This window comes from Amycolatopsis coloradensis (genome assembly GCF_037997115.1).
In the GTDB taxonomy this organism is placed as follows: domain Bacteria; phylum Actinomycetota; class Actinomycetes; order Mycobacteriales; family Pseudonocardiaceae; genus Amycolatopsis; species Amycolatopsis coloradensis_A.
On the sequence record NZ_CP150484.1, the window covers coordinates 5,214,462 to 5,271,456 of the forward strand.

Annotated in this window: 54 protein-coding genes and 1 pseudogene (2 of these 55 only partly in view); 39 read left to right on the forward strand and 16 right to left on the reverse strand. The window is 68.5% G+C overall.

The window, feature by feature from the left end; genetic code table 11:
* Positions 1–19 carry the beginning of a sensor histidine kinase gene (locus LCL61_RS24345; protein WP_340681851.1) on the reverse strand. The gene continues 1,148 nt to the left of window position 1, outside the view, so the window shows 19 of its 1,167 coding nt (coding positions 1–19); its start codon is at positions 17–19; its stop codon lies off the left edge, out of view.
* Positions 20–190: 171 nt separating this feature from the next.
* Between LCL61_RS24345 and LCL61_RS24350 the strand changes: the two genes are divergently transcribed.
* The 7 genes from LCL61_RS24350 (at position 191) to LCL61_RS24380 (ending at position 9,515) form a co-directional block, all read left to right on the forward strand.
* On the forward strand, positions 191–1,273 hold the full coding sequence (locus LCL61_RS24350; protein WP_340681852.1) for an ABC transporter permease: 1,083 nt from the start codon (positions 191–193) through the stop codon (positions 1,271–1,273).
* Positions 1,270–1,995, forward strand: a complete 726-nt coding sequence (locus tag LCL61_RS24355; protein WP_340681853.1) for an ABC transporter ATP-binding protein — start codon at positions 1,270–1,272, stop codon at positions 1,993–1,995. The genes LCL61_RS24350 and LCL61_RS24355 overlap by 4 nt, the downstream gene beginning before the upstream one ends.
* A 446-nt stretch (positions 1,996–2,441) precedes the next feature.
* Positions 2,442–3,593, forward strand: a complete 1,152-nt coding sequence (locus LCL61_RS24360; protein ID WP_340681854.1) for an aspartate kinase — start codon at positions 2,442–2,444, stop codon at positions 3,591–3,593.
* Positions 3,590–7,642: a Pls/PosA family non-ribosomal peptide synthetase gene (locus LCL61_RS24365; protein WP_340681855.1), complete on the forward strand. Its 4,053-nt coding sequence runs from the start codon at positions 3,590–3,592 to the stop codon at positions 7,640–7,642. Before LCL61_RS24360 ends, LCL61_RS24365 begins: the two co-directional genes overlap by 4 nt.
* The gene (locus LCL61_RS24370) at positions 7,639–7,992 is read left to right on the forward strand and encodes a hypothetical protein (RefSeq protein WP_340681856.1); all 354 of its coding nucleotides are present in this window, start codon (positions 7,639–7,641) and stop codon (positions 7,990–7,992) included. Before LCL61_RS24365 ends, LCL61_RS24370 begins: the two co-directional genes overlap by 4 nt.
* 80 nt (positions 7,993–8,072) lie before the next feature.
* Positions 8,073–8,879: a type I methionyl aminopeptidase gene (map, locus tag LCL61_RS24375; protein ID WP_340681857.1), complete on the forward strand. Its 807-nt coding sequence runs from the start codon at positions 8,073–8,075 to the stop codon at positions 8,877–8,879.
* A 486-nt stretch (positions 8,880–9,365) separates the two neighbouring features.
* On the forward strand, positions 9,366–9,515 hold the full coding sequence (locus tag LCL61_RS24380; protein WP_340681858.1) for a hypothetical protein: 150 nt from the start codon (positions 9,366–9,368) through the stop codon (positions 9,513–9,515).
* Positions 9,516–9,529: 14 nt separating this feature from the next.
* Here the strand turns inward: LCL61_RS24380 and LCL61_RS24385 are convergent, their stop codons facing one another.
* Complete coding sequence (locus tag LCL61_RS24385; protein ID WP_340681859.1) at positions 9,530–10,189, reverse strand: hypothetical protein; 660 nt, start codon at positions 10,187–10,189, stop codon at positions 9,530–9,532.
* 267 nt (positions 10,190–10,456) lie between these two features.
* On the opposite strand from LCL61_RS24385, the gene LCL61_RS24390 reads away from it, so the two are divergent.
* Positions 10,457–10,822, forward strand: a complete 366-nt coding sequence (locus LCL61_RS24390; RefSeq protein WP_340681860.1) for a metalloregulator ArsR/SmtB family transcription factor — start codon at positions 10,457–10,459, stop codon at positions 10,820–10,822.
* Between the two features lie 452 nt (positions 10,823–11,274).
* On the opposite strand, the gene LCL61_RS24395 is transcribed toward LCL61_RS24390, so the two are convergent.
* Positions 11,275–12,231 (reverse strand): helix-turn-helix domain-containing protein, encoded by a 957-nt coding sequence (locus LCL61_RS24395; protein ID WP_340681861.1) that lies wholly within the window; start codon positions 12,229–12,231, stop codon positions 11,275–11,277.
* A 120-nt stretch (positions 12,232–12,351) separates the two neighbouring features.
* On the opposite strand from LCL61_RS24395, the gene LCL61_RS24400 reads away from it, so the two are divergent.
* Positions 12,352–12,942 carry a cysteine hydrolase family protein gene (locus LCL61_RS24400; protein WP_340681862.1) on the forward strand — a complete coding sequence of 197 codons (591 nt, stop codon included), beginning with the start codon at positions 12,352–12,354 and terminating at the stop codon, positions 12,940–12,942.
* A 258-nt stretch (positions 12,943–13,200) separates the two neighbouring features.
* A complete protein-coding gene (locus LCL61_RS24405) occupies positions 13,201–14,940 on the forward strand; it encodes a pyruvate dehydrogenase (RefSeq protein ID WP_340681863.1) in 1,740 nt (579 codons plus the stop codon).
* A gap of 50 nt (positions 14,941–14,990) precedes the next feature.
* Here LCL61_RS24405 and LCL61_RS24410 read toward each other — a convergent pair whose 3' ends face one another.
* Positions 14,991–15,566: a TetR/AcrR family transcriptional regulator gene (locus LCL61_RS24410; protein ID WP_340681864.1), complete on the reverse strand. Its 576-nt coding sequence runs from the start codon at positions 15,564–15,566 to the stop codon at positions 14,991–14,993.
* Between the two features lie 222 nt (positions 15,567–15,788).
* Here LCL61_RS24410 and LCL61_RS24415 point away from each other — a divergent pair, with 222 nt between their 5' ends.
* From LCL61_RS24415 to LCL61_RS24425, 3 genes are read left to right on the forward strand one after another with little or no spacing between them, the layout of a single operon-like run.
* Positions 15,789–16,241 carry a (2Fe-2S)-binding protein gene (locus tag LCL61_RS24415; protein ID WP_340681865.1) on the forward strand — a complete coding sequence of 151 codons (453 nt, stop codon included), beginning with the start codon at positions 15,789–15,791 and terminating at the stop codon, positions 16,239–16,241.
* Positions 16,228–17,190: a xanthine dehydrogenase family protein subunit M gene (locus LCL61_RS24420; protein ID WP_340681866.1), complete on the forward strand. Its 963-nt coding sequence runs from the start codon at positions 16,228–16,230 to the stop codon at positions 17,188–17,190. Before LCL61_RS24415 ends, LCL61_RS24420 begins: the two co-directional genes overlap by 14 nt.
* Positions 17,187–19,364: a xanthine dehydrogenase family protein molybdopterin-binding subunit gene (locus LCL61_RS24425; protein WP_340681867.1), complete on the forward strand. Its 2,178-nt coding sequence runs from the start codon at positions 17,187–17,189 to the stop codon at positions 19,362–19,364. Before LCL61_RS24420 ends, LCL61_RS24425 begins: the two co-directional genes overlap by 4 nt.
* Positions 19,365–19,440: 76 nt before the next feature.
* Here LCL61_RS24425 and LCL61_RS24430 read toward each other — a convergent pair whose 3' ends face one another.
* The 5 genes from LCL61_RS24430 to LCL61_RS24450 form a co-directional block, all read right to left on the reverse strand.
* Complete coding sequence (locus LCL61_RS24430; RefSeq protein ID WP_340681868.1) at positions 19,441–19,884, reverse strand: DUF6389 family protein; 444 nt, start codon at positions 19,882–19,884, stop codon at positions 19,441–19,443.
* 81 nt (positions 19,885–19,965) lie between these two features.
* The gene (locus LCL61_RS24435) at positions 19,966–20,424 is read right to left on the reverse strand and encodes a GreA/GreB family elongation factor (RefSeq protein WP_340681869.1); all 459 of its coding nucleotides are present in this window, start codon (positions 20,422–20,424) and stop codon (positions 19,966–19,968) included.
* Positions 20,425–20,514: 90 nt separating this feature from the next.
* A complete protein-coding gene (locus LCL61_RS24440; RefSeq protein WP_340681870.1) occupies positions 20,515–20,685 on the reverse strand; it encodes a hypothetical protein in 171 nt (56 codons plus the stop codon).
* A complete protein-coding gene (locus LCL61_RS24445) occupies positions 20,682–21,947 on the reverse strand; it encodes an FAD-dependent oxidoreductase (RefSeq protein ID WP_340681871.1) in 1,266 nt (421 codons plus the stop codon). Before LCL61_RS24445 ends, LCL61_RS24440 begins: the two co-directional genes overlap by 4 nt.
* A 109-nt stretch (positions 21,948–22,056) precedes the next feature.
* On the reverse strand, positions 22,057–23,592 hold the full coding sequence (locus LCL61_RS24450) for a PucR family transcriptional regulator (protein WP_340681872.1): 1,536 nt from the start codon (positions 23,590–23,592) through the stop codon (positions 22,057–22,059).
* A gap of 175 nt (positions 23,593–23,767) precedes the next feature.
* Here LCL61_RS24450 and LCL61_RS24455 point away from each other — a divergent pair, with 175 nt between their 5' ends.
* Both LCL61_RS24455 and LCL61_RS24460 read left to right on the forward strand, forming a co-directional pair.
* The gene (locus LCL61_RS24455; protein WP_340681873.1) at positions 23,768–25,336 is read left to right on the forward strand and encodes a discoidin domain-containing protein; all 1,569 of its coding nucleotides are present in this window, start codon (positions 23,768–23,770) and stop codon (positions 25,334–25,336) included.
* A gap of 17 nt (positions 25,337–25,353) precedes the next feature.
* Positions 25,354–26,385, forward strand: coding sequence for a hypothetical protein (locus tag LCL61_RS24460; RefSeq protein ID WP_340681874.1), 1,032 nt, complete (start codon positions 25,354–25,356; stop codon positions 26,383–26,385).
* Here the strand turns inward: LCL61_RS24460 and LCL61_RS24465 are convergent.
* The gene (locus tag LCL61_RS24465) at positions 26,366–27,364 is read right to left on the reverse strand and encodes an Lrp/AsnC family transcriptional regulator (protein WP_340681875.1); all 999 of its coding nucleotides are present in this window, start codon (positions 27,362–27,364) and stop codon (positions 26,366–26,368) included. The two genes, LCL61_RS24460 and LCL61_RS24465, sit on opposite strands and share 20 nt — an antisense overlap.
* 159 nt (positions 27,365–27,523) lie before the next feature.
* Here LCL61_RS24465 and LCL61_RS24470 point away from each other — a divergent pair, with 159 nt between their 5' ends.
* The 7 genes and pseudogenes from LCL61_RS24470 to LCL61_RS24500 all read left to right on the forward strand — a co-directional run bounded on the left by LCL61_RS24470 (position 27,524) and on the right by LCL61_RS24500 (position 33,377).
* Positions 27,524–29,032, forward strand: a complete 1,509-nt coding sequence (locus tag LCL61_RS24470) for an AbgT family transporter (protein WP_340688668.1) — start codon at positions 27,524–27,526, stop codon at positions 29,030–29,032.
* Between the two features lie 50 nt (positions 29,033–29,082).
* Positions 29,083–30,177, forward strand: coding sequence for a M20 family metallopeptidase (locus LCL61_RS24475; RefSeq protein WP_340688669.1), 1,095 nt, complete (start codon positions 29,083–29,085; stop codon positions 30,175–30,177).
* Between the two features lie 55 nt (positions 30,178–30,232).
* Positions 30,233–30,562, forward strand: coding sequence for a hypothetical protein (locus LCL61_RS24480; protein WP_340681876.1), 330 nt, complete (start codon positions 30,233–30,235; stop codon positions 30,560–30,562).
* 125 nt (positions 30,563–30,687) lie between these two features.
* Positions 30,688–31,348: pseudogene (locus tag LCL61_RS24485) on the forward strand (phosphoribosyltransferase).
* A 17-nt stretch (positions 31,349–31,365) separates the two neighbouring features.
* Complete coding sequence (locus tag LCL61_RS24490) at positions 31,366–31,710, forward strand: DUF2267 domain-containing protein (RefSeq protein ID WP_340681877.1); 345 nt, start codon at positions 31,366–31,368, stop codon at positions 31,708–31,710.
* 81 nt (positions 31,711–31,791) lie between these two features.
* A complete protein-coding gene (locus tag LCL61_RS24495; RefSeq protein ID WP_340681878.1) occupies positions 31,792–32,430 on the forward strand; it encodes a dienelactone hydrolase family protein in 639 nt (212 codons plus the stop codon).
* Positions 32,431–32,450: 20 nt separating this feature from the next.
* Complete coding sequence (locus LCL61_RS24500) at positions 32,451–33,377, forward strand: universal stress protein (RefSeq protein ID WP_340681879.1); 927 nt, start codon at positions 32,451–32,453, stop codon at positions 33,375–33,377.
* 8 nt (positions 33,378–33,385) lie between these two features.
* Here LCL61_RS24500 and LCL61_RS24505 read toward each other — a convergent pair whose 3' ends face one another.
* Positions 33,386–33,682, reverse strand: a complete 297-nt coding sequence (locus LCL61_RS24505; RefSeq protein WP_340681880.1) for a DUF3040 domain-containing protein — start codon at positions 33,680–33,682, stop codon at positions 33,386–33,388.
* Between the two features lie 94 nt (positions 33,683–33,776).
* Here LCL61_RS24505 and LCL61_RS24510 point away from each other — a divergent pair, with 94 nt between their 5' ends.
* From LCL61_RS24510 to LCL61_RS24520, 3 genes are all read left to right on the forward strand, one after another.
* Entirely contained in the window at positions 33,777–35,057 is a 1,281-nt protein-coding gene (locus tag LCL61_RS24510) for an erythromycin esterase family protein (protein WP_340681881.1), read from the forward strand.
* 567 nt (positions 35,058–35,624) lie between these two features.
* A complete protein-coding gene (locus LCL61_RS24515; RefSeq protein WP_340681882.1) occupies positions 35,625–36,560 on the forward strand; it encodes a glycoside hydrolase family 43 protein in 936 nt (311 codons plus the stop codon).
* Positions 36,561–36,622: 62 nt separating this feature from the next.
* Entirely contained in the window at positions 36,623–36,856 is a 234-nt protein-coding gene (locus LCL61_RS24520; RefSeq protein ID WP_340681883.1) for a DUF6480 family protein, read from the forward strand.
* Here the strand turns inward: LCL61_RS24520 and LCL61_RS24525 are convergent.
* Positions 36,843–37,571 carry a dienelactone hydrolase family protein gene (locus tag LCL61_RS24525; protein WP_340681884.1) on the reverse strand — a complete coding sequence of 243 codons (729 nt, stop codon included), beginning with the start codon at positions 37,569–37,571 and terminating at the stop codon, positions 36,843–36,845. The genes LCL61_RS24520 and LCL61_RS24525 overlap by 14 nt on opposite strands.
* Positions 37,572–37,581: 10 nt before the next feature.
* Complete coding sequence (locus LCL61_RS24530; protein ID WP_340681885.1) at positions 37,582–38,934, reverse strand: MFS transporter; 1,353 nt, start codon at positions 38,932–38,934, stop codon at positions 37,582–37,584.
* Between the two features lie 330 nt (positions 38,935–39,264).
* Between LCL61_RS24530 and LCL61_RS24535 the strand changes: the two genes are divergently transcribed.
* The 9 genes from LCL61_RS24535 (at position 39,265) to LCL61_RS24575 (ending at position 47,028) form a co-directional block, all read left to right on the forward strand.
* The gene (locus LCL61_RS24535; protein ID WP_340681886.1) at positions 39,265–39,714 is read left to right on the forward strand and encodes a helix-turn-helix domain-containing protein; all 450 of its coding nucleotides are present in this window, start codon (positions 39,265–39,267) and stop codon (positions 39,712–39,714) included.
* 419 nt (positions 39,715–40,133) lie between these two features.
* Positions 40,134–41,603: a 2-hydroxymuconic semialdehyde dehydrogenase gene (locus LCL61_RS24540; RefSeq protein WP_340681887.1), complete on the forward strand. Its 1,470-nt coding sequence runs from the start codon at positions 40,134–40,136 to the stop codon at positions 41,601–41,603.
* Positions 41,600–42,391, forward strand: a complete 792-nt coding sequence (locus LCL61_RS24545; protein WP_340681888.1) for a 2-keto-4-pentenoate hydratase — start codon at positions 41,600–41,602, stop codon at positions 42,389–42,391. Before LCL61_RS24540 ends, LCL61_RS24545 begins: the two co-directional genes overlap by 4 nt.
* Before the next feature lie 53 nt (positions 42,392–42,444).
* On the forward strand, positions 42,445–43,320 hold the full coding sequence (locus LCL61_RS24550; protein WP_340688670.1) for an acetaldehyde dehydrogenase (acetylating): 876 nt from the start codon (positions 42,445–42,447) through the stop codon (positions 43,318–43,320).
* A complete protein-coding gene (gene dmpG / locus LCL61_RS24555) occupies positions 43,317–44,324 on the forward strand; it encodes a 4-hydroxy-2-oxovalerate aldolase (RefSeq protein ID WP_340681889.1) in 1,008 nt (335 codons plus the stop codon). Before LCL61_RS24550 ends, dmpG begins: the two co-directional genes overlap by 4 nt.
* Positions 44,321–45,088, forward strand: a complete 768-nt coding sequence (locus tag LCL61_RS24560; protein ID WP_340681890.1) for a 4-oxalocrotonate decarboxylase — start codon at positions 44,321–44,323, stop codon at positions 45,086–45,088. Before dmpG ends, LCL61_RS24560 begins: the two co-directional genes overlap by 4 nt.
* Positions 45,085–45,513, forward strand: coding sequence for a RidA family protein (locus tag LCL61_RS24565; protein WP_340681891.1), 429 nt, complete (start codon positions 45,085–45,087; stop codon positions 45,511–45,513). The genes LCL61_RS24560 and LCL61_RS24565 overlap by 4 nt, the downstream gene beginning before the upstream one ends.
* Positions 45,510–46,031 (forward strand): 3-hydroxyanthranilate 3,4-dioxygenase, encoded by a 522-nt coding sequence (locus tag LCL61_RS24570; RefSeq protein WP_340681892.1) that lies wholly within the window; start codon positions 45,510–45,512, stop codon positions 46,029–46,031. The genes LCL61_RS24565 and LCL61_RS24570 overlap by 4 nt, the downstream gene beginning before the upstream one ends.
* A gap of 1 nt (position 46,032) precedes the next feature.
* Complete coding sequence (locus LCL61_RS24575; protein ID WP_340681893.1) at positions 46,033–47,028, forward strand: amidohydrolase family protein; 996 nt, start codon at positions 46,033–46,035, stop codon at positions 47,026–47,028.
* A 10-nt stretch (positions 47,029–47,038) separates the two neighbouring features.
* Here LCL61_RS24575 and LCL61_RS24580 read toward each other — a convergent pair whose 3' ends face one another.
* Positions 47,039–47,962, reverse strand: coding sequence for a LysR substrate-binding domain-containing protein (locus LCL61_RS24580; protein ID WP_340681894.1), 924 nt, complete (start codon positions 47,960–47,962; stop codon positions 47,039–47,041).
* Positions 47,963–47,988: 26 nt separating this feature from the next.
* Here LCL61_RS24580 and LCL61_RS24585 point away from each other — a divergent pair, with 26 nt between their 5' ends.
* From LCL61_RS24585 to yicI, 5 genes are all read left to right on the forward strand, one after another.
* The gene (locus LCL61_RS24585; protein WP_340681895.1) at positions 47,989–49,164 is read left to right on the forward strand and encodes a carboxylesterase family protein; all 1,176 of its coding nucleotides are present in this window, start codon (positions 47,989–47,991) and stop codon (positions 49,162–49,164) included.
* 242 nt (positions 49,165–49,406) lie between these two features.
* Complete coding sequence (locus tag LCL61_RS24590) at positions 49,407–50,684, forward strand: ABC transporter substrate-binding protein (RefSeq protein WP_340681896.1); 1,278 nt, start codon at positions 49,407–49,409, stop codon at positions 50,682–50,684.
* Entirely contained in the window at positions 50,681–51,565 is an 885-nt protein-coding gene (locus LCL61_RS24595) for a sugar ABC transporter permease (RefSeq protein WP_340681897.1), read from the forward strand. The genes LCL61_RS24590 and LCL61_RS24595 overlap by 4 nt, the downstream gene beginning before the upstream one ends.
* Positions 51,562–52,374 (forward strand): carbohydrate ABC transporter permease, encoded by an 813-nt coding sequence (locus LCL61_RS24600; protein ID WP_340681898.1) that lies wholly within the window; start codon positions 51,562–51,564, stop codon positions 52,372–52,374. Before LCL61_RS24595 ends, LCL61_RS24600 begins: the two co-directional genes overlap by 4 nt.
* Positions 52,371–54,683 (forward strand): alpha-xylosidase, encoded by a 2,313-nt coding sequence (gene yicI, locus LCL61_RS24605; protein WP_340681899.1) that lies wholly within the window; start codon positions 52,371–52,373, stop codon positions 54,681–54,683. The genes LCL61_RS24600 and yicI overlap by 4 nt, the downstream gene beginning before the upstream one ends.
* Before the next feature lie 231 nt (positions 54,684–54,914).
* Here the strand turns inward: yicI and LCL61_RS24610 are convergent, their stop codons facing one another.
* Positions 54,915–55,922 (reverse strand): LacI family DNA-binding transcriptional regulator, encoded by a 1,008-nt coding sequence (locus LCL61_RS24610; protein WP_340681900.1) that lies wholly within the window; start codon positions 55,920–55,922, stop codon positions 54,915–54,917.
* A gap of 38 nt (positions 55,923–55,960) precedes the next feature.
* A protein-coding gene (locus LCL61_RS24615) for a glycoside hydrolase family 3 C-terminal domain-containing protein (protein ID WP_340681901.1) crosses the window boundary here: on the reverse strand, positions 55,961–56,995 show its end. 1,152 nt of this gene lie beyond the right edge of the window; the window shows 1,035 of its 2,187 coding nt (coding positions 1,153–2,187); the start codon falls outside the window, past its right edge; it ends in the stop codon at positions 55,961–55,963.

Genomic DNA, 56,995 nt, shown 5'->3' on the forward strand with positions numbered 1-56,995 from the left:
AAACGGGCACGGCGGTCACAGTGCGTCCAGATTACGGAGCGGGATCGGCGAGCGCCTCTATCCAAAGGTAGAGGCGGCGTGCCGTCTTCCGGCGGGCGAAATGCCATCTCCGGCCGGATGCCGTCACGGTCACCGGTGGCGATCGTGGAGAGGTACCCAGCCCACCCGCCGGAGAGGACAGACCCGAGCCGTGTTCGTCGCCTTGAGAGATCTGAGATTCGCCAAAGGACGGTTCGCCCTGATGGGTGCCGTCGTCGTGCTGATCACCTTGCTGGTCGGCTTGTTGTCCGGGCTCACCGCGGGGCTGGGCGAGCAGAACATCTCCGCGATCACCGGCCTGCCCGCGGACAAGATCGTCTTCGCCGCCCCTGGTGCCGGGCAGAGCCTCTCCTATGCCAATTCCGCTGTCACCGAAACACAGCGGCGGCAGTGGGCCGAGACCCCGGGTGTCACGGCGGCCGAACCACTGGGCATAGCCACCACCAAGGCCACCGCGGGCGACCGCAGCGCCGGGATCTCCGTTTTCGGTGTGCGGACCGGGTCGGCGCTCGCCCCGGGCGCCGAAAGGATCTCCGGCGACTCGGCGGTGCTGTCGACGTCCGCCGCCGACGATCTTGGCGTCCGCAGTGGGGACACCATCGCCGTGGCCGGACGCCCGTTGACGGTCGCCGCCGTGACGGGAGACGCCTGGTTCAGCCACACACCGGTGATCTGGGCGGGCCTCGACGTCTGGGCGAAGATGGCGCCCCCCACCGACGGCGCGCCCAGCGCGACCGTGCTCGCGCTGACCACCACGTCCGACGCCGATCTCGGGGCCACCGACCTCGCCGCAGGCACGACGACGGTCTCGAAGAGCGACTCACTGTCCGCGATCGGCTCCTACACCTCGGAGAACGGTTCGCTGCAACTGATGCGCGGTTTCCTTTTCGCCATCTCCGCCCTCGTGATCGGCGCCTTCTTCACCGTGTGGACCATCCAGCGCAGCGGTGACATCGCCGTCCTCAAGGCGTTGGGGGCGAGTACCGCCTTCCTGCTGAAGGACGCGCTCGGGCAGGCCGTCGTCCTTCTCGTCGGCGGCACCGCCATCGGAACCGGCTTGGCCGTCGGGCTCGGCACGATGGTCGACGGCTCCGCCGTGCCCTTCCTGCTGACTCCGGCCACCGTGCTCGTGCCGTCCGCCGTGATGATCCTGCTCGGCGCGCTGGGCGCGGCGCTTTCCGTCCGCCGCATCACTTCCGTCGATCCGCTGACCGCACTGGGGAGTGCCCGATGAGCCTGAACCTGACCGGTGTCACCCTCACCTATCCCGACGGTGACACCCGCCTCACCGCACTCGATGACGTCACGTTGGACGTCCCGCCGGGCACGCTCACCGCGGTCGCCGGCCCCTCCGGCTCCGGCAAGTCCAGCCTGCTCGCCGTCGCGGCCACCCTCATCACCCCGGACCACGGGACCGTCACGGTCGACGGCACCACGACCACCGGCCTCACCCGCGGCGAACTCACCGGACTTCGCCGGCGCAAGATCGGGATCGTCTTCCAGCAGCCGAATCTGCTGCCCGCCCTCACAGCCGCCGAGCAGCTTCAGGTCATGGCCCGGATCGACGGCCGCTCCCCGGCCGGAGCACGGGCTGTGGCCATGGACCTGCTGGACGCCGTCGGGCTCGCGGCGCAGGCGGGGCGTCGCCCGCACCAGCTCTCCGGTGGCCAACGACAGCGGGTGAACATCGCCCGCGCGTTGATGAACGAACCCACCGTGCTGCTGATCGACGAACCGACGAGCGCCCTCGATCACGAGCGCGGCGCGGCGGTCATCGACCTGATCGCCAGCCTGACGCGCGAGCGGGCCACCGCCACCGTCCTGGTCACGCACGACCGCGTCCATCTCAGCGCGGTGGACCGGATCGTCGAAGTGCACGACGGACGGCTCTCCACAAAGGACGGACGTTCGGAACCGCCGTCTTCGTTCCGATCCATGCGTAAAAGGATCTCGTAATACGCGGCGAGCAAGGTAATTCGTTCCGCTTTGTCATGCTGTCGCGCGCCCGGATTTCGAAGCCGCTGCGAATACGTCATTCTTCTGCTCTAATTCCATCGAACTCGGCTGTTTGCCGCCATAACCTTGCACGCTGTCGCGGGGTTATGACCCGCGAGAAACCGGCGGCCGATCTTTCGTACTTATGGAGGTATCCGTGGAATGCGTCCCGCACTACTTTCCAAACCTGTCATCCCTGCCAAGGCGCCTTGTCCGGCAGGGACTCCCGGACCCTGTCGTATGCCCAGCCGCGAATGCGGCCATTCGCGGCGACGACCCCATGAAGGAAAATGGTGAATTATTCCCCGGAACTCGATGTCGGCCCGGACGCACCTTTACCTAATCCGCGAAGCGAAGGACTGGTCATACGAAAATACGGTGGATCGTCGCTGGCCACCCCGGCATCGGTGAACCAGGTGGCCGCCGAGGTGGCGGCGATCGCCGAAGCGGGACATCGGGTGGTCCTCGTCGTGTCGGCGATGGGAGACAGCACCGACCGGCTGATCGCGCTGGCAGGCGAATTCGCCGAACCGCCCGCTCCCCGGGAACTCGACCAGTTGATGGCGACCGGCGAACAGGCCTCCGCGGCAGTGCTCGCCATGGCGCTGGCCGAACGCGGGGTCGAAGCCGTCTCGCTGTCGGGTGATCAGGCGGGGATCGAGGTCGCGGGCGAACCGGGAGCGGGAACCATCGTCCGGGTCGATCCCGGCAAGATCGTCGCGCGGCTGCGGGACGCGCGGGTCGTCGTGGTCGCCGGGTTCCAGGGACGGACCGCCGACGGTGAACTGCTGACTCTGGGCAGAGGTGGCTCGGATACCACCGCGGTGGCACTGGCGGCCGCGCTCGGTGGCTCCGAATGCGAGATCCGCACCGACGTCCACGGCGTTCGCACGGCCGACCCCCGGATCGTGCGGGACACCCGGCCGGACCGGACGATCTCCTACGACACCATGGTCGAGCTCGCCGGGCTCGGCGCCCGTGTGCTGCATCCCCGATCCGTCGAGCTCGCGCGCCGTCACGGGGTGGCGGTGCGGGTGAAGCATTCTTCGGATCCCGGCCCGTCCACCGTCGTCACGGCGGGCGAAGAGCCGCTGGAAGGCACTCCCCGCGTCATCGGTATCGCGCACGAACGCGACGTGCGGCTGGTCCGGGTCGAAGTTTCGGCCGCGGACGCCGATCGCTACGCACGCGTGCTCACGATGCTGGCCGGCTTCGGCGTGAGACCGGTGAACCTGAGCTGGCCCCACCCCGGCGAACTCAGGTTCACCGTCCGGGGTACGGAGCCGCTCGGTCCGCCGATCACCCGGCTCGCGGTGGAGCTGGACGCCCGCTCCACCGTCTGTGAGGAACTCGGCTCGGTATCCGTGGTCGGTACCGCACTGCTCGATCCGCCCGGTTTCCTGCCCGAGTTGCTGCGGGTCCTCGCCCGTCACCGGGTCACGGTGCCGTCGATGACGACGTCGCAGTCGCGCCTCACCGCCGTGATCCCCGCCGACGTCGTCGACACGACCGTCCGAGCCCTGCACGACTCCTTCGGCTTGGCGGAGGACAGGACATGAGCCCGTACGGACAGTTCACCACCGACGGCCTGGTACTGACCTGCGACGGCCACGAACAGCGGGTTCGATGGCGGGCCGGTGACCGGCTGGAGCTGCTGTACGAGCGCCTCTGCGATCGGTTGCGCGCCAACGGGCTCGGAGACCGCCTGGCAGTGGACGCAGAAGGCGTGAAGGTCACGTTCGACGGGCTGGACGAGCGAGCCAATCGGCTCGCCCGGCACCTGCTGGCGCGAGGGGTACGGCCCGGTGACCGGATCGGGCTGCTGTTCGCCGAACCGGTGCATCCCTACGTCGCGATGCTCGCCGTGCTCAAGGTCAACGCGGCGTATGTGCCGCTGGACGTGGGCTTTCCGGACGACCGCCTGGCCTACATCGTCCAGGACGCCGGCGTCCGGCTCGTGATCTCGACCTCCGGGCTGCGCGATCGGTTCGAACCGGGCAGTGTCGACCTGGTCTGCCTGGACGACGACTCGGACCGGATCGCCGCGCTGCCGGGAACACGGCTCAGCACGGCTGAGAAGGGCACACCTGCCGACGAACTCTGTTACGTCGTCTACACCTCCGGCTCGACCGGACGACCGAAAGGCGTGACGATCGACCACGCCTCGATCTGCAACTTCGTCCTGGTCGCCGCCGACGTCTACGGCATCCGGGACACCGACAGGGTCTACCAGGGCATGACGATCGCGTTCGACTTCTCGGTCGAGGAGATCTGGGTGCCGTTGCTGAGCGGTGCGACGCTCGTGCCGAAACCCGGCGGTGCCGCACTCGTCGGGCACGATCTCCTCGAATTCCTGCGGGAGAACCGGGTCACCGCGTTGTGCTGCGTCCCGACCCTGCTGGCCAGCCTCGACGAGGACCTGCCGCTGCTGCGGTTCCTCCTGGTGTCCGGCGAAGCGTGCCCCGAAGACCTCGTACGTCGCTGGTACCGCGCGGACAGGCGATTCCTCAACGTCTACGGTCCGACAGAGGCGACGGTCACCGCGACGTGGTCCGTGCTGCGCCCAGACCGGCCGGTGACCATCGGGGTACCCCTACCCACCTATTCGGTCGTCATCCTCGATCCGGACGAGCCGAGGGCGCTGGCCGCGGGTGAGCTGGGGGAGATCGGTATCGCGGGGATCGGGCTCGCCGGCGGCTATTTGAACCGGCCGGACTTGACCGAGCGCGCGTTCATCCCGGACTTCCTCGGCATCGGGCACAATCCGTCCCGCCGGATCTACCGCACCGGCGATCTGGGCCGGATCACCCCGGACGGGGAGATCGAATACCACGGCCGTGCCGATACACAGGTGAAGATCCGTGGCTACCGCGTCGAGCTCACCGAGATCGAGTCGGTCCTCCTGCGGATACCCGGCATCGCCCAGGCGGTGGTCGAAACCCACCACCCGGACGCGGGCACCACCGAACTGGTCGCCTACTACAGCCTGCGGCGCGACAACGAGGACGCCGATCCCGGAGAACTCCGTCGCCGCTTGGCGGAACTACTGCCGGGCTACATGGTGCCCGCCTATCTCGAACAGCTCGACCACATCCCGTTGACACCGGCGGGCAAAGCCGACCGTAAGCATCTCCCGGCACCCACGAGCCCGAGAAGAGCGGCGAGCGACGTCGACTACGTGGCGCCCGCCACCGAGACCGAACTGCGTCTGGCGGAGGCCTTGAGCGGTGTCCTCGGGATCGAGCCGGTCTCGGTGACGGGGCACTTCTTCGACGACTACGGTGCCGACTCCCTGCTGCTGGCCAAGTTCTGCGCCGTGATCCGGGATCGTGGCGAGGTCGCCCCGCTGTCGGCCAGAGAGGTGTACCTCAACCCGACCATTCGCGGCCTCGCCGAGTCGACCACCTCCGCGGCCGAGGTCACGGTCGCTCGCGCCGAGGAGCCGCGCCGGGCGTCCACCGCGTCGTACGTCCTCTGTGGACTGTTCCAGCTCATTGCCTTCCTCGCCTATGCCGCCGGTTCGGGCTGGCTCCTGGACACGGGATTCGTCTGGATCGACGCCGCGACGGGCTTCGCCGAGAGCTACGCGCGCGCCGCCGGGCTCGGGCTCGCCGTGTTCGTCGTTCTATCCGTGGTGCCGGTCTTGGCGAAGTGGGCGATCGTCGGCCGGTGGAAGCCGGGGGAGATCCCGCTGTGGAGCGTCGGCTACCTGCGCTTCTGGACAGTCAAGACCTTGGTCAGGTTCAGCCCGCTGATGCTGTTCGTCGGCACTCCGCTGTACTCGTGGTACCTGCGGGCGCTCGGTGCGGACATCGGCAAGGGCGCCCTGATCCTCTCCAGGAACCCGCCGGTCTGCACCGATCTGCTCAGCGTCGGTGCCGGGGCGGTCATCCGGAAGGACGCCTACTTCTCGTGCTACCGCGCCAGAGCGGGCCGGATCCAGACCGGCACGGTCACGCTCGGCGCCAACGCCTTCGTCGGCGAAATGACCGTGCTCGACATCGGCACGGCGCTCGGGGACGACGCGCAGCTCGGCCACTCGTCGTCCTTGCACTCCGGACAGTCCGTCCCCAGCGGCGAGAGCTGGCACGGGTCGCCCGCTCGCCTCTCCAGCGTGGACTACCGGGCGCTCGGCACGGTCGCGCGCGGCAGGCTCAGGCCGATCGTCTTCTGCGTGGCCAGCGTGCTTCTTCTGCTGCTCGGCACGCTTCCCCTGACGCTGGGTGGAGCCGGTGTGCTCGTCGAACAGTGGTTCACGACGACGGTGGACTTCACGAGCTGGGCCTTCTACCTCGGCCGGATCGCCGACTCGGCGCTGATGTATTTCGGTGCGCTGCTCGCCGGGCTGGTGGTCGTCCTCACGATCCCGCGCCTGCTCGGCCTGTTCCTCCGGCCGGACCGCGTCTACCCGCTCTATGGCAGGCATTTCGCGATCCAGCGGCTGATCGCGCGGCTGACGAACTTGCGCGCGTACACGTACCTGTTCGGGGACAGCAGCTACATTGTGTACTACCTGCGTGCGCTGGGGTACGACCTGTCGAAGGTCCAGCAGACCGGATCCAACTTCGGGGTCGAGGTCAAGCACGAGACACCGTTCCTGAGCACGGTCGGCACCGGGACGATGGTCTCTGACGGCCTTTCGCTGCTCAACGCAGACTTCTCCGCTTCGTCGTTCCGGCTGCGCAGGACGTCCGTCGCGCCGCAGGCGTTCCTGGGCAACGAAATCGCCTTCCCGCCGGGCGCGAAGATCGGCCGAAACTGCCTGCTGGCCACCAAGGTCCTCGTTCCCTTGGACGGACCGGTCCGGGAGAACATCGGCCTCTTGGGCTCGCCCGCGTTCGAGATCCCTCGCACCGTCCGCCGTGACACCGGGTTCGAGCACCTCGGCACGGGGGACGCGCTGCGCCGGGGCCTGAGGGCGAAGAACCGGCACAACACCGTCACCATCGGCGTCTACCTGCTCGTGCACTGGCTGCACCTGTTCGGAATCCTGTTGATCGGCGCGGCGGCCGGAGTCCTGCACGCGCGGTTCGGCCCGCTCGCCGTCGGTGGCGGCATCGTGGCGACGCTGGTGTTCTCGGTCGCGTTCCTCATGCTGGCGGAACTGGCCGTACAGGGCTTCCGGGCGATGCGGCCGCTGTTCTGCTCGATCTACGATCCGGCCTTCTGGCGGCACGAACGGTTCTGGAAGCTCAGTCCCGCCCGCTATCTCGCGTTGTTCGACGGGACTACGTTCAAGCCGTTCCTCTTGCGCCGTCTCGGCGTCCGGATCGGCCGCCGTGTCTTCGACGACGGATGCGCCATCCCGGAACGGTCCCTGGTGAGCATCGGCGACGACTGCGTGCTCAACCTGCACACCGTCGTGCAAGGACATTCGCTCGAGGACGGGACGTTCAAGTCCGACCACATCACCATCGGCGCGGGATGCACGCTCGGTGTCGGCGCCTTCGTCCACTATGGAGTGATGATGGAGGAAGGGGTGATCGCCGAGGCCGACGCGTTCCTGATGAAGGGCACCGTGGCCCCGGCGCGAACCCGCTGGCACGCCAATCCGGCGGTCGAACTCGAAGCGGCCGCCGAGATCGCCGCGGTAAGGAGGTTGCCATGACCCACGCTTCCACGACGAGGCCGGCGCTGGCGCCTCGCGTCGAGGGCTCCCTGCCGGGGCCGCGCTCCGCGGAGTTCCTCGAACACCAGCGCCAGTGGGAATCCAGTGCGCGGGCCTATCCGCGCCACCTGGGTATCGAGCTGGCCGATCCGAGCGATGGCCGCCCGGCAGGCGGATATGCCCGCGCCGTGCAGGCCCACGCGCTGCGGCATGGGCTGATCGTCGAACTCGGCGGCCGCGACGACAGCGTGATCCGGCTGATGCCACCGCTCACCGTGACCGCCGAGGAGATCGAGCTCGCGTGCGGGATCCTCCTCGACGCGATCGGGCGCTGCTGCCCGGCAGGGTAGGGCACCGCTGGTTGGTATTATTATACCGCCCACTGCTAGGGTGCCGGTATAATAATACCAACCAGTGACACGAGGATCCGATGATCGAACTGAAGACGCCCGCCGAGATCGAGCGCATGCACGTGACCGGGCGTTTCGTCGCCGAAGTGCTCACCGAGGTCGGCGACCTCGCGAACGTGGGCGTCAACCTGATGGACTTGGAACACCACGTACGCGGCATGATCGAGCGGCGGGGCGCGGAGTCGTGCTACTGGGACTACGCGCCGTCCTTCGGCAAAGGCCCGTTCCGCAACGTGATCTGCCTGGCGGTCAACGACGCCGTCCTGCACGGCCTTCCCCACGACTACACGCTGCGCGACGGCGACGTGCTCACCGCGGACCTCGCGGTGAAGATCGACGGCTGGGCGGCCGACTCGGCGCGCACGGTCATCGTCGGGACGCCCGCCGAGGAGGATCTGCGGATCGTCCGCGCCACCGAGGAGGCATTGGAGGCCGCGATCGAGGCCGCGCGTCCGGGCAATCGCCTCGGCGACATCTCCGCGGCCATCTGGGCGGTGGCCCGTGCCCACGGCTATCCGGTGAACACCGAGTTCGGTGGCCACGGCATCGGCCGCACCATGCACGAGGAACTCCACATTCCCAACAAGGGCAAGGCGGGCCGTGGCCTGAAGCTCCAACCAGGACTCACCGTCGCGCTCGAACCCTGGTTCGCCCGCACGACCGACCGGATCGTCTTCGATGACGACGGCTGGACCATCCGCTCGGCCGACGGTTCCCGCGCGGCCCATTCCGAGCACACGGTGGCGATCACCGAGGGCGCTCCGCTCGTGCTCACCAGGCGCGAGGACGAAGTTGCGGCCGACCGTGTGTCCACAAAGGGTTCCTGAGCCCGTTTGCCTTTGCGGCCAGTGCCGGTGTGCGTACCAGGCGGCCTCGCGGGGTTTTCGTTGCGGCCGACCGTGTGTCCACAAAGGGTTCCTGAGCCCGTTTGCCTTTGCGGCCAGTGCCGGTGTGCGTACCAGGCGGCCTCGCGGGGTTTTCGTTCTCCGGTGCCGCCGGCGTGAATAGGCTCGCTCGCGTCCGGCCACCCAACCGGGCGATCATCGGCCTTCGTCATCAACACCATCGCCTGTGGCAACAGGGATGATCTCGTGAAGCCGGACATCTCGTTCGGCGACGGGATGGGACCAACCGGTGCTTCGCGAACGCCGGCGTCACCGGCACGGAGGCCGGGCGGTGTGGCATCGCCCGGCCTCCGTCCTGGTCGCCCCTGGGTGATGTTCGACCGAAAACTCCGAATACGGCCCGTCGTCACGGCGCGACCGTTAGAGTGAATGGTCGCTGTTGTCATCACCCATGAGGAGTAGCGGTTCATGATCGCCGAGAGCGCGAACCAGCAGAGCGTGACCTTCCCGCAGGAAGCCACGCCGATCTTCGACCTGGTCGCGAAGATGGTGGCGCGGACGCAGAGCGAGGATGAGCACGACTTCGACCGCGAAGCCGGTCTCGCGACCTCGGTGTAGCTTCCCGCCGAGAGTCATTCAGGTGGCGTGCCCGTGTGGGCACGGAGTTCCGCGGCCGTGCGGCGGGCGTGGGCCAGACCGTCGAGGATCCATTGCGGGGGCTGACGGTCGTTGGTCGCGATCCGCTCGTAGGCGGCGACCAGCCTTTCCGCGATCTTCAGCCGGGCGTCCGCGGCCGCCGGTTCGCGCACCGCTTCGCCTTCGCCCTGTTCAGCCGGGATCGTGACCAGGGCGAGGTGCCCGGCCGGCGAACGGGCCGGTTCCGTCCCGGACTCGGCGGTGTCGGGTCGCTGTTCCGGAGTCGGCAGCCGTCGTAGGTGGAAGTCCGTCTGCTCGGTGTGTTCCGGCGCACCCTCGCGGCGCGCGTTCTGCGAGGGGAAGGGAACCGCGCGGAACCGCGCGACCGAGGGCCAGTACCGGGTCCGCACGGACCGCGGGGTCGCGCCGTCGAGTCCGTATGCGATCTCCTGCCAAGTCTTCCCGTCGAGCCTCGCGGCGACCACCGCCGCCTCGAGGACCTGCTGTGCCATCCCGATCAGGCCGGAATGATCCCGCGTCGAGCACGCGTCCTCCCGGGCGGCGTTCGCGGCGAGATCGGCCAGCTCCGCCGCGTGCGCGGCGAGGATCAGGTGAGCCCGGGTGGCGGCGGTGGGGATGGAGTGGCGGGTGGTCACCGTCCACCCCTCGTAGCGGGCCGGGGGATCGACAAGAGGCTCGCGGAATCCCGCATGCCGTGACTCACAGGTGTTCTCACCTTCTCTGATATGCAGACTTGCATAAATATGCAATTCGTGAACTTGTGCTGGTGCTCAAATAATGCGTTTTTGTGCCCTGATCGGGTGTGGTCGTGCCCGATCGGCGCGGGATGAGGTTCGGCGACTCCGGAAATCGGGCACGATCAGGGGTGTGCGGACGGCTGGACCTGCGGGGAAGGGATGCCGATGAACAGCCCCCTGTATCAGGCGACGGCGGAGTTCTTCAAGACGCTGGGGCACCCCGTCCGGATCCGCGTGCTCGAACTGCTCAGCGAGCGGGAGCATCACGTCTCGGAGCTGCTCGCCGACCTCGGCATCGAGCCCGCCAACCTGTCGCAGCAGCTCGCCGTCCTGCGTCGCGCCAACCTGGTGGTGCCCCGCAAGGAAGGCGCGACCGTCTCCTACTCGCTGAGCAGTCCGTCGGTCACCGAACTGCTCACCGTCGCTCGCGGGATCCTGACCGGGGTCATCGCCGGCCGGCTGGGGTTGCTCGACGATCTGCAGAATTCCGCCGGATTTTCCGGTGGTGTGTCTTCACCTGAAAAAGGGTGAAAATCGAAAACGGTATATTTCGCTCGCTCATGGCGTCAGGTGATCGTCATTTGTTTTCGTCGACGGCGTCCGTGCGTTGCTCGCTCGATTCTGAATTGTCATCGCGGGGGAGCGTGCCATTTCCGGCGACCGTCCTCCTCGTCTCCTCGACCAGAGAGTCGAAGATGGGGGTTCCGCACAGCTCCACATGGTCCTCCGTCGTGCCGGTCTTCGTGCCCGGTCATCTTGCCCCGGAACGGCTTCTTCGATCCAGTTCCGCCGGGCAATGCACTCGATAGAGCTCACCCTCGGGGGTGAACCATTAGCTGATGCGAAAAGCCGAGTGTATGACACGACTCTTTCCGCGCGCACTCAGTCCCGCCGGTTGCGAAATAAGGATTTCACCTTCCCACGATCGGACGAGAAAAGGATTTCTCTCGCCTCGGGCGGCCCGCGTGTCGAACTCGTGGCGATCAGCGCGGGGCGGAGAACTCGACTCGGTAGCGCGTCGGCGTCGTGCCCAGCGTGGTGGCGAAGTGTTCGCGAAGACGGGCAGGGGTGCCGAAGCCGGACTGCGCGGCGACCGCGTCGATGCCGAGCGAGGTCGTCTCGAGGAGTTGGCGCGCCCGGGCGAGGCGTTGTGCGACGAGCCAGCTGTGGACGGTGGTCCCGGTGCGGGCGCGGAACGAGCGAGTGAAGGTGCTGCGGCTCATATGCGCCCGGGCGGCGAGGTCGTCGATGCTGTGCTGCGCGTCCGGATGAGACCGCGCCCAGCTCATCACGGTGGTGAGCGGATCCTCGTCCGCGGCGGGGACGGGCAGTTCGATGAACTGGGCCTGGCCACCGGGACGGTGCGGCGCGGCGACGATCCGGCGGGCGACCCGGTTGGCGACGACCTGCCCGGCCGTGCGGGCGAGCAGGTGAAGGCACGTGTCGATCCCAGCGGTCGCGCCCGCGCCGGTCACGACGTCACCTTCGTCGACGTATAACTCCTCTGGACGCAGTTCCACCGAGGGGAAGCGCCTCCGGAAGGTTTCGACCCATTTCCAGTGGGTGGTCGCGGCGCGCCCGTCGAGGATGCCCGCGTCCGCGAGAGCGAAGACTCCCAGGCAGAGCCCGACGACGAGCGCTCCGCGTTCGTGCGCGGCTCGCAACGCGGCGGCCACGGGCGAGGGCGCCGAGGTTTCCGGGTCGGACCACCATGGCACCACGACGATGTCGGCCTCCGCGAGGGTGCCGAGACCGGCGGGAACGTCGATCGAATAACCGGCGCTCGTGGTGAGCCTGCCCGGTTCGACGGCGACGACCGTGATCGGCCACGGCTCCATGTCGCCCGCCGGGGATTCGGGTCCCCATACCAGCGACGGCACGGCGAGATGGAACGGGCTGATCCCCTCGAACGCCAGGACGGCCACACTCGGAGCGCTCATCGTTCCCTTCCCGCGGATGTCGGCCGATCTCGACCACAGCTGACCCGAATCCGTATCTCACTATCGGATCGGGTCAGCAATCATGGTAGCCGCACCGACCGGAAAGCGAAGGAACACACGATGACCAGCACCACCCTCCGCGAAATCAGCACCTTGCCGACGACCCCCGCGACGCTCTCGGACGCGACCGTGATCCTCGTCGACTACCAGAACACCTACACACGCGGCGTGATGGAGCTCGACGGCTGGGGAGCGGCACTCGACGAGGCGGCCTCCTTGCTGGAGCGCGCTCGTGCCGAGGGCGCGACGGTCATCCACGTCATGCACGACGGCGGCGAAGGCAGCCCGTACGACCTCCGGCAGGACATCGGCCGGATCCACGAACGTGTCGCCCCCGTTCCGGGCGAGGAGGTCGTGGTGAAGACCGCGCCGAATTCGTTCGTCGGAACCCGGCTGGGGGAGCTGGTCGATGCCGCAGGGCACCAGGACGTCGTCGTGGCCGGGTTCATGACCCATATGTGCGTCACGTTCACCGCGGAGGGCGCGTTCCTGCGCGGGAACACCCCGACCGTGGTCGCCGCGGCCTGTGCCACGCGCGCGCTTCCTTCCGTCGCCGGTCCGGTGACCGCCTCGGAACAGCACCGCGCGGCGCTCGCGACGATCGGTGATCTCTACGCCGTCGTCGTCGGTTCCTCGGCGGAACTCGGCTAGGACCGGGCGTGGCCGTGCCTTCACGGACCCGGCAAGCGCCACGTCCACCAGCAGTCACAGCAGCTCCGCGTGAAGGCCCCCTTTCTTGCGCCTAGGTACAGGAAGGGCTCCTTCATGTACTTCGGGCGAGCAAGGGGCAATGGCACCGACGCGGTCATGCCTCCGCCGGTCCTTGGCGAGTCCACTCCCACCGCTGCGAGGTGGGGCCCGCACGTGGATCATGAGGGTATTCGCCGCCGAAGCATCGAAGGGGTCGTGATGGCCAAGCCCAACGTCGCCGAGCAGTTCGTCCAAGTCCTGGTGCAGGCCGGGGTGGAACGGATCTACGGCGTGGTCGGAGACAGCCTCAACCCCGTCGTCGACGCGATTCGCCGCACCCCGGGCATCGAGTGGGTCCATGTCCGCAACGAGGAGGCGGGTGCCTTCGCCGCGGCCGCCGAGGCCCAGCTGACCGGACGGCTCGCGGTGTGCGCGGGGAGCTGCGGCCCCGGCAACACCCATCTGGTGCAAGGGCTTTACGACGCCCACCGCACCGGCGCCCCGGTGCTCGCGCTCGCCTCGCATATCCCGTCCGGCCAGATCGGGACCGGGTTCTTCCAGGAGACCCATCCCGAACGGCTGTTCGTCGACTGCAGTGGCTATTGCGAACAGATCAGCAGGCCCGCTCAGATGCCCAGGGTGCTGCGGATCGCCATGCAGCACGCGTTGTCCCGCGGCGAGGTTTCGGTGCTGGTGCTGCCCGGCGACGTCGCGCACCTCGACGCCGTCGCGCCAACGGGGACCGGGACGCCGGTCACCGAGCACGGGACGGTCATGCCACCCGAACCCCAGGTGACACGGCTCGCCGAGTTGATCAACGACGCCGAGACCGTCACCTTGTTCGCCGGCGCCGGGGTGCGCGGCGCGCACGCGGAGGTGATGGAGCTGGCCGGGACCGTGCAGGCGCCGGTCGGCCACAGCCTGCGCGGCAAGGAATGGATCCAGTACGACAATCCCTACGACGTCGGGATGAGCGGGCTGCTCGGCTACGGCGCCTGCTACCGGGCGATGCACGACGCGGATCTGCTGGTCTTGCTGGGCACCGATTTCCCTTACGACTCCTTCCTTCCCCAGGCGCGGACCGTGCAGGTCGACCACGACGCGACCCGCCTCGGCAGGCGCACCCCGCTGGAACTGGCGGTCCATGGCGACGTGCGGGAGACCCTGCGCGCCGTGCTGCCGCTCCTGCGGCGCAAGACCGACCGGACGTTCCTGGACCGCATGCTGCGTGATCACTGCAAAACGCTCGAACAGGTCGTCGACGCCTACACCCGCAACGTCGAGCGGCACGTGCCGATCCACCCGGAGTTCGCCGCGGATCTCCTCGACGAACTGGCCGCGGACGACGCGATCTTCACCGTCGACACCGGCATGTGCAATGTCTGGGCGGCCAGGTATCTCACCCCCAACGGGCGCCGCCGGGTCATCGGGTCGTTCCTGCACGGCACGATGGCCAACGCCCTGCCGCACGCCATCGGCGCGCAGTTCGCCTATCCGGGACGCCAGGTCGTGTCGATGTCCGGCGACGGTGGGCTGGGCATGCTGCTCGGCGAACTGCTCACCGTGGCCTTGCACGACCTCCCGGTCAAGATCGTGACGTTCAACAACTCCTCGCTGGGCATGGTGAAGCTGGAGATGCTGGTGGACGGCCTGCCCGACTATCAGACCGACCACCGTCCGGTCGACTTCGCCGCCATCGCCAGTGGTGCGGGCCTGCGCGCCGAGCGGGTGACCGACCCGACCCGGTTGCGCGCCGCGCTCAAGGAAGCGCTGAGCCACGACGGCCCGGCACTGGTGGACGTCGTGACCGACGCGAACGCCCTGTCCGTCCCGCCGCATATCACCGCCGGTCAGCTCGGCGGATTCGCCTTGGCCGCGAGCAAGGTCGTTCTCGAAGGCGGGGTCGGCCGGATGATCGACCTCGCCCGGGCCAACCTGCGCAACATCCCCCGGCCGTGACGTCCGCGGTGTTCGTGCCACCTCGGTCCGACTGAGTCCACTGTGGACCATCAGGCCCGGTCGGTGCCCATCCCGCGCCATAGCAGGTCGAGCAGGCTCGCGACGTCGCGGCGCCATTCGCCTTTCGGGTCGAGGTACAGCAGTCCGCCCAGTCCACGCAGGACGGTCTCGGGCGCGAGGTCCGCGCGGACGGTGCCGGCGTCGACATTGGCCTGCAGCAAGGTGGAAACCGCGCCGACCATGTCCTGGTAGGCGCCTGCGGGCAGTTCCCCGCGTGAGGCGGTCGCGGCGCGCAGGGCGTCGGCAAGGCCGCGTTTGGTCATCATGTAGTGCGCCAGATGGTCGGTGGTCCACACGCGGAACGCCTGCTCCGGTGCGTACTTCTCGAGCAGGTTCGGCACGATCTCGACGAGCTGGCGCACCTCACGCCGGTACACCGCCAGGATGAGGGCCTCCGGCGTGGGGAAGTGCCGGTACACCGTGCCGACGCCGACCTCGGCCTCCTTCGCGATGGCGTTGAACGAGACTTCGCCGGAACAGGCCAGCGATTTCGCCGCGGTGGCGAGGATGCGCTCGTGATTGCGGCGGGTGTCCGCACGCCGGGGATTGACCGATCCCGTCGTCATGGTCCCTCCTGTCCGCCGACCTCGTTCTCCGGTGAATGTAGCCGAGGAGCCCGTAGGACCTGGAGCGGCTCCAGGGCGAGCATCGACCTTGCCGAGCGGATTGTAATCCGCTAGCTTGAAAATCGAAGCGGATGAATATCCGTTTCACTTCGCGAACGGACTTCCCACCACCTCAACCTACGCCGTCGGGCCCGGCCCGGACGATCTGCGGAAAGAGATCCAGTGGACATCTCACTCGAAGTCAATGGCAGGACGGAACATCTCGGGGTCGATCCCGGGGTGACCCTGCTCGACGCGCTGCGGGAGCGGCTCGCCGTCACGGGCCCGAAGAAGGGCTGCGACAGAGGGCAGTGCGGCGCCTGCACGGTGCACGTCGGCGGCCGTCCGGTGCTCTCCTGCCTGACCTTGGCCGCCACCGTGAAGCAGCCGGTGACCACGGTCGAGGCACTGTCCACAGAGGACGGGCTGCATCCGGTTCAGCAGGCGTTCGTCGATCAGGACGCCCTGCAGTGCGGATTCTGCACGTCCGGGCAGATCATGTCGGCCGTCGCCGCCGTCGAGCAAGGCGTCGAGGACGTTCGGGAGTTCATGTCCGGCAATCTCTGCCGATGCGCGGCTTACCCGAACATCGTCGCGGCGGTCGAGCAGGTGAGGAGGGCCGATGCGTCCCTTTGAGCTGCTCGCACCCGAGACCGTCGAAGACGCGGTCGGCTCGTCCGGCACGTTCCTGGCGGGCGGGACCACACTCGTGGACCTGATGAAGCTCGATGTCCTGACACCACCGCAGGTGCTGGACATCAACGCGGTACCGCTGCGTGGCATCGACACCACCGACGGGCTCCGCTTCGGGGCGCTGGAGCGCATGGCCGACATCGCCGGACATCCCGGGGTGTACCCGGCGATCTCCCGTGCGCTGCTGCTCAGCGCCTCCCAGCAGATCCGGAACATGGCCAGCATCGGCGGCAACCTCATGCAGCGCACGCGCTGCTCGTACTTCCGCGACGTCGCCATGCCATGCAACCGGCGAATCCCCGGCAGCGGCTGCCCGGCGATCTCGGGCGCCAACCGGATGCAAGCGGTGCTGGGCACGAGCGATTCGTGCGTGGCGACCCACGCCAGCGACGTCGCCGTCGCACTGGTCGCCCTCGATGCGCGGCTCCGCCTGGTCAGCGAGACCGGGAGCCGCACCGTCGAGCTGGGCTCCTTCTATCGCGTCCCCGGCGACACTCCTGAGCTCGAGAACGACCTGCGGCCCGGCGAACTGATCGCCGAGGTCGAGGTCCCGCGACTGGACTGGGCGTCGAACTCCACCTACGTCAAGGTGCGGGACAGGCAGTCCTACGAGTTCGCGCTGTGCTCCGCGGCGGTCGCGCTGCGGGTGGAAGACTCGCGCGTCGTCGACGCCCGGGTCGCGGCAGGCGGCGTGGCCACCGTGCCGTGGCGGCTGCCCGCGGTCGAGGAGGCCTTGCGGGGTGCGCCCGCGACGGTCGCCGCCTTCGAAGACGCCGCGGCACTCGCCGCCGAGGGCGCACGCCCGTTGGCCGCGAACGGATTCAAGACGTCGTTGCTGCGGCGGACCATCGTCCGCGCGCTGCTCGAACTGACCGAGGGGAGCCGCTCATGACCAGCAGGGTGGACGGGCCGCTGAAGGTCACCGGCCGGGCCGAGTACGGGGCGGACCACACCTTCCCCGGACTCGTCCACGGTTACGTCGTGCTCAGCACGATCGCCCACGGCGAGATCGACACGATGGACGTCACAGCGGCGAAGGGCGCGCCCGGCGTGGTCGGCGTGTACACGCCCTTCGATCCGCTGGAACTGCGCACTCCGGCCACGCCGTTCATGGGCGAGACTTGGGTTCCGTTGCAGGACAAGGAAGTCACCTACTACGGCCAGCCGATCGGGTTCGTGGTCGCCGAGACCTACGAGCAGGCGCGCGACGCGGCGATGCTGGTCGAGGTCTCCTACCTGACCAGGCCGGCCCAGACGTCCTTGGAGGACGGCCTCGCCTCGGCCGAAGAGCCGCCCGCCGCGAGAGACGGTGGCCCGTCGGCTCTCGCCGTGCTCGCCCCGGATGTCGAGTCCATCGAGGACGCTCTCGCCGAGAGCCCGGTGGTCGTCGAAGCCACGTACACCACCGCGCCTCAGCACCACGCCGCGATGGAACCGCATTCCGCGGTCGCGGTGTGGGGGCCCGACGGCCTGACGATCCACAGCGGCAACCAGGGATCCAACCTCCAGGCGGCGGAGCTGGCGATGGCGCTGGACACGAAGCCGTCCGAGGTGCACGCGGTGAATCCCTTCGTCGGCGGCGCGTTCGGGGGCAAGGGCCGCACGTCCACCCCGGCGTTCCTCGCCGCGGCGGCGGCCAGGGTGCTGGACAGGCCGGTGAAAGCCGTGCTCGGCCGGGAGCAGGTCTTCACCGCGACCGCGGGCCGCGCCGCGACGGTGCAGAAGATCGCCCTCGGCGCGGAGCACGACGGCACGCTGAACGCGCTGCGGCACGATTCGTGGTGCAGCACGCCCCTGGACCGGTCGTTCGTCGAGCCGACGTCACACGGCACGTCGCGCGAGTGGTACGCCACCCGGAACCTGGCCATCAGCCAGAAGATGGTGCCGCTCAACATCCCGCCGACCACCTTCATGCGGGCGCCGGGTGAGGCACCGGGATCCTTCGCGCTGGAGAGCGCGATCGACGAACTCGCGGTCGCACTGGGCATGGACCCGATCGAGCTGCGGCAGCGGAACAATTCGACCGCTCCGCCCGGCAAGGATCTGCAGTGGTCGAGCAAACACCTCGACGAATGTTTCCGCGTCGGCGCGGCGCGATTCGGCTGGGCGGATCGTGCGCCCCACGGGCGCACGGACGGCGACTGGCTCGTGGGCATGGGCACGGCCACCGCCATGTTCCCCGCGCTGCGGTTCCCGGCCACGGTCGGGATCACCCTGCTGCCCGACGACACGGCGGTCGTCGCGACCAGCGGGGCGGACCCCGGGACGGGCCTGCTGACCGTGCTTTCGCTGGTGGGCGGGGAGTCGCTGGACATCCCGCCGGACCGGGTGGTGCCGCGGCTCGGCGATTCGACCCTGCCGCCCGGAGGCATGTCCGGCGGTTCCACGGCGACCGCGAGCGCGGGCACGGCCATCATGATCGCCGCGGCCAAGGCGATCGACGAGCTGCTCGCACTGGCGTCGGCACTGGGCGCGCCGTTCGACGGCATGGACGTCTCCTACGCGGACGGCCGGGTGCTGGCTGGAGACCGGACGATGTCCTTCGGGGAACTGTTGCGGGCACTGGGCCGACCCTCGTTGTCCGTGACCGGTTCCTCGGCTCCCGGCGAGGAGCTGACGAAACATTCGTTCAGCTCGTTCGGTGCGCAGTTCTGCGAAGTCCGCGTGCACAAGTGGACCCGCGAGATCCGGGTGTCCCGCATGCTCGGGGTGTTCGACGCCGGCCGGATCATCAACCCCGTGGCGGCTCGGAGCCAGATCCTCGGAGGCATGATCTGGGGTGTTTCGGCAGCCCTGCACGAGGGGTTGGAGGTCGAGGAGAATGGGCGATTCGCCAACGGTGACTTCGCGAGCTACCTGATCCCGGTGAACGCGGACATCCCCGAGGTCGACGTCCACTTCCTCGAGTACCCGGACACCCTGCACAACTCGGTCGGCGCGAAGGGGCTGGGCGAGATCGGCATCGTCGGGATGGCGGCGGCCGTCGCGAACGCCGTCCACAACGCCACCGGCATCCGGGTCCGGCACATCCCCATCCTCATCGAGGACCTCCTCGACGAGTCCTAGGAGATCGTGGAGATTCGGGACACGTGACGTCCCGGATCTCCACGATCGCGACGGTCGCCGAGGTCACTGAGCCACGTCACATCGGGCGTACCCGCGGTATCGGGGTGGCCGTGCCGTAACCGTCCGGGGAGGAGACCTCCACCGGAATCGACAGCGGCCGGCTGACCGTCCGGGTCCACACCGAGTCGATCCAGTCGGCGGCCGTGTCGACGACGAGGTCCGCCGAGAGCCCTCGCGGAAGCGGCGGTACGTCGGGTTCCCAGCCTGTTTCGTGGTGGACGACGCCGAACAGATGGCGGTGTTCGTCGATCGGTTTGTTCAGCACGTAGGAATCCCGGCCTTCGAACCTGGCCCAGACGTCGAAGGTGCCCTCGCCGTCCTGGTCGGGGAAGACCTCGATCTGCAGGCTTTCGACGGTGTCCCCGATCGCCTCGACGATCCTCCTCAGCTTCGTGGCGACGTCTTCGGAATGCGCGTCGAGCACGCGGCGCAGTCTCCGGCGGTACTCATCCTGGTCCACACAGGACAATTTAGCGCGCCCGTGTGACCGGACTAGCGCCCCTTGTCACTCATGACCCCGGAACTCGGCATCGCCGGTCCGTCAATGCGCGGTCGCCCGATGGCGCCCGTAAGGCTTGGCGTCGAGAAGCGTGACGCGCACCGCCCCGCCGCTGGGCACGCGATACTCCCGCCTCTCGCCCGGTTGCGCGCCGTGAAGCGCGCGGCCGAGCGGGGAGTCGGGGGAGTAGACCTCGAGTGCGCCGTGGCCGGCCTCGTCCCGCGTGCCGAGCAGGAAGGTCTCGGTGTCGCCGTCGTCGTACCGGACGGTGAGCACCATGCCGGGCTCGGCGATCCCGTCGTCGGGAGGATCCTGTCCGACGACGGCGCCGCGCAGCATGTCCTCGATCTGGCGGATCCGGGCCTGCCGGTGGGTGTTGTGCGCGATTTCGTCGTCGCCGTACCGGCCGCCGGTGCCGGGGCGCCGCAACGTGGCGAGTTCCCGCACCAGGCGCGCGTGCGCTTCCCGGGTCAGCCATTGGCCTGACGAGACGGTCGACATGATGGTGATCGCCTTTCGGGGGATACGTCTGTGGGGGCCGGGTGCGGAAACGGCCCGACCCCCACAGACCTTCGGTGAAGCCCGCGTCGGTCAGCGGGCCTCGGGTTCGGGTGACTTGTGCCGGAAGACGCCAGCGTCGGTGGCGAACCCGATCGCGGCCTTCAGCAGAAGGTCCTTCTCGGCGCGGAGGAGGGCGTTCTCGGCGCGAAGACGGTCCACTTCGGACTGTTCAGTCGGCGGGGTTCCGTTGTCCGGAGTCATCGGCGAAGCGGGTCGAACGGGCGCAGGGCCTCAGGCTGTTTGCCGGTGGTGATGTGCTCGGCCAGGAGTCGTCCGGTGATCGGGCCGTGGGTCAGTCCCCACATCCCGTGCCCACCGGCGACGTAGAGCCCCGGGGTGCTCGTCGCGCCGATCACGTGCCGCCCGTCGGTGGTGACCGGGCGGGAGCCGACCCATTCGTCGGTGCGCCCCTCCCAGTCCAGGCCGGTGAGGAAGGGCCGTGCTGACGCGATGATCGCGGCGATCCGGGCCGGATCCAGCGACGCGTCCGGCTTCCGGAACTCCATCGTCCCGGCCACACGGAGGCCGTCCCGGTACGGCGTGCACGCCACACGGATGTCCGGCAGGTAGAGCGGGCCGGGCACCGGGCGGTCGGTCGGCCCGGTGAAGGAGTAGCCGCGTCCGGCGCGGACGGGGACCTTGACTCCCCACTTCCGGCCCAGGTCACCCAGCCAGGCCCCGGTCGCCAGCACGACCGCGTTGGCGTTCACCGTCTGGCCGGTCTTCGAGCGCACGCTCAGCGCGTGCCGGTGCGCGCGCAGGGAAGCGACCTCGAACTTGTGGCGGATCGTGCCGCCCCGGCCGACCACCGCCCGTGCGAGCGACTCGACGAACCGGCCAGGGTCCACGTAGCGCTGACCGTCGATCCGGACGGCGGCGCCGAGCCGGGCCGTGGCCTGGGGGAACCGCTCGGCGAGATCGGCCGCGGTGAGTCGTGTCCAGGAGATGTCCTGCCCCGTCTCCGCGATGCGCCGCAGTTCGGAGATCAGCGCCGAGGCCTGGTCCGCGGTCTCGAACGCCGCTGTGATCGGCGCTTCGATGGTCGGCGCGTCCACCCCGTTCGCGGTGAGGACGTCGAAGGCTTCCAGGCACTCTTCGTTCAGGGGCGAGTTCGCTTCGACCGCGCGGGTCCACGATCGCCCGGTGCAGTTCGCGGCGAGGCGGGCGAGGAACGACCACAGTCGTGGATCGGGGGACGGCGGGACGTGCAGCGGTGCCTGCCGGTCCAGCAGGGTACGCAGCCCGTAGCGCAGGACGGCGGGTTCGTTGAGCGGGATCGCGAGGCCAGGGGAGAGCCAGCCGGCATTGCCCCATGACGCTCCCGCCGCGATGCCTTCGCGATCCAGCACCGTGACGCCGACGCCGCGTTCTTGCAGGAACCACGCGGTCGACAGGCCGACCACGCCGGCTCCGATCACGATCGCCGAACGCGGGCCGCCGTCGATCCGGTCGAGCTCGCCCATGAATTCCTCCGCTGCACGAGTGGTGCTGTCGCGGTCAGGATGGCTCGGATCCGGGCGGTGGAGATTGTCCGGATCCGACAATCCGGGCGGATCGTTTTGGTCGGAACGCTCAAGGGGCCGGTTCGGACACGGCCAGCTCGATGATCATCGCCAGCCGTTTCGCGGGCTGGTCGAGGCGGAGTTCGGTCACCTTCGCCATCTTCCGGAGCCGGTAGCGGATCGTGTTGGGGTGGACTTCCAGCCGCTCGGCTGCCTCCGCGAGATCCCCCTGTGCTTCGAGCCAGGCGCGCAGCGTCGCGACGTAGCTGGTGGCGTTGGCGCTGTCGTGCCGCCGCAACTCGGTGATCGGGCCGCGGGCCGGAGCCCTGCCGGACGCCGCGGCGGCTCGCAGTCGTTGCACGAGGATGTCGTCCCAGGCCTCGTCGTAGGCGATCGCGGATTTCGTGCCCGGCCGCACAGCGTGCAACGCAAGGCATTCGTCTGCTTCCAGCCTGCTGGCCGGCAGTTCGGCCGGCGCCGCGCCCGCACCGATCCCGGCCAGCATCGTCACCTGCCGGGGCAGCGCCTCGCGGATCGAACGCACCCATGCCCTGGCCGCCCCGACGTCGTCCCCGGGCAGGACTGTGTAGACGGTGTTGCTGAACAACGTGCTGCGGCCGGGCCGTGACCAGCCGAAACCCGTCGTCGCCCGCTCGAACGCGAGCAGGAGCGCGGCGTGACGCTCATCGCCGATGTGGGCCTGGAGCGCGATCACCCGGAACCGGCCGGGAGGCAGGCCGAGCCTGCTGAGCACGGCCGCCGCGTCCGGCGTTCCCTCCACCAGCCGGATCACGAGATCGGATTCGACCTGCCGCTCCAGGTCCGCGCTCGCCCGGGAACGCAGGAGGTGCAGGCCGACCGTGCGCGAACTGTCCCGCAGGACCGCGCGTCGGGTGTCGGTCAGCGGCCGGTCGCATTCCACCCAGATCGAGCCCAGCATCTCCCGGCCCGCGCGAACGGCGACGACCATGCGCCCGGTCAGCCCGTGTTCGGGATCGGCTTCGACGAACAACGGCTCGTCGGATTCCGCGAGGTGCCCGAACACGCCCCGCCGTTCGAACAGTTCGCGGACCGGCTCCGGGACTCGCCTGCCGAGGATCGTCTCCAGCCGCGCCCGGTCGGCCAGGTGCTGCCGGCTGGAGTAAGCCAGGACCCGGGAGAGCCGGTCCTCGATGGTCACCGCGCTGCCGAGCGCGTCCGCCAGGCTGTCGGCCAGCGCGAACAGGTCGGTCGGACCGCGGCCCGATTCGGTCTCGCGGCCTTCCAGGACGAGCCCGTAGACCACGCCGGCGAGCTGGCCCCAGGAGACGTCCGGCTCCACCAGCAGCACCGCGACGCCGCCGCGCTCCGCCCGTTCGGCCGCCGCCGGATCGGGCGCCGCCCCGCGGACCAGGACGACCGACGCCCGTGCCGCCGCGGCCAGATCGACGGCCGTCGCGACGGAGTCCGTCCCGACGGCGAGGTACACGTCTCCGCGGAGGTCGCGGGGGTCCGCAGCGTCGTGTATCACCACATCGCGCAAGGCCGCCTCGCGCGACACCGGGCAGCACCACAGCCGTGCCCCGTACCCACCCAGGACGTTCACGAGCCGATCCAGCGTCACCATGGCCGCGACCCTGCCATCAAATGATGCCGGACACGACGCGTTCACCCGTTGACTGTGAGTTTAAGAACCTTTTACACTGCGATCGTTAGGAAACTTACTTAACTAAAGCGACTCCGGCTGACAAGTCGCCGCCCACCGCCGGTACTCGCCGACTCCGCAACGTCGAGGAGTTCGCATGAAACGGAGAACACCCCTGGCCGGTGTCGCGGTGGCGACGCTGGCCCTGCTGGGGCAGACCTTGATCTCGTCGGGTACCACCGCGCAAGCGGAATCACTGCTGTCCGGGGGCAAACCGACCACGACCTCGTCGGTCGAGGGCGTCGAGTTCGGCGGCGCCAACGCCGTCGACGGCAACGCCACGACCCGGTGGGCGAGCGAGGAGATGGTCGATCCGCAATGGATCGCCGTCGACCTCGGCGCCACCGCGACCGTCACCAAGGTCAGACTGAACTGGGAAGTCGCCTACGCCAAGACGTACAAGATCCAGGGCTCGGCCGACGGCAGGACCTGGACCGACATCAAGTCCGTCGTCGACGGCGACGGCGGCATCGACGAACACCTCGGCCTCAACGCCACCGCCCGCCACATCCGCGTCCACGGCACGGCTCGCGGCACGACCTACGGCTACTCGTTGTGGGAGCTGGAAATCTACGGTGACCGCGTCGGCGGCGGAGACACGCAGGCGCCGACGGTGCCCACGGGTCTCGCCACGAACGCCACCACGACGGACAGCGTCACCCTCGGCTGGACCGCGTCCACCGACAACGTCGGGGTCACCGAGTACGAGGTGCTCCGCGACGGGAACGTCGTCGGGACCACGGCGACGACCACCTACACCGACAGCGGCCTGGCGTCCGGAGTGGAGTTCGGCTACTCCGTGCGGGCACGGGACGCGGCGGGCAACGTCTCCGCGGCGAGTCCGGTGATCAGGGCCGCGACCCAGCCGGGCGGCACCGGCCCCGTCACCCTCGCGCTCGCGGGTGACATCGCCAACCCGGAGCTCTTCTCCACGCACCAGGGGACCGCGAACCAGGTCGCCAGGATCAACCCGAAGTACGTGCTGACCGTCGGCGACAACCAGTACCACAAGGGCACCATCTCCGAATACCGCTCGCACTACGACAAGACGTGGGGCAAGTTCAAGAGCATCACCAAGCCCACAACGGGCAACCACGAATGGGACGACCAGCTCAGGGGCTACAAGGAGTACTTCGGCGCGATCGCGTACCCGCAGGGTTTGCCGTACTACAGCTACGACATCGGTGACTTCCACTTCGTCGCGATGGACTCGAACCCGATCTACACCGGCGGTGGGTCCGACCAGGTGACCTGGCTGCGCAACGACCTGGCGAAGAACACGAAGTCCTGCGTCATCGGGTACTGGCACCACCCGCGCTTCAACTCGGGGAACTCCGGGGACAAGAGGCAGATGGCGCCGCTGTGGAACGAGATGGCCAACGCGAAGGCGGACATGGTGATCACCGGACACGATCATCACTACGAGCGGACGAAGCCGCTGGACGTCAACGGCCACATCGACGAGGCCAACGGCGTGCGCTCGGTCATCGCCGGCATCGGCGGCGACAGCCTCTATCTCGATTACAAGGCCCGTGAAGGCGTGGAGAAGATCCTGGGCAAGCACGGGGTGATGAAGCTGGTGCTCAAGGGGAAGACCTATTCCTGGGAGATCATCGGCACCAACGGGGAACTGCTCGACAAAGCGGGCCCGTACACCTGCCGGTGACAACGAAAGGGGACGGCGTGAAGCTCCCGGTGAAGTTCGTCGTGGCGCTGGCGGGTGTCGCCGCGCTCGCCGCCGCCTCGGTGGTGTACGTGGTGCAGGCCAAGGCGAACAGCCCCGAGCGGCGGACGGGCGACGCGGCGATCGCGGTGGATTCCTCGGCGCCGGTCGTGCTGGGGGAGCCGGGACGGCTGCTGTTCCGCAACGGCGCGCCGGGGCAGGGATACGGCAACGTCGCGTCGGTCCCCGTCTACGAGCCCGGCGGTCCGCGGCGGATCAGTTCGCTCGGCTGCGAACGGTTCTACACGGCGGTCGACGGCGGCCTGTGCCTGGCGAAGGAACCCACGCCGCTGCCAGGCGCGGTCGCCAAATTCCTCGACTCCGCGCTCGGCGAGGTCAAGCGCGTCGACGTCCCCGGCATCCCCAACCGCGCGAAACTCTCACCCGGTGGCCGGATGGGGAGCTGGACCACCTTCGTCACCGGTGACTCGTACTCGACGCCCGGCACCTTCTCGACGCGAACGGCGATCATGGATCGCGAACGGAACGAGCTTTCGAGCAATATCGAGGGCATCCCGCTGCGGATCGGGGACGCGGTCCACCGGGGCGAGGACGTCAACTACTGGGGTGTCACGTTCGCCACCGACGAGCGGACGTTCTTCGCCACGGTCGCCACCGGCGGGCGGACCTATCTCGTGGAGGGCGACAACGAGGCGTGGAAGGCGCGCACCCTGCGGGAGAACGCGGAATGTCCGTCGTTGTCGCCGGACGGCACGAAACTCGCGTTCAAGAAACGCGTGGCCGACGGCGACGTCCGGCCTTGGCGGGAGCATGTGCTGGACCTGACCACGATGCGGGAGACCCCGCTCGCGGAGGCGCGCAGCATCGACGACCAGGTGGTCTGGCTCGACAACGACACGATCGCCTACGGCCTGCCGCGCGGGGACGGCAAGGAAAGCGACATCTGGTCCGTGCCCGCCGACGGCACCGGATCGCCGCGCCTGCTGGTCCCCCTGGCGTCGTCGCCGTCGGTCACGACGGCTCGTCGATAACGGCGAATCTCCCGTCCTCCCGGTACAGCCAGTACCGGCGCAGCATGCGCAACACCACGGAGACCTGCAGTGCGGTGATCCCGGGTAAGGGAGCGAGGTCCCTGGTGAGGAAGTCGGCCATTTCGTCCTCGTTCCGGAACACGCCCTGGTGGATGACCGAAGCGGTGCCGGCGACGATCGACACGTACCGCGCCGACGGATGCCGCGCCAATTCCCGGGCCACGGCCTGGATGGCGCCCGGGGTGATGGTCAGCGCGATGACCGCCTCCAGTTCGTAGCCGAGCTGCGCGGGTTCCACCTCGACGCGTGGCCGGACGATGCCGCGCCGCAACGTCGACTGGATCAGCCGGTAGGCGGTGGACTGGCTGAGGCCGAGGCTCCGGCCCGCTTCGGCCGCGGTGATCCGCCCGTTCCCCGCCAGCAGCCCGATGAGCCGCCGCTCGTCCGAGCCCACCTCGTCGGCGTCGAATCCGTCCGGCGCGGCCGGTATCACCTGATCGCGGGACAAGATCTTCTGCTGCTCTTCGCTCAGCCGGTGCAGACGCCAGGAGTCGGCCCTGGTCAGCGCCCGCAGTACCAGCTCCGAATGGGTCCCCGCCACGCCCGGCACCCCGGGGATGCGTTCGGCGAGCAGTTCGCGCGCCTCGGCTCGGTCCGGAACGTGCACGGCCAGGTAGACGTCCGACCGGCCCGCCGTCTCCGCCGCGAGCTGGACCTCGGGAAACCGCGCGAGCGCCTTCGCCGCCGAACCGGACGCGCCCGGTTCGGTCGTGACCCAGACATGCCGCGGGTTCCCGCGAGCCCTCGCGGTCCACTCGACCTGGCCGATCACCCGGAGGATCCGCTGTTCCTCGAGGCGGACCAGCCGTCGTCCCACCGTGCTGGCGGAGACGTCGAGCGCCTCGGCGAGCGTGGCGACCGAGGCGCGCGGGGCGATCTGGAGCGCCGCGACCAGGTCCAGCTCGGGTTCGGTCAGCATGAGGTGAATGTATCAGTCATCCGGCGCACTCATGTGACTGATCCATGCGGAATCTGGTTCAGGGTTGCACTATTCGTTCGCTTGAGTTTGTAATGGGCCTCCGATCAGGAAGGAGCCGCGCCGGTGAGTTCCAGCCAGGCCAGAACGACCTCACGTCCGATGAACCTCCTGCTGCGCGCGCTCGACGGCGTCGAGCGGCTCGGCAACAAGCTGCCGCACCCGTTCTGGCTGTTCGTCATCCTGAGCGCAGTGCTGGCTCTGGCCAGCTGGGGGCTCAGCGCGGCCGGGGTGTCCGCGGTGAACCCGGCAACGGGCAAGACCGTCGAGGCGAAGAACCTGTTGTCCGCCGACGGCGTGCGGATGATGGTGACCGACGCGGTCAAGAGCTACACGTCCTTCCCGCCGCTGGGCACGATCCTCGTCGTGATGCTCGGCGTGGCGGTCGCCGAGAGGTCCGGTCTGCTCGCGGCCGTGCTGCGGTCCGGTGTTTCGAAGGTCTCGCCGCGGTGGGTGACCTTCGCGCTGGCGTTCACCGGAATGGTGTCCCACGTCGCTTCCGACGCGGCCTACGTGGTGCTGATCCCGTTGGGGGCCTTGGCCTTCCGCGCGGTGGGGCGGAGCCCGATCCTGGGCATAGTGGTGGCGTTCGTGTCCATCTCCGCCGGGTACGACGCGAGCCCGCTGATCACGCCGACCGACGCCATCCTGTCCGGGCTGACCACGGCGGCGGCGCAGACGATCGATCCGGCCTATTCGGTCACGCCACTGGCCAACTACTTCTTCTCGCTCGCCTCGTCGGTCGTGCTGGCCGCCGTGATCACGCTCGTGACCGAGAAGGTCCTGGCGCGGCGCGCCGAGGCGATGCCCGTCGACGACGACGCGGAGGAGGACGATCTCGGCTCGCTCCAGCTCAGCCGCCAGGAACGACGGGGCCTGCTCGCCGCGCTCATCGCGCTGGCCGTTTTCGTGATCGCCCTCGTGCTGGCGGTGCTGCCCGCGTCGTCGCCGTTACGCGGCAAGGGGGGAAGCATCATCGAGTCACCGTTGCTGACCTCCATCTCGATCTTCCTCGCGCTGGGTTTCCTCGCGGCGGGCTGGGCCTACGGAAAGGTCGCCGGGACGGTGACCAGCAGCCGCGACATCCCGGGGTTCATGGCACACGGATTCCGCGAGATGGCGCCGATCCTGGTGCTGTTCTTCGCCATCTCCCAGTTCCTGGCCTACTTCAAGTGGACCGGTATCGGCGAGATCACCGCGATCAACGGCGCCGGCCTGCTCAAATCCGCCGGCGTCTCCGGGCCGGTCATCATGCTGGGCATCCTCGTCGTGGTGACCCTGGTGAACCTGATCGTCACCAGCGGCTCCGCCCAATGGGCGCTGATCGGCCCGGTGTTCGTGCCGATGCTGATGTTGCTGGACATCCCGCCGGAGACCACGCAGGCGCTGTACCGCATCGCGGACTCGTGCACGAACGCGATCACCCCGATGAGCCCGTACTTCGTGATGGCGCTGGGTTTCCTGCAGCGTTATCGGCGTTCGGCGGGGATCGGCACGCTGTTCTCGATGACGGTCCCGCTCTCGTTCGCCCTGCTGGTGGTGTGGACGTTGCTGTTCTTCGTGTTCTGGGTGTTCGGCATCCCGCTCGGCCCCGGTGCCCCCGTTCGGTAGAAAGGATTCTCTTGTCACACACGGATTGGTCTCGGCAGGCACTGCCCGCCATGCTCGACGATCTGCGGAGCATCGTCGAACTGGAGACGCACAGCTACGACAAGCCGATGCTGGACAAAGGCCTCGACACCATCCGGGCCTGGGTCTTCGACCGCCTCGGCGCACCCGATGCCGAGGCCCGCCACACCGACACGGTCCGCGGCGACGTGCTCGAACTGAGCTATGCGGGGACGGCGCCGGGAACGGTGCTGCTGCTGAGCCACTACGACACGGTCTGGCCGACCGGCACGCTCTCCGGATGGCCGTACACCGACGAGGACGGCCGCGTCACCGGGCCGGGCGCGTTCGACATGAAACTCGGCTTGGTGCAGTCGGTCTGGGCTCTGCGAGGCCTCCGCGAACTCGGCCTTCCGCATCCGTCGGTCAAGTTCCTCTTCAACGGCGACGAGGAGATCGGCAGCCCCCACTCACGGCCGTACATCGAAGCGGCCAGTGAAGGCGCGCTCGCCACCCTCGTCTTCGAGGCGTCGCTGGACGGGAAGCTCAAGACCGCGCGCAAGGGGGTCGGCCTGTTCGATGTGACCACCACCGGCGTCGAGGCGCACGCGGGACTGGACCCGTACGCGGGAGCGAGCGCGATCCACGCCCTCGCCGAGATCGTCGGACAGCTGGCGGCTGCGGGCTCCCGCGAACTCGGGACCACGGTCAACGTCGGCACCATCTCCGGCGGTACCGGTCGTAACGTCACCGCGGGCGGCGCGAGCTGCGGCGTCGACATCCGCGTCGCCGAACCGTCCGAAATGGACCGGATCGACGAGGTGTTCGCCGGCCTGGAGGCCGCCGATCCTCGCGTGACCGTCTCGGTCGACGGGGAGTGGAATCGACCGCCGATGACACCGAACGACCCCTCGCGAACGCTGTTCGCGACCGCTCGGAAGGTGGCCGCCGAAGAGGGCTGGGAGCTGGAGGAGACCGCGGTGGGAGGGGCGAGCGACGGCAACTTCGTGTCCGCGCTGGGCCGCCCGGTGCTCGACGGCCTCGGTGCCGTCGGAGGCGGCGCCCACGCACGCGACGAACACATCGTCGTGCGGCACATCCCGGAACGGACGGCGCTGGCGATCGGGCTGATCGCGGCACTCGTCTGAAGAGTTTGCCCGCCTCCCGCTGGGGTATCCCCGGAGCTGTCGAAAGGAGGTCACGATGGCCGACCACTTGCCGTTGGCGAATTACGACGAACTGCCCGCGGGGACGCTTCAGCATCGCATCCGTGCGCTGACGGAACCACAGCTGCGCGAACTGATCGACTACGAGCAGGAACAAGGCGGGCGTACTCGGGTCCTCGAACTACTGCGGGCCCGTCTCGACGAGGTCGTCGCCGGTGCCGAGCCCTCCGGAGGGAACCAGGACGTCACGCCCGAGGTTTCCGGCGGACGCGGAGGTTCGCCGGTTCGGGAAGCCACCGCGGCGGAACCGGGCACTCCGCTGAGGCACGGGCAGTCGGACCAGACAGCGTCGAGGGGACGCCCCTGACTGAAAACGGCCGGACCTCGTTTGCCCGTTCCACTGGTGGGTATGCCCTGGTGGAGGAGGTGTTCGATGCCTGGCCCCGCAGTTCTGGTATCGACGTCACGGAGTGGCGCGGTCAGGTCTAAGTCATGTCTTCAGTCACGTATCGCGCGTTCGCCGACCGGCGGATGGCGGGACGGCAGTTGGCCCGCCTGATCGGGCGGCCGGATTGGCCCGATCCCGTGGTGCTCGGGCTGGCAAGGGGCGGTGTGCCGGTCGCGGCGGAAGCGCCGCGAACTCGGTGCGCCGCTGGATGTGGCCGTGTCCCGCAAGATCGGCGCGCCCGGGCACCCGGAGTTCGGGGTGGGCGCGGTGACGGCGGACGGGCCGGCCTACTACGACATGCACACACTGCGCAGGCTCGGGTTGAGCCCCGCGGACCTGGAGCAGACATGCGAAGCCGAGCGAGCGGAGGCCCGCCGCCGCCTCCGTCGCTATCACGGCGATCGTGAGCCGATCACGGCGCGCGGCCGGGACGTCCTCCTGGTGGACGACGGGCTGGCCACCGGTGTCACGGCGACGGCCGCGCTGCGAGCCCTGCGTCAGGCGGAACCGCGCCGGTTGGTGTTCGCCGCTCCGGTGTGCGCCGTCCGGGCGCCCGAGATGCTGCGCGACGAGGCGGACAACGTCCTCTGTGTGGTCGAACCGGAGCGGTTCAGGGCGGTTGGCCAGTGGTACGAGGACTTCTCTCAGACCAGCGACGAGGAAGTCGTCTCGCTGCTCGAGGCGGCATCGCGAAACCGGCACTGAAAGGAGTGAGACGGACGATGCGGCACGACGAATTCATCGGCCAGGTGCAGAACCGGGCGAAGCTGTCCGACCGCGGTGAAGCGGCGGGGGTGACGCGCGCGACCCTGGAGACGCTCGGTGAACGGATTCCCGAACCGCTGGCGGCGAACCTGGCTTGTGAGCGGTTCGGTCATGACGAGTTCATCCGGCGGGTGGCACAGCGTGGCCACACCGACGGACCACAGGCCACCTACCGCTCCCGGGTCGTGCTCGAAGTCGTCGGCGAGGCCACCACTGGCGGCAGCATGGACAAGATCCGGGAATCGTTGCCCGACGACCTGCGGGTACTGGTCGACGCCGGATCGAGCGGGGCCTTGGAGTAGGCGGCGGTTCGAGGTTTCGGTGGCCGTCGAACGTGGTAGTCCTGGCGTTGTCAAGGCCCGCGCAGTTTGGGAGTGACGCCAATGACCGTTCCGGTCGTCATCGATTCCGCCGGGGTGGCGCTGTCCGGTGACCTGGTGGTCCCCGGCGAACCCCGCGGGATCGTGGTCTTCGCGCACGGATCGGGAAGCTCGCGGCACAGCGGCCGTAATCGTGCGGTGGCCGGGGTGCTGCAGGACAACCGGTTCGCCACCCTGTTGCTGGACCTGCTGACCGAGGACGAGGAACGCGCGGACCGGAGCACCGGCGAGCTGCGCTTCGACATCCCGCTGCTCGCCGACCGAGTGGTCACCGCGGTGAACGAGATCGGGCACCACGAGGTGGTCCGCGGCCTGCCGATCGGGTTGTTCGGTGCCAGTACGGGTGCCGCGGCGGCGCTGATCGCCGCGGCCAGGGAGAAATCCGTTCGTGCCGTGGTGTCTCGTGGTGGCAGGCCGGACCTTGCGAGCGGCGCCTTGACCGAGGTGAGAGCTCCGACGCTGCTGATCGTCGGCGGCCTTGACCATCCGGTCCTGGAGCTGAATCGGCTCGCCGCCGGGCGACTCGTCGCGCCGAACCGCATCGAGGTCGTGGCCGGGGCCACCCATCTGTTCGAAGAACCGGGAGCGCTGGCCGAAGTGGCGAGGCTGGCGACGGACTGGTTCGACCGGCACTTGCCATGACCGGCAGGACGTGAGCAGTGATGTCAGCACCGGAATCCACAATGGACAAGGGAGCCGTCGTAACCGGCTACGACGGCTCCGAAGAAGCACGGAAGGCCGTGCGCTGGGCCGCGGGGGAAGCCACTGCCCGCGGCTGTGGATTGGTCGTCGCCCACGTCGTCGGGTTCCCGCCCGTACCCGAGGCGGTCCCGGGTGGCGGGGCGTGGCCGCGGCCGGGGTTTCTCGAAGCCGGTCAGGAAACAGCACAGCGGCACGCCGAAGCCATGCTCGGCGACATCGCGCAGGAATGCCGCCGAGCATGGCCGGATCTGGCCGTTTCGACCCGGCTGTTGTCCGGCCGCGCACCCGACGCGCTGGCCCACGCCGCGGAGAACGCGGATCTGCTGGTCATCGGGTCGTCGGGGCTCACCGCGCTGCCCAGGCTCCTGGTCGGGTCGACGGCCAACGAACTCCTGCACGACTACCACCGGCCCATCGTGGTGGTACACGCCGGTGACGAACCGCCGGAGGACTGCGATCGGAAGGTCGTGGTCGGTGTCGACGGATCCGAGACCAGTATGGAGGCCATCGGGTTCGCCTACGACTTCGCCGACCGGCACGGCTGCGTGCTGGCGGCCTTGCACGTCTGGTCCGATCTTCCGCTCGAAGCGATGGCGGTGAGTCCTACCGAGAACGACAGGGAGATCATCGAGGAACAGGGAAAGCCCCTGCTCGACGAATCGCTGGCCGGATATCGGGAACGGTATCCGGACGTCCCCGTCCACCGCGTGATCGCCGTGGACCGGCCCACTCATGCGCTGGCGGAGCAAGCCGAGGGTGCCGCGCTGCTCGTCGTCGGCAGTCATGGACGCGGACCGCTCCGCCGTGCTCTGCTCGGATCAGTCAGCCGCGCCGTGGTTCACCACGCGCCCTGTCCCGTCGCCGTGGTCCGTCACCACAAGGACTGAGACCGGTGTCAGGGCTTGGAACCACTTCGATCCGCGGAGTCGGCCGGCTTTGTCCGGAAGGTGTTGTGCGTCCACGCGAGCGCGCTCGCGGCGGCGACTCCGCCCAGGAACACCAAACCCCTGTCGCTGAAGAGACCCACCATGATCATGAGGATCGCGGTGACTTCGGCGACGACGAGCACGGCCCACCAGGTCTGGACGCTCGCCGGACGCTTCACCTGGTCGAAGGCCGCCACGAGGTCGGGATCGCTCGCGGTCAGGTCTTCCTCGATCTTCTGCAGGACGCGGCGGTCACGGCGTAGCACGATGCCTCCTTTGTCGTCGTGTACCGCGCTTACCCCCCGGGGCGCGTGGCAAACGGGCCGGTTCGCGGCGCCGGCTTCCGGGTAGCCGAACGTCATGGACCCGGTGTCGGAGGCAAGGCGAGCGGCGTGGCCACTCCGTGATCGGCGAGATCTGGACGAGGTGCTGGAGAGGACCTCGTCAGCTCGGTATGTGCTGATCGGCGAGGCGTCGCACGGTACTTCGGAGTTCTACTCATGGCGCTCCGAACTGACGAAACGGCTGCTGGCCGAGCAGGATTTCGCTTTCGTGGCCGTGGAAGGTGACTGGCCGGACTGCCATCGGCTGCATTGCTGCGCGGCAAGCGCACCGGGTACGGCGGACGATCCGGCCGAGGTGCTGGGGGATTTCGACCGGTGGCCACGATGGATGTGGGCGAACGAGGAAGTGGCCGGATTCGCCCGGTGGTTGCGCGGGTTCAATACTTCACGACGGCGACCGGCCGGCTTTCACGGTCTCGACGTCTACAGCCTGTGGGAGTCGCTGCACGCCGTGCTGGACTACCTGCGGGCCCACGAACCCGGCAGCGTGGACGCCGCATTGGCGGCGCTCCGGTGTTTCGAGCCCTACGCCGACCCTCAGGATTACGCGTTCGCGACCCGGGTCGTGCCCGAGACCTGTGAGAACGACGTCGCCCGCCTGCTCGCCGAGTTGCGTCCCGTTCTCGACGAAAGCTCGTTGCCTGGGCTGGACGAGTCCTTCTTCGCCTGGCAAAACGCCGAAGTGGTCGCCGGCGCGGAGCGGTATTACCGGGAGATGATGCGCGGCGGCGGCCGGTCCTGGAACGTCCGCGATCACCATATGGCCGACACCCTCGACCGCCTGATGGCCGCTTATGGGCCGAAGGCGAAAGCCGTGGTGTGGGCGCACAACACACACGTCGGTGATGCCCGGGCGACCGACATGGCGGCCGCGGGGATGGTGAACCTCGGGCAGCTGGTCCGTGAACGGCACACCGCCGACGACGTCGTGCTCATCGGGTTCGGTACCCATCGGGGGAGGGTGATCGCGTCGGACTTCTGGGGCGGGCCGGTGCGTCGGCTACCGGTACCGGAAGCCCGTGACGGGAGCGTCGAGGACTTGCTGCATCAGGCTGTTCCGGACGACGACGCGGTCTTCGTCGTGCCGGGTGACTCATGGGCCGGACAGGTTCGCGGACATCGGGCGATCGGTGTCGTCTACCGCCCGCTCAACGAACGGGCAGGCAACTATGTACCCACGATTCTCGGCCGCCGATACGACGTGTTCATTCATTGCGACCACACCGACGCGGTCCATCCGCTGCATCGCCTCGAGCCTGTCGACGGTGAACTGGAGACGTATCCGTTCGCGGACTGACGGGAAGCCCCTCTCGCAACCAGCGGTCGGCCCGTTGCCAGATGAGTCGAGCGTCGACGCCAGTGGCGTTCCAAGTGGTAGCGCGGGTGGTTCCGAGTTCGCGGTACTTGCGCATGATCGCGACGTGGGCAGGCAACCCGACGAAACCGCGCAAGCCGTCTCGGTCGCGCCACACGGAGACCGAGCCAAGTCGCCGACGCAGCGGTTCTGCCCACAGCCACTGGCCGACCGCGCCGGGCAGCCGGGGCCACTCGCGGCTGAGCACGTAACCCGCCCGGTAGGCGCCCGGCGTCCTCAGGAAGTCGTCGAGGGCCAACGCGGTGACGCTGACCAGCACGTCTCCGGAGAAGTCCGCGTCCTGGCCGGGGATCCACTTGCTCTTGATCACGTTCGCTCCTCGCGTCAGCGCTCATGATACGCACATGCTTACGATCCCGGGTCGCGCCGACTACCCGGAAGACGCGCGGATGAATCCCGTCGGACCGGGTGAACGGCCAAGTCCACGCTTCCCGGTGGCAGGGCCCCGGTGACACTGCCGACCGCACCGGCCCGTCGACAGAATCGGTCATGAAGTTCATGTACCGCCTCTTGATCCTCGTCGTGGCCATGGCACTCATCGCCTCGCCGCCCGCCGTCGCGATCGGCACGCCGAAGCTGCTCATCGAACAGGACTTCCCGGACCCCGACATCGTCAAGACCGATTCCGGCTACTTCGCCTTCGCCACGAGCACCGGTGCGGTGAAGGTGCCCTACGCGCACGCTCCGGCGCCGGAAGGTCCATGGCGGGTGGCCGGCGACGCTCTCGCTGCCGCACCGAAGTGGGCGAAACCGGATGGTGGGTTCTGGGCTCCCGATGTGACCCGGCTTTCCGACGGTACGTTCGTGCTCTACTTTTCCGCGGCGGTGGCTCCCGGTGGGGAGATGTGCATCGGCGCCGCGACCGCCGCGAAGGTCGAAGGGCCGTACACGCCTGCCGGAGACGGTCCGCTGATCTGCGAACCCGGCGACGCCGGTGACATCGACCCGCAGACCTTTGTGGACTCGGACGGCGCGCGATACCTGCTCTACAAGAGCGACGGCGCGGCGGTCGGTCCTCCGGCCGCGATCTGGTCGCAGAAACTGCTCGCCGACGGGCGGACACCGGCCGGCCCGCGGATCGAGCTCCTACGCGCCGATCTCGCGTCGGAGAACGCGGTCGTCGAGGCGCCGTCGGTGGTGAAGACGCCGAGCCGGTACTTGCTGTTCTACTCCGCCGACACGTTCCAGAGTTCCGGCTACCACACGGGATACGCCACCGCACCCGCGCTGAGCGGGCCGTTCGTGAAAGCCGGTACCCCGTTCCTGTCCACCGATCTGCTCGGCGGCAAGGTCGACGCACCGGGTGGGGCCGACGTCGTCGACGGCCATATCCACTTCCACGGCTGGCTCGGGGGTGGCCGCGCCGCCCGTGGGATGTACCAGCTGCCCATCGGATTCCCGAACGACATTCCTCAGCTCGGCTGACAGGGTTTCGTCGACGTCGTTCGGGTACCCGAACGAGGAGACCGACCGAAGGAGCACCGGCGATGACAGCCCAGCCGCCCGACCCGGAACCCGAGAAAACCCACCGCGAACCAGGAGGCGGCGTTTCGCCGGGTGACACGCCGCCCGACTCGGCTCAGACGTCCGGGCTCTCGCATCCGCAGCCGATGCCTTCCAAGGCGATGCCTGTCGCCTGGCTGATCCTCATCGGTGTTCTCGTCGTCCTGGCGAGCGGGTTCGTCGTCGCGCTGGCGCTGGGGTGGCTCAAGCTGGGCTGACCACGGGCAAGCATTCGTCGAGCAGGCCGACGACGTCGTGCCACGCCCGTTCCGCGTGGCGCGCGTGGTAGGCAACCCCCGGGAGCACGGTGTGGTCGACGGTGGGGTGGTGGAAGGCGTGCTGGGCGCCGCCGTAGACCACGAGTCGCCAGTCGACGCCCGCCTCCTGCATTTCCGCGGTGAACGCCTCTCGCTGCGCGGGTGGCATGATCGGGTCTTCGGACCCGACGGCGGCCCAGACCGGGCAGCGGATGTGCGCCGCTTCGCCCGGACGGCCCGTGGTCACCGCGTTGATCGTGCCGATAGCGCGCAGGTCGACGCCGTCCCGGCCGAGTTCCAGCGCGATCGCTCCTCCGGTGCCGTAGCCGATGGCGGCGATCCGGTCCTGGTCGGTCCGCGGCTCGGCGCGCAGCACGTCGAGGGCCGCGTGGCCGATCTCCCGCATCCGGTCCGGGTCGGCGAGCAGGGGCATCACGTACGCCAGCATCTCTTCGGGGTCCGAGAACCAGCGCCCGCCGTTGATGTCGAAGGCCAGCGCCACGTACCCCAACTCGGCGAGAGCGTCGGCCCGGCGACGCTGGAAATCGTTCAGCCCCGGTCCTTCCGGCCCGATCAGGACCGCGGGACGGCGGTCGGCACCGGCGGGGAGGGCCAGGTGTCCGACCATCGTCAGTCCGTCGGCGGGGTACTCGACCGTGCGTGTGGTGACCGGCATGAACCGGACTCTAATGATCGCCGGACCCGGCCGGGCGGGTGTTCACGGACAGCGGAACCGCGTCGTGGTCGCGCGGTCCGTCCACTGTGGATTCCACGGCACAGGAAGGGACCAGGCGGAACAGAGCCATCGCGCTGATCATGCTGACGCCGCAGATCGCGGCCAGGTACCAGGTGATGCCGGTGGTCGAACCGGTGGCGTTGAGCACCGCGGTGGCGATCATCGGAGCGAGTCCGCCGCCGAGGATCGCGCCGCCCTGCAGCAGCAGCGACATACCGGAGAACCGGACGTTGACCGGGAAGGTGTCCGCGATGATGGCGCCCTGCACGCAGTGGGTGATCGGGACGAGCAGGCCCATACCCGCCAGCGCGAGCATCGCGAGCCCGGTGTTCCCGGTGTTCAGCAACGGGAAGAACGCGAGGCACCACAGCAGGAGCGCGGCCGACCCGGCGACGAACATGGTGCGCCTGCCGTGGCGGTCGGCGATCCGGGTCCAGATCGGGATGGTGGCGAACCACAGCACCGCCGATCCGGTCACCGACAGGATCAGGAACTGCCGGTCGTAGTGGAGGTTCTGGGTGCCGTAGGACAGGGTGAAGACCATGAACACGTAGGCGACCGCGGAGTTCGCCACACCGACCAGCAGGGTCAGGGCCAGCCTGCCGAAGCCGACCTTGAACGCCGCGCCCAGCGGGAACCGGACCACCTTGTCGTTCCGCGCGGCCTGCGCGAACGACGGAGATTCGGTGATTCGCAGCCGGATCATCAGTCCGATCGCGACCAGCACGACGCTCAGAAGGAACGGGATCCGCCAGCCCCACGCGGCGAACGCGTCGGCGGGCATCACCGCGCTGCTGCCGAGGAACAGCAGATTCGCCAGCACCAGACCGGCAGGCGTGCCCATCTGCGGGAATCCGGCATACCGGTTCCGTTGATCGGCGGGCGCGTGTTCCATCGACATCAGGGTCGCTCCCGCGCCTTCGCCGCCGAGCCCGATGCCCTGCACGATCCGCATCGATACCAGCAGGATCGGTGCCCAGATACCGATCGCTTGGTAGTTCGGGATCAATCCGATCAACGTGGAGCCGATGCCCATCAGCATCAGCGACACCACCAGCGTGGACTTGCGGCCGATCCGGTCGCCGAAGTGGCCGAACACCAGACCGCCGAGCGGGCGGGCGATGAACCCGACGGCGAAGGTGCTGAACGCGGCAAGGGTGCCGACCGTGGGACTCAGCGAGGGAAAGAACTGCTTGTTGAAGATCAGCGCGGACGCGGTGCCGTAGAGGAAGAAGTCGTACCACTCGAGGGTGGTCCCGGCGAGCGTGGCGGCGGCGATCTTGCGGGGCGCGGGTGCGTTCATCTGCGAAAACCCAATCGACTCGGGCGACAGCCGATCGCGGCTGCTGGCGATTGGGCAGAAGCCTGACACCGTGAGGCATAGGCCACAAATGCCGAATTGTCGGTCTGTCATGTCCAAATGGGCATAGCTCGGGAGGGGGTCACGCTGGCCGGTCCGCAACACGCTCGCTGGACCGTCGTGAGTGGCGATTCGGGTTCTGACCCGGTGTCTGAGTTCAGGACATGTCGGACAGTTGATGTTTCAGGACCTCACGGACACTGACCGGCTTGTCGGCGTGGTGACCAGGGCTTGTGTGGTGATCATGCGGCGATGGGCAGAGCAGGTTTTCCGATGGATCCTGAGTTCGTCGCCGCGATCGTCAGGTCGGCTGCGGGCGAGAAGATCAACGTGGCGCGGTTCTGTCGCGAGCACGGGGTTTCCCGTGACACCTTCTATCGGTATGTGGCTCGGTTCCGGAGCGAGGGGACCGTCGGGTTCGCCTGCCGCAGCACCGCTCCGCTGAGCCATCCGTCCGCGCTGGGTGAGGAGGTGGCCGAGGCGGTGCTGCGGGCCCGTAAAGAGCTCGAGGAGGAAGGCCTGGACAACGGGCCGATCTCGATTCGCTGGCGTCTGGAGGACGCCGGGATNGCGTTCGGTGGGCTCGGTACCGGCGCCCGTGCCCGCCTGAAGTACCTGAAGGCCCCGCTTCCCTCGGCTGAGCCGAGGGAAGCGGGCCTTCACGCGCGGCCGCTGTGCCTGCTGTGGTCGCTGGTGCACCTGAGACGAGAGCGGCGCCCCTGACGGTAGTGAAGGTCTCCTTCACTACCGTCAGGGTAGGCAAGGAGGCCTTCACGGACACATGATCAGCCCCAGCCGAATCCAGTAGGTAGGTACCTAAGACGCTCTTGGTCCTAACCCGAATCGCCACTCACGACCACGGTGACCCACGCGGCACCGTGCCCATTCACGCGTAGCCGTTGTGACTGGTGGTGCCCGTGGGGCGAAGGTGGCGATTGCCGAGTCCGTGAAGACCTCTCGGAACCAGGCCCGGGGTGGCGGTGTGTGGCTGAGTGGACGACGCGCGTGATCTGATGGACGACTCTATGAGTCGTACGTCCAAGCATCCCCTGGAACTTAACGCTGCGGTATGCCCGTAAAGGTATAGCTAGCGAGCAGATACGCATTTGTTCCGCATGGCGGGGCCGTTCAGAGTGAACGCCATGACGCAGTCAGTGCGGTGGATCCGCAACTTCGTGGACGGTGAGTTCGCCGCGCCGGACGGGCCGGGGTTCCCGGCGGTCGATCCGGCGACCGGCGCGGAGTTCGCCCGGGTGCACGAGGCCGACCGGGAGCTGGTGCACCGCGCGGTCACCGGTGCGCGCGCCGCGTTGCACAACGGCTGGGCGGACACTCCGGTCCGGGAGCGGGCCGCGTTGCTGCGCCGGGCCGCGGACCGGATCGAGGCCAGGTTCGAAGAGTTCGTCGCGGCCGAGGTCGCGGATACCGGAAAGCCGCTCACCCAGGCCCGCGAACTCGACGTGGCCCGTGCGGTGGCGAACTTCCGCACGTTCGCCGACGTGATCGCGGCCGCCGGCCAGGAATCGTTCGTCACCGATCTGCCCGGTGGGGCGCAGGCGCTGAACTACGCGGTGCGCAAGCCGCTAGGCGTGGTCGCGGTGATCGTGCCGTGGAACCTGCCGCTGCTGTTGCTGACCTGGAAGGTCGCGCCCGCCCTTGGCTGTGGCAACGCGGTCGTCGTGAAGCCAAGCGACCAGACTCCTTCGACCGCGACCCTGTTGGCCGAAGTGCTGGCCGAAGTCGGCTTGCCCGCGGGTGCCTACAACGTGGTGCACGGGTTCGGGGGCGACTCGGCGGGCCAGTTCCTGACCGAGCATCCCGGCATCGACGGGGTGACGTTCACCGGCTCGTCGGCCACGGGAACCCAGGTGATGCGCACGGTAGCGCCCCGAGTCCGGCCGGTCTCGTTCGAGCTTGGCGGGAAGAACGCCGCCATCGTGTTCGAGGACGCGGATCTCGACGAGACGCTCGCCGGGCTGACCCGGTCGGTGTTCGCGAACACCGGGCAGGTGTGCCTGTGCACCGAGCGGGTGTACGTGCAGCGTTCGGTGTTCGAGGACGTGGCGGCCGGGCTGGTGGAGCGGGCGCGCGAGCTGCGGCTCGGCGCCCCCCTGGCGGAACGGACCACCACCGGCCCGCTGATCTCGCCGGAGCACCGGCGCAAGGTGCTGGACTACCTCGCGCTGGCCGAGCAGTCCGGCGCCAAAACCCTGACCGGCGGCGGGATTCCCGAGCTAGGACCGGAACTCGACGGCGGCTCGTGGCTGGAGCCGACCCTGTGGACCGGCCTGACCAACAAGGACCGGCCGGTGCGGGAGGAGATCTTCGGCCCGGTGGCCGCGCTGATCCCCTTCGAAACCGAGGCCGAGGCGATCACGTTGGCCAACGACACCGAATACGGGCTGGCTTCCTCGGTGTGGACACAGGACCTGCGCCGGGGGCACCGGGTCGCGCAGGCCATGCATGTCGGCATGTCCTGGGTGAATACCTGGTTCCTGCGCGACCTGCGCTCGCCGTTCGGCGGAATGGGGCTTTCCGGTATCGGCCGGGAGGGCGGCGCGTCTTCGCTGCACTTCTACACCGAGCCGACGAATGTGTGCGTGCGGCTGTGAGCGCGCCGATCGAGGCGGCCGCCGCCCGGCTCACGACCGCGGCGAGCACCGCGACCCCGTGCCCGCCGGTGCGGAAATTCCTGGGCACGCAAGACGTCGACACCGCCTATGCGGTGCAGCGCAGACTGCGCGACGAGCGGGTCGCGGCCGGCGCCAGGGTGGCCGGGGCGAAGATCGGGCTGACGGCGCCTTCGGTGCAGCGGCAGTTCGGCGTGTACCAGCCGGACTTCGGCGTGCTCTTCGACGACATGCTGTACGCGCACACCGAACCCGTTCCGTGTCGGCGGTTCCTGCAACCCCGCGCCGAGGGCGAGATCGCGTTCGTACTCGGCCGCGATCTGGACATGCCGGGCGCCTCGGTCGTGGACGTGCTGCGGGCGACGGAGTTCGTGCTGCCCGCGATCGAGATCGTGGACTCCCGGATCGAGGCCTGGGATCTGTCCATCGTGGACACGGTGGCGGACAACGCGTCCAGTGGCGCGGTGGTGCTGGGATGCACCCCGGTCTCGTTGACCGGCCGGGATCTCGCCGCGATCGGGATGACGTTGGAGCTGGACGGTGAACCGGTGTCGTACGGCGCGGGCCACGCCTGCCTCGGCTCGCCGGTGGTCGCGGTCGCTTGGCTGGCTCGCGAGCTGGCCGTCCGCGAGCAGCCGTTGCGCGCGGGCGACGTGGTGATGTCCGGGGCGCTCGGCCCGATGGTGCCGGTCACGGGAGCGGGCCGGTTCCGGCTGCGGCTGGACGGGCTCGGCGAGGTCGACGCGGTGATCGAGGAGGAGACTCAGTGACAGCAACGGTTCCGGTCGCCGTCATCGGCTCCGGCAACATCGGCACCGATCTGATGATCAAGGTGCTGCGGTTGTCGAAGACGCTGCGGATGGCCGCGATGGCGGGTATCGACCCGGCTTCGGACGGGCTGGCCAGGGCCGCCAGGCTCAAGGTGGCCACCACCCACGGCGGTATCGACGGCCTCGCCGACCTGCCGGAGTTCGCCGACGTACGGGTGATCTTCGACGCGACCTCGGCGGGTGCGCACCGGCGGCACGCCGAGGTGGCCGAGGCGCGCGGCAAGCTGATGATCGACCTGACCCCGGCCGCGCTCGGCCCGTTCGTGGTGCCGCCGGTGAACCTCGACGAGCACCTCACCGCGCCGAACGTGAACATGGTGACCTGCGGCGGACAGGCCACGATCCCGATCGTGGCCGCTGTGTCCTCGGTCGCCCCGGTCGCGTACGCGGAGATCGTCGCGTCCATTTCGTCCCGCTCGGCAGGGCCGGGAACCAGGGCGAACATCGACGAGTTCACCGAGACCACCGCGGCCGCGATCCGCGAGGTCGGCGGTGCCGCGATGGGCAAGGCGATCATCGTGTTGAACCCGGCCGACCCGCCGATCGTCATGCGCGACACGGTGTACTGCCTGGTCGAGGGGGAGCCGGACCGGGAGAAGATCGCGGCGTCGGTCCGGCAGATGGCCGAGCAGGTGCGCGAGTACGTGCCCGGCTACACCCTGAAACAGGAAGTGCAGTTCGATCAGGTGCACCGGCAATGGGTGCCCGAGCTCGGCCGGGAGATCTCCGGGTTCAAGGTCTCGGTGTTCCTCGAAGTGCTCGGCGCGGCCCACTATCTGCCGGACTACGCGGGGAATCTCGACATCATGACCTCGGCGGCGCTGCGCACGGCCGAGCGGATCGCCGAACTGAGGGGGTGGCTCGCATGAAGGTCTACCTCCAGGACGTGACCTTGCGCGACGGCATGCACGCGATGGGGCACGCGTACACAGTGGACCAAGTCCGGCGGATCGTGTCCGCCGTGGACAAGGCCGGGGTGGCGGCGATCGAGGTCGCGCACGGTGACGGGATCGGCGGGTCCAGCGCGACGTACGGATTCGGCGCGCACACCGACGCGGAGTGGATCACCGCGGCCGCGGAAGTGATCGAGAACGCCACGCTGACCACGTTGCTGCTGCCCGGCATCGGCACCATCGGCCAGCTGCGCCGCGTCCGCGACCTCGGGGTGCGCAGCGTGCGGATCGCCACTCATTGCACCGAGGCCGACGTCGCCGCACAGCACATCGCCTGGGCCCGCGAGCAGGGCATGGACGTGTCCGGATTCCTGATGATGAGCCACCTTTCCACGCCGGCCGCGCTCGCCGAACAGGCCAGGCTGATGGAGTCCTACGGCGCGCACTGTGTGTACGTCACCGATTCCGGCGGGCGGTTGACGATGGACGGGGTCGCCGAGCGGATCGACGCGTACCGGCAGGTGCTCGGCCCGGAGACGGAGATCGGCATCCACGCGCACGAGAACCTTTCCCTCTCGGTGGCGAACAGCGTGACCGCGGTCGAGCACGGTGCCCACCGGGTGGACGTCGCGCTGGCCGGGCAGGGCGCGGGGGCGGGCAACTGCCCGGCCGAGCCGTTCGTCGCGGTCGCCGACCTGCTCGGCTGGGAGCACGGCGCGGACCTGTTCGCGTTGCAGGACGTGGCGGACGATCTGGTCCGCCCGCTGCGGGAACGGCCGGTCCAGGTGGACCGCGAGACGCTCACCCTCGGTTACGCCGGGGTGTACTCGAGCTTCCTGCTGCACGCCGAACGCGCGGCCGCGCGCTACGGACTGGACACCCGGCGGATTCTCACCGAGGTCGGCAGGCGGAAGCTGGTCGGCGGGCAGGAGGACATGATCGTGGACATCGCACTCGACCTGGTACGGAGCGGCACATGATGGCCACCGCGGAGATCTCGGCGCTCGCCGATCGGCTGGACACCGCGCAGACCACGTGCGCGGACACCCCGAGCCTCGCCGATGATCACGAGCTGGACATCGTCGACGCGTACGCGATCCAGGCCGAGCTGGTGGCCCGCCGGGAGGCGCGTGGCGAGCGGGTGCTCGGCGTCAAGCTGGGGCTGACCAGCAAGGCGAAGATGGCGCAGATGGGTGTGTCCGAGGTGATCGCCGGCAGGCTCACCGACGCGATGCGGGTCGCCGACGGCGGCGAGGTCTCGTTGGCGGGCTTCATTCATCCGAAGGTCGAGCCGGAGGTCGCGTATCGGCTGGCCCGCGACGTCGACTTCAACGACCCCTCGTTCGACGTGGAGTCCGCTGTGGACGCGATGGCCCCGGCGATCGAGATCATCGACTCCCGGTACCGGGACTTCCGGTTCACTTACACCGATGTGGTCGCGGACAACACTTCGGCCGCCGGATTCGTGCTCGGACCGTGGCGCGCGTTCGGCGAGGCAGCGAACCGGGCGGTACGGCTGCGGTCCGGGGAGCGTGAGGTGATCGGCTCGACGGCGGCGATCCTCGGCGATCCGGTGCGCGCGCTGCACGCGCTGGTCGAGCTGTGCCGGAAACGGGACATCCCGTTGCGGGCCGGGCAGGTGGTGCTGGCCGGGGCGGCGACCGAAGCGGTGCCGTTCACGCCCGGCGTCGCCGAGGCGGACATCGCCGGACTCGGCCGTGTTTCGGTACGGGGGCTGACATGAGCGGGCGGGTGATTTCGGGGCTGGCCAAGCCGAGGGGCCGGTTCCCGCATGTGAAGGTCGCGGGAGATCTGATCTTCGTGTCCGGTACCAGCTCCCGACGCCCGGACAACACGTTCGCCGGCGTCGAGGTGGACGAACTCGGCACCACGAACCTGGACATCCGGGCGCAGACCCGCGCGGTGATCGAGAACATCCGCGACATCCTGCACGAGGTCGGCGCCGACCTCGCCGACATCACGCAGATCACCACCTTCCTGGTTTCGATGAACGATTTCGGCGGCTACAACGAGGTTTACGGCGAATACTTCGACGAAACGGGCCCTGCCCGCACCACGGTCGCGGTGCACCAGCTGCCGCATCCGCATCTGCTGATCGAAATCCAGGCAATCGCCCATCTACCGAAGAACACGGAGGTCCCGCGATGACCCGCATTCCCGACGTCGTCAATTTCCAGGCCTGGATCGCCGAGCACGAGCATTTGCTCAAGCCGCCGGTGAACAACCGGACCATGGCGCTCGGCAACGATTTCATCGTGCAGATCGTCGGCGGGCCGAACCAGCGCACCGACTTCCACGTCGACCCCTATGAGGAATGGTTCTACCAGCTCAAGGGCAACATGCACGTGAACATCATGACCGACGAAGGCCAGAAGACCGTCCGCATCTCCGAAGGCGACACGTGGCTGCTGCCGGGCGATATCCCGCACTCGCCGCAGCGCCCGGAGGCCGACTCGATCGGCCTGGTCATCGAACGCGTTCGTGAGGAGGGCACGCTGGAGAAGTTCCAGTGGTACTGCCTCGAATGCGCCGCGCTGGTGCACGAGGTGGAACTCCAGGTGCGCGACATCGTCGAGGATCTGCCACCGGTCTTCACCGCCTTCTACGGTGACGAGCAGGCCCGCACCTGCGGCGGCTGCGGCGCCCTTCACCCCGGGAAGGGCTGAGATGACCGGCCTGATCGACATCCACACGCATTATGTGCCGAACGGCTGGCCGGATCTGCGCGCGGACGCCGGACCGGACGCGCCGTGGCTGCGCGCGGAGACCGAGTCCGAGGCGATGATCATGATGGGGGACAAAGAGTTCCGGCGGATCGCCGCGGACTGCTGGAACGCGGAGACCCGGCTGCTGGACATGGACGCCGACGGCGTGCGCACCCAGGTGGTCTCCCCGACGCCCGCGTTCTTCAACTACGGCCGGACCGGCGAGCAGGCGGGCCGGATCGCCCGGATCTTCAACGATCTGGCGCTGGAGATCGTCGCACCGGCGCCGGACCGGCTGATCCCGTTCTGCCAGGTTCCGTTGCAGGATCCCGACGCCGCGTGCCGCGAATTGGAACGCTGCCTGGCCGCGGGGCATCGCGGGGTGGAGATCGGCAACCACGTCGGCGACCAGGATCTGGACAGCGCCGGGGTGGAGACCTTCCTGCAGCACTGCGCGTCGCTCGGGGTTCCGGTGTTCGTGCACCCGTGGGACATGGCCGATTCGCCCCGGCTGGACCGGTGGATGGCCCGGTGGCTGACCGCGATGCCAGCCGAAACGCATCTGTCGATCCTGGCGCTGGTGCTCGGCGGGGTCTTCGACCGGATCGACGCGAGCTTGAAGATCTGTTTCGCCCACGGCGGCGGGTCGTTCGCGTTCTGGCTCGGCCGGATGGAGAACGCCTGGCATCGGCGGAACGACGTGATCGGCACTTCGGAGTTCCCGCCGTCGCACTACCTCGATCGGTTTCACGTCGACTCGGTGGTCTTCGACGAGCGGGCGCTGCGGCTGCTCGTGGACACGCTCGGCGCCGAGCGGGTGATGGTCGGCAGCGACTACCCGTACCCGCTCGGCGAACGTCCGGTCGGCGAGGTGGTGCGCAAGAGCGGCTTCTTGAGCGAGACCGAGCGTCAGCTGATCACCAGCGGGAACGCCGAACGCTTCCTGTCCCTGTCGTGATCGGACAGTCCTAATGCGACATGCCGGTGGCGACGTCGGTCAGGCTGCGGATCAGCGCGTCCACCGACGGGCTGAGCGTGCGCTGGGCGGGCAGGGTGAGTCCGACGCTGTGCCCGATGGGTTCCAGCGCCAGTGCGACCCTGGTGATCCTCGGGTCGTCCTTGGTGATCAGACTGGGCAGGGCGGCGATCACGTCGGTCTCCAGCAGCAGCTGCCGCACGGTGAGGAACGAGGTGGTCTCCACCCGGTTCGCGGGCAGAGGGAAGCCGTTGCGGGTGAACAGCTGCTCCAGCTCGCGGCGCAACGCCGTCTCCGAGCCGGGGAGGATCCACGGATACTCCGCGAGGTCGGCCAGCTCGACGCCGGTCGCGCCCGCCAGCGGATGCGCGGTGCGGACGACCAGATCCACCGACTCGTCGTACAGCTTGCGCCGCTCGATCCGCTCGTCCGAAGGCGCCGTCAGCCTGCCGATGATCAGGTCGACCCGGCCGGCCTCCAGCTCGACCAGCAGCGCTTCCGGAGAACCCTCCCGGACCACGATGGTCAGGTACGGCCGCTCGGTCTTGATCGCCGCGATCGCGCGCGGCAGCAGCATGTTCGATCCCGCGAGATGGGTGCCGACCACCACCGTGCCGCGTTCGGCGTCGGCCAGCTCGGCGACGTGCCGCCCGGCCTGCTCGAGCTGGGCGAGCACCGCGCGGGCATGCCCGGTGAACGCCTCGCCGAACACGGTCGGGGTGATACCGCGCGGGCCGCGTTCGAACAACCGCACGTCGAGGATCTCTTCGAGTTCGTGCAGACTTCGGGTCGCCACCGGCTGCGTCACGTGCAACTCGGCGGCGGCCCCGACCACGGTGCCCTGCCTGGCCAGCGCGTCGAGCAGGACGAGGTGGCGGAACTTCAGTCGGCCGTCCAGCAGGCGAGGCAAGATCACCAGCCGATCCTACCCGCGAGGTGCGTATGACCACGATTGTCCGAACAGGACCGATTCGCTATGCCACAGCGGCGCGGTTCGCGCTGCCGGTCGCCGTTTCGGAGCAGACGCCGTCCAGCGGGGAGATCAGTCCGCAACCGCCGTCCCGGCTGGACCGCGTGATGGGCCCGCCGCGCGATCGCCTGCCTCAGGGCGAGGACTGTCTCAACCTGACGATCAGCACCCCCGGCGTGGATGACGGACGCAGGCCGGTGCTGGTGTGGCTGCACGGTGGGGGATTCTCCAGCGGTGGCGGGTTGCTGGACTGGTACGACGGCGGCGCGCTGGCGGCCGAAGGTGACCTGGTGGTGGTCGGCGTCAACTACCGGCTCGGCGCGCTCGGCTACCTGTACCTGGACGGGGTCAGCCCCGGCAACCTCGGGCTGGCCGACCAGCTGGAGGCGCTGCGCTGGGTGCGGGCCAACATCACGGCCTACGGTGGGGACCCGGACAACGTGACGGTCGCCGGGCAGTCGGCGGGCGGCATCTCCATCCGGCTGCTGATGGATCTGCCCGAGGCACGCGGCCTGTTCCGGCGGGCGATCCTGCAGAGCGCGCCGCTCGGCCTCGGCGCCCGCCATCCCGAGGGGGCGGAGAAACTCGGCCAGGTGTTCGCCGACGCGCTCGGCACCGACCCGCGCACCGCCGGGATCTCGGAAATCCTTGCCGCGCAGAAGGAAACCGCGCTGACCAACCTGCGGCTCACCGGCGACCCGATGGAGCCCGCGTTCATTCCGGTGGACACGCTGGGCAAGGCGTCCTTCGCGGACAACGTGCGCGACCTCGACGTGCTGTACGGCTGGAACGCCGACGACATGACCGCGTTCCCCGGCGCCGCCGGCACCGACGAGATCTACGTCGAACCGCTGGCCGCTTTCGGCGACCGTCTGCGCTCAGCCGGAGCGGACGTCTTCTCGTATCGCCTGGACTGGCGCCCCGAGGGATCCGAGTTCGGCGCCACCCACTGCCTGGAACTGCCGCTGCTGCTCGGTACCCAGCGGGCCTGGGAGGACAGCCCGATGCTCGGCAAAGTCCCGTGGTCCGAGGTCGACGCCTTCGGCGCTGCCCTCCGTGCCGTCTGGGCGACCTTCGCCCGCACCGGCGCCCTCGACCCCACGCCGGTCGCAGGCCACCCCATCCGGTTCGGCTCGGAACTCGCGTGATCAGAGACGGAACTCGCGCATCGCGTGTGTTCCGGCTCCAGACACATCAAGAGGTCCTCTCGGGCCCGGCGAAAAGGGCCTGACAGTAGAGGTGGGAGCGCGCCCGGTCAAGACGTTGTGCTGACCGGGCGCGCGGTCCTATCGTGTCGATCGAAGCGCTTCGACAGTTCGGGTCACCGCGGATTCCGAGGGAGGCCACGATGGCCGGCGAGCATCACCGACTTCTCTGGAGGGAACCTCTGATGTCGAAGCGAGTACTGGCCGCCGCGATGGTCGCCATGCTGGCCATCGCGGGCTGCGGGTCCGGATCCGGCAGCGGCGACCCGAAGACCCTGAAGTTGTGGCACTACGAGCCGCCGGACAGCGCGATGGGCGTGGCCTGGGCCGAGGCGATCAAGCAGTTCGAAGCGAGCCATCCCGGCGTCAAGGTCGCCTTCGAGGAGAAGGGCTTCGAACAGATCCAGAAGACGGCGCCGATGGTGCTCAATTCGGGCGACGCGCCGGACGTCCTGGAATACAACAAGGGGAACGCCACCGCGGGACTGCTGTCCAAACAGGGACTGCTGACCGACATCAGCGAAGAGGTCGCCAAACGCGGCTGGGACAAGCAGCTCACCCCGGCACTCCAGACCACCGCCCGTTACGACGAGAACGGCGTGATGGGATCCGGGAAGTGGTACGGGATCCCGAACTACGCCGAGTACGTGAAGATCTTCTACAACAAGGACATGTTCGCGCGGCAGGGACTCGAACAGCCCCGGACGATCGAGCAGCTGACCGCGGCCATGGACAAGTTCGCCGGGGCCGGGATCACCCCGCTGGCCGTCGGCGGGTCGGAGTATCCGGCGCACCAGGTCCTGTATCAGCTGGCCCTGACCAAGGCCGACCGCGGCTGGGTGGACCGCTACCAGCGCTACACCGGCAAGGTGGACTTCCACGACGCCGCGTGGACCTACGGCGCGACGACCTTCGCCGACTGGGTGAAGAAGGGGTACATCAGCAAGGAATCGGCCGGGGTCGACGCCGAGGCCATGGGCATGTCGTTCATGCAGGGCAAGTACCCGATCATGATCAGTGGCAGCTGGTGGTACGGCAGGCTGGTCCAGAGCATCAAGGACTTCCAGTGGGGGTCGGTCCCCTGGCCGGGGATGACCGCGGGTTCCGCGGGCAACATGTGGGTCATCCCCAAGGGGTCGAAGAACCGCGACCTCGCGCTCGACTTCATCGCGATCACGATGTCCCAGCCCATCCAGGACAAGCTGCGTGAGGCCGGCGGCGTCCCGGTGGTGAACGGTCCCACGCCACCGGCCGAGCCGCGGCTGAAGGATCTGGTGGAGGACTTCACCGCTCTGTCCACACAGGACAAACTGGCGTTCTACCCCGACTGGCCCGCTCCCGGCTACTACGACGTCCATGTCTCGGCGACCCAGAAACTCATCACCTCGAGCGCCCAGCCGTCGCAGGTGCTCGACGAGCTCGCCAAGCCCTACGAAGAGAATCTGGCGAACGTCGGCAAATGACCAGGGGACGGGGAAACTACCTGCTCTTCCTGATCCCCGGCGCGCTGCTGCTGATCGCGGTGATCCTGGTGCCGTTCGCGATGAACATCGGCATCAGCTTCACCCAGTGGTCCGGTGCCGGCGATCCGAAGTGGACAGGGCTCGACAACTACCGGCGGTTGTTCGCGGACGACGTCTTCTGGGCGTCGTTCCGCCACAACCTCGGGCTCGTGGTGGCGATGGCCATCGTGCCGACGGTGGCAGGGCTGGTGATCGCGGCCGCGTTGTTCGATTTCGTGGCCAAACGGTTCGGGACGCGGGCGGCCAGCGTGCTTCGGGCCTGCGTCTACCTGCCGCAGGTGCTGCCGATCGCGGTCGCCGGCATCGTGTGGAGCTGGATACTGGCCCCTGAGGGCGCGGTGAACGAACTTCTCTCCGCCGTCGGGCTCGGCTCGCTCGCCCAGAACTGGCTGGGCGATCCGGATGTCGCGCTGTGGAGCGTGATGGGCGTGATGGTGTGGATCCAGGTCGGCTATCCGGTGGTGATCTTCATGGCCGGGATGCAGCGTGCCGATCCCTCACTGCACGAGGCGGCGGAACTGGACGGCGCGGCGTGGTGGGGCCGGTTCTGGCATGTGACCGTGCCGCAGCTGCGGCCCGAGGTCTTCGTGGTCCTGCTGACCTGCACCATCGCCGCGCTGAAGGTGTTCGGGCCGATCTACGTGCTGACCAGGGGAGGCCCCGGAGGGTCCACCAATGTGCCGTCGTACTACTCGTTCCAGAACTTCTTCGAGAAGACGCAGGTCGGCTACGGCGCGGCGATCGCGACCGTGCTCACCGTGCTGATCCTCGTGCTCACCACGGTGTTCCTCCGGATCCAGAGGCGGGGTGAGCACGCGTGAAACGGCACGTGACGCTCTGGTCGTTGATCGTTCTCGCGGTCGTGATGCTGGCGCCGTTCCTGGTCGTGGCGCTGAACGCGCTGAAGTCCCCGGCCGAATACGCGGCGGACGGCCCACTGTCCTTTCCGGACGGGGTGTACCTGCAGGGGCTGATCGATTTCTGGGTCCGGGTCGGGTTCGGGCAGAAACTGCTCAACAGCGTCGTGATCAGCGGGTCGGTCGCGGTGCTCGCGGTGGTGATCTCGGTGCTGAACGCCTACGCGCTGGGCATCGGCCGGATCCGCGGCCGGACGTGGATCCTGGTCGCGTTCCTCATCGCGAACACGCTGCCGCAGGAAGCGCTGGCGTACCCGCTGTACTTCCTCGCCAACGAGACCGGCCTTTACGACACCCAGCTCGGCGTGATCATCATCTTCACGATCATCCAGGCCGCGTTCGGCACCTATCTGTTGTCCTCGACGTTCGTGGGATTCCCGCACGAGCTGCTCGAAGCCGCCTATCTCGACGGCGCGAACAAATGGCAGACCCTGGTGCGGATCGTGGTACCGATCAGCAGGCCCACCCTCGGCGTGCTGTTCGTGTTCTTCTTCATCTGGACGTGGAACGAGTTCTTCCTGCCGCTGATCCTGCTGATCTCGAACGACACCCAGACCGTCCCGGTCGCGCTGGGTGTGCTGCAGGGCCAGCGGATGATGGACGCGACCATGACCAGTGCCTCGGCGTTGCTCGGGGTCATCCCGGCGATCGCCTTCTTCCTGATCTTCCAGCGGACGTTGACACGTGGCATCACGGCAGGGGCGGTCAAATGAAGTTCAGCAACGGCTATTGGCTGCTGCGCGACGGGGTACAGGCGGCGCATCCGGTGGAGGTGTACGACCTCACCGCGGGGGACGGCCGGATCGTGGTGCACGCGCCGACCCATCGCATCCGCCACCGCGGGGACCTGTTGAAGGGACCGGTGGCGACGGTCGGGTTCTCCTCGCCGATGCCGGACGTGATCGGGGTGAGCGTCACGCATTTCGAGGGCGGGCTGCCGCGAGAGCCCCGCTTCGAGCTGTCGGCCGTCGACGACGAGGCGAAAGTCTCCGAGGACGGGCACACGCTCACCGCGGGCGCGTTGTCGGTCCGGCTCCACCGCGGCGAAGGATGGAAGGTCGACTTCGTCGCGGACGGCAAGGTGCTCACCACCAGCGGGGCCAAGGGCATGGGCTTCATGAGCCTCGCCGGCGAGCACCATGTCCGTGACCAGCTGGACCTCTCGGTAGGAGCCCAGGTCTACGGGCTCGGCGAGCGATTCGGGCCTCTGGTGCGCAACGGGCAGGTCGTCGACATCTGGAACGCCGACGCCGGGACGAGCAGCGAACAGGCCTACAAGAACGTCCCGTTCTACCTGACCAACGCCGGCTACGGCGTGTTCGTCAACCATCCGGGGCACGTGTCCTTCGAGGTCGCCTCGGAAGCGGTGTCGCGGGTGCAGTTCAGCGTCGTGGGCCAGTCGCTGGAGTACTTCGTCATCTACGGCCCGAGCCCGAAGGAGATCCTGCGCAAGTACACGGCGCTGACCGGCAGACCGACGCTCCCGCCCGCGTGGTCCTTCGGGCTGTGGCTGTCGACGTCGTTCACCACGTCCTACGACGAGGAGACCGTCTCGGGATTCGTCGACGGCATGATCGAACGCGACCTGCCGCTGAGCGTGTTCCATTTCGACTGCTTCTGGATGCGCGAGTTCAACTGGTGCGACTTCGAATGGGATCCGCGAACGTTCCCGGACCCCGCCGGCATGCTGGAGCGGCTGAAAGCGCGGGACCTGCGTATCTCGGTGTGGATCAACCCGTATGTGGCGCAACGGTCACCGTTGTTCGCCGAGGGCGTCGCGGGCGGGTACCTGCTGCGGAAACCGAACGGCGACGTGTGGCAGTGGGATCTCTGGCAGCCGGGGATGGCGCTGGTCGATTTCACCAACCCCGCCGCGCGTGAGTGGTATGCGTCCAAACTGGACGCTCTGCTCGAACAAGGCGTGGACTGTTTCAAGACCGACTTCGGCGAGCGGGTGCCGACGGACGTCGTCTACTTCGACGGATCCGATCCCGAGCGGATGCACAACTACTACACCTATCTCTACAACCAGACGGTCTTCGACGTGCTCCGCAAACGGCGCGGGGAGGGCGAAGCCGTGGTGTTCGCGCGCTCGGCGACCGCGGGGTCTCAGCAGTTCCCGGTGCATTGGGGCGGCGACTGCGAGTCGACGTACGAGTCGATGGCCGAGAGCTTGCGCGGCGGTCTTTCCCTCGGTCTGTCCGGTTTCGGATACTGGAGCCACGACATCGGCGGCTTCGAGGGCACCCCGGACCCGGCGCTGTTCAAACGGTGGATCGCGTTCGGGATGTTGTCGTCGCACAGCAGGTTGCACGGCAGTTCGTCCTACCGGGTGCCGTGGCTGTTCGACGAGGAGGCCGTCGACGTCCTGCGGGTGTTCTCCAAGCTCAAGGCGCGGCTGATGCCGTACCTGTGGCAAGCGGCGGCACAGGCGGCGGCCGAGGGCACGCCGATGATGCGGGCGATGGCGCTGGAGTTCCCGGCGGATCCGGCGTGCGCCCATCTGGAGCGGCAGTACATGCTCGGCGACTCGCTCCTGGTGGCACCGGTGTTTTCGGACGAGGGCGAAGTGACCTACTACGTCCCGGACGGTGTGTGGACCGACTTCTTCACCGGCGACGAGATCCAGGGGCCGCGGTGGGTGACGACCGTCTGCGACATGCTCACCGTCCCGCTGCTCGTGCGTCCCAACACCGTTCTGCCGCTGGGTGCCGTCGACGACCGGCCGGACTACGACTACGCCGACGGCGTCACGCTGCGGCCGTACCGGCTGGAGGACGGCGCCGGGATCACCACCACCGTCGGCGGCTCGACGTTCCGCACGCGCCGGGAGGGCGACAGCGTCCACATCGACGTCGACGTCGCGCCCGATGGCTGGCAGGTGGCCTTTCCCGGGGGTGACGAGACGATCGTGGCGACGGGAAGCGCGCTGACGATTCGTGGCGCTTTCTCCTCGGAAGGCCGCGCTGGGTCACCTGGGGCACGGCCTGAGTGTCGCGAAAGCCACTTTCAGGACGTCTGACCTCGCGATAGTGGCTTTCGCGACACGACACCGGGCCTAGCAAGGCGGCCGGACGGTGCTGCTGATTACCCGGCCGTAAGGACGTTAGGGCCAAGGGGGTCTTCGGTACCTACGTGGCTTCCGGCTGCGGTTGAATCCTGGCCCGGGTCCGTGAAGCCCCCTTCCCTCGGCTCAGCCGAGGAAACTCGACCTTCATGTACTCGAGCGGGCAAGGAGCACTGGTACCGGGGCTTAGGAAGGCACCGCGCCGGTGCTGCCCCGTTCGGTCAGGCGAGGTGACAGCAGCCGGACCTCGGCCTGGCCTCCGTCATCGAGACGGCGCATCGCCATTTCGACGGCGAGGCTGCCGAGTTCGGCGGCCGGGATGGCGATCGACGTCAGCTGTACCGACTGCGCCTCGGCCATGTCCTCCGGGCAGACGGCCAGTACCGAGATGTCCTGGGGCACCTGCTTGCCGCGACGGTTCAGTTCGGACAGCAATGGGCCGAGGATGGCCTCGTTGTGCACGACCAGCCCGGTGACGCCGGGGTGCTTGGCGAACACGTCGTCGAGGCAGGCACGCAGCGCGTCGTAGGAAGGCGCGCACGGGAACGAACCGGCGCGCACCTTGCGCTTCGTGGCCGTCTGGCGGAAGCCGCGCAGGAAGCGTCCCGCGTAGCTCGTGCCGCGTTTGTAGACCGCGGGGGATGGGCCGATCAGCGCGACCTCGCGATGGCCGAGGTCGGCCAGATGCGTGACGCTCGCGGCGCCGGCGGCGGTGAAGTCGAGATCGACGCAGGTCAGGTCGCCGGGGTCGGCGGGAACTCCGATCAGCACCACCGGCCGGTGCAAGGATCTCAGCACCGGGAGACGCGGCTCGGAGGTTTCGACGTCCATCACGATCAGCGCGTCCGCGATGGCGGACGCCGCGATCCGGCGCAGGCCGTCCGGGCCTTCGTTCTTGGTCAGCAGGAGCACGTCGTGGTCGTAGGTGCGTGCCTCGGTGACGGTGGCCGCGACGAACTGCATGACCACCGGGACGTTCAGGTCCGTCCGCAGCGGGACGACGAGCGCGAGCACGTTGGTGCGGCTGCTGGCCAGCGCGCGGGCGCCCGCGTTCGGGTGGTAACCGAGTTCGCTGATGCTGTGCTGGACGCGGCGGCGGGTGTCCTCCGAGATCGAACGCCGTCCGGACAGCACGTAGGACACGGTGCTCGGGGAGACCCCGGCCGCCCGGGCGACGTCTGCGATGGTGACCATCAGCCGATGATAGTGCCCGTCGAATCGATTCGACGGGCTCAGCCCTTGCTCAGTTCGATCAACCGCGGCAACGCGTCAGTGGGCAGCGAGACACCCCGGTAGGCCATGAGTTTGGTGAACTGGCGCATCGGCATCGAAGCGACCATGCGCATCCAGTCCGCGCTGCTCTCAGCCCGATCGCTCTGGCCGGCGAGCAACTCGCCAAGCTCCGGACCCACGATCGGGTGACCGAACCACTCCTCGACCGTCGAGTCGATCGACAGGACCGGGATGATGACGTCGCCGGCCAGCGTGACGAGCGCTTCGGCGACGATATGCGCGGCGCTCCGGCCGATCTGGACGGTGTAGTCGCCCGGCGAGACCACCCAGCGGCTCAGTTCGACGTCGTACCAGGCGAAAGAGCGGCGATCGAGGGTGAGCTCGACGCGGCGGGTCTCGCCCGGTTCGAGCGAGATCTTGGCGAACGCGCGGAGCTCCCGCGCCGGGGTGCGAACGGGAGCGGCGTTGGTGGCGACGTAGACCTGGACGACGTGTTTACCGGCGCGGGTTCCGGTGTTGGTAACGGTCACCGCGACGGTGGCGGAGTCGTCGCCCGTCGCCGTGACCGTCAGGCCGGCGGTCTCGAAGGTGGTGTAGGACAGGCCGTGGCCGAAGGGGTACCGGACCGCGACCTCGGCGGTCTCGTAGTAGCGATAACCGACCATGACTCCCTCGCCGTACCGGACGTGGCCCGACTCGCCGGGGAAGTTGAGATAGCTGGGGTTGTCCTGCAAACGCAACGGAATGCTCTCGGCGAGATGACCTGACGGGTTGGTGACACCGAAGAGGAGGTCGGCGAGCGCCCTGCCGCCGGCCTGGCCGAGCAGCCAGCCGTCGAGAATGGAGTCGACGTCGTCGTGCCAACCCTCCAGTGACACCACGCCGCCGTGGGAGAGGACGACCACGGTGCGCGTGCTCGCTGCCGCGACCGCCTTGATGAGCTCGACCTGTGCCGCGGGAAGGCCGATGGTGTCCCGGTCGAACCCCTCGGATTCGTCCCTTTCGCTCAGACCCGCGAAGACCACCGCGACGTC

Coding starts and splice junctions, on each gene's coding strand:
- LCL61_RS24390 (WP_340681860.1), top strand. CDS start 10,457: ATGAACAGCCCCCTGTATCAGGCGACGGCGGAGTTCTTCAAGACGCTG.
- LCL61_RS24355 (WP_340681853.1), top strand. CDS start 1,270: ATGAGCCTGAACCTGACCGGTGTCACCCTCACCTATCCCGACGGTGAC.
- LCL61_RS24465 (WP_340681875.1), bottom strand. CDS start 27,364: ATGCTGACCGAACCCGAGCTGGACCTGGTCGCGGCGCTCCAGATCGCC.
- LCL61_RS24440 (WP_340681870.1), bottom strand. CDS start 20,685: ATGACTCCGGACAACGGAACCCCGCCGACTGAACAGTCCGAAGTGGAC.
- dmpG (WP_340681889.1), top strand. CDS start 43,317: ATGAAGGTCTACCTCCAGGACGTGACCTTGCGCGACGGCATGCACGCG.
- LCL61_RS24575 (WP_340681893.1), top strand. CDS start 46,033: ATGACCGGCCTGATCGACATCCACACGCATTATGTGCCGAACGGCTGG.
- LCL61_RS24510 (WP_340681881.1), top strand. CDS start 33,777: ATGGACCCGGTGTCGGAGGCAAGGCGAGCGGCGTGGCCACTCCGTGAT.
- LCL61_RS24610 (WP_340681900.1), bottom strand. CDS start 55,922: ATGGTCACCATCGCAGACGTCGCCCGGGCGGCCGGGGTCTCCCCGAGC.
- LCL61_RS24570 (WP_340681892.1), top strand. CDS start 45,510: ATGACCCGCATTCCCGACGTCGTCAATTTCCAGGCCTGGATCGCCGAG.
- LCL61_RS24425 (WP_340681867.1), top strand. CDS start 17,187: ATGACCAGCAGGGTGGACGGGCCGCTGAAGGTCACCGGCCGGGCCGAG.
- LCL61_RS24480 (WP_340681876.1), top strand. CDS start 30,233: ATGGCCGACCACTTGCCGTTGGCGAATTACGACGAACTGCCCGCGGGG.
- LCL61_RS24400 (WP_340681862.1), top strand. CDS start 12,352: ATGACCAGCACCACCCTCCGCGAAATCAGCACCTTGCCGACGACCCCC.
- LCL61_RS24470 (WP_340688668.1), top strand. CDS start 27,524: ATGAACCTCCTGCTGCGCGCGCTCGACGGCGTCGAGCGGCTCGGCAAC.
- LCL61_RS24520 (WP_340681883.1), top strand. CDS start 36,623: ATGACAGCCCAGCCGCCCGACCCGGAACCCGAGAAAACCCACCGCGAA.
- LCL61_RS24495 (WP_340681878.1), top strand. CDS start 31,792: ATGACCGTTCCGGTCGTCATCGATTCCGCCGGGGTGGCGCTGTCCGGT.
- LCL61_RS24455 (WP_340681873.1), top strand. CDS start 23,768: ATGAAACGGAGAACACCCCTGGCCGGTGTCGCGGTGGCGACGCTGGCC.
- LCL61_RS24515 (WP_340681882.1), top strand. CDS start 35,625: ATGAAGTTCATGTACCGCCTCTTGATCCTCGTCGTGGCCATGGCACTC.
- LCL61_RS24560 (WP_340681890.1), top strand. CDS start 44,321: ATGATGGCCACCGCGGAGATCTCGGCGCTCGCCGATCGGCTGGACACC.
- LCL61_RS24590 (WP_340681896.1), top strand. CDS start 49,407: ATGTCGAAGCGAGTACTGGCCGCCGCGATGGTCGCCATGCTGGCCATC.
- map (WP_340681857.1), top strand. CDS start 8,073: ATGATCGAACTGAAGACGCCCGCCGAGATCGAGCGCATGCACGTGACC.
- LCL61_RS24405 (WP_340681863.1), top strand. CDS start 13,201: ATGGCCAAGCCCAACGTCGCCGAGCAGTTCGTCCAAGTCCTGGTGCAG.
- LCL61_RS24490 (WP_340681877.1), top strand. CDS start 31,366: ATGCGGCACGACGAATTCATCGGCCAGGTGCAGAACCGGGCGAAGCTG.
- LCL61_RS24530 (WP_340681885.1), bottom strand. CDS start 38,934: ATGAACGCACCCGCGCCCCGCAAGATCGCCGCCGCCACGCTCGCCGGG.
- LCL61_RS24550 (WP_340688670.1), top strand. CDS start 42,445: ATGATCAAGGTGCTGCGGTTGTCGAAGACGCTGCGGATGGCCGCGATG.
- LCL61_RS24565 (WP_340681891.1), top strand. CDS start 45,085: ATGAGCGGGCGGGTGATTTCGGGGCTGGCCAAGCCGAGGGGCCGGTTC.
- LCL61_RS24420 (WP_340681866.1), top strand. CDS start 16,228: ATGCGTCCCTTTGAGCTGCTCGCACCCGAGACCGTCGAAGACGCGGTC.
- LCL61_RS24475 (WP_340688669.1), top strand. CDS start 29,083: ATGCTCGACGATCTGCGGAGCATCGTCGAACTGGAGACGCACAGCTAC.
- LCL61_RS24445 (WP_340681871.1), bottom strand. CDS start 21,947: ATGGGCGAGCTCGACCGGATCGACGGCGGCCCGCGTTCGGCGATCGTG.
- LCL61_RS24380 (WP_340681858.1), top strand. CDS start 9,366: ATGATCGCCGAGAGCGCGAACCAGCAGAGCGTGACCTTCCCGCAGGAA.
- LCL61_RS24500 (WP_340681879.1), top strand. CDS start 32,451: ATGTCAGCACCGGAATCCACAATGGACAAGGGAGCCGTCGTAACCGGC.
- LCL61_RS24395 (WP_340681861.1), bottom strand. CDS start 12,231: ATGAGCGCTCCGAGTGTGGCCGTCCTGGCGTTCGAGGGGATCAGCCCG.
- LCL61_RS24370 (WP_340681856.1), top strand. CDS start 7,639: ATGACCCACGCTTCCACGACGAGGCCGGCGCTGGCGCCTCGCGTCGAG.
- LCL61_RS24595 (WP_340681897.1), top strand. CDS start 50,681: ATGACCAGGGGACGGGGAAACTACCTGCTCTTCCTGATCCCCGGCGCG.
- LCL61_RS24365 (WP_340681855.1), top strand. CDS start 3,590: ATGAGCCCGTACGGACAGTTCACCACCGACGGCCTGGTACTGACCTGC.
- yicI (WP_340681899.1), top strand. CDS start 52,371: ATGAAGTTCAGCAACGGCTATTGGCTGCTGCGCGACGGGGTACAGGCG.
- LCL61_RS24540 (WP_340681887.1), top strand. CDS start 40,134: ATGACGCAGTCAGTGCGGTGGATCCGCAACTTCGTGGACGGTGAGTTC.
- LCL61_RS24450 (WP_340681872.1), bottom strand. CDS start 23,592: ATGGTGACGCTGGATCGGCTCGTGAACGTCCTGGGTGGGTACGGGGCA.
- LCL61_RS24585 (WP_340681895.1), top strand. CDS start 47,989: ATGACCACGATTGTCCGAACAGGACCGATTCGCTATGCCACAGCGGCG.
- LCL61_RS24525 (WP_340681884.1), bottom strand. CDS start 37,571: ATGCCGGTCACCACACGCACGGTCGAGTACCCCGCCGACGGACTGACG.
- LCL61_RS24435 (WP_340681869.1), bottom strand. CDS start 20,424: ATGTCGACCGTCTCGTCAGGCCAATGGCTGACCCGGGAAGCGCACGCG.
- LCL61_RS24410 (WP_340681864.1), bottom strand. CDS start 15,566: ATGACGACGGGATCGGTCAATCCCCGGCGTGCGGACACCCGCCGCAAT.